Raw genomic sequence first — 57671 nt, forward strand, 5'->3', positions numbered from 1 at the left:
GCGCGGGCGGGTCTGGTCGCGGTGACCGCGCAGATCAACCTGTGGAACCGCCTCGGCGTCCCGCTGCGGCTGCAGCCGCTGGGCGAGTAGGCCCGGAGCGGCCGGGGCCCGAATAGCGTTGACAGGCCGGAAGGTCGTGTGGCTCGCTGACGGTATGGGCCGTGGTGAGAGCGATACCGGACGCGTCCGGATCGCGGCAGTGGGCGATCTGCACATGCGCGAGAGCATGCGCGGCCGTTTCCGGCCCGCCCTGCGGGAATTGGGTGAGCGCGCGGATGTGCTGCTGCTGGCCGGTGATCTGACCAATGGCGGCACTCTGCGCGACGCCGACGTCCTCTGCGCCGAGATCGAGGACCTCCCGGTCCCTGTCGTCGCCGTTCTGGGCAATCACGATCACGACCGCCGCCTGGGCTTCCGAATCTCGGTGCGGCTCATCGAGCTCGGCGTCCACCTGCTCGACGGCACCGCGATCACCTTGCCCGTCAACGGCATTCGCCTGGGCATCGCGGGCGTCATGGGCGGCAGCGGCGGGTTTCCGGGCCATCCCGGCGATCCCGCCGAGGGGACCGTCGAACACCGCAACCGCTTTCGGCGCGGCCCCGCCGACGCCACCCGCCTGCGCGCCGCCCTCGACACCCTCGACGCCGATCTCCGCGTCGCCCTCATGCACTTCTCCCCCGTCGTCGACACCCTGATGGGCGAACCTCCGAAGATCTACCCCGGCCTCGGCTGCCAGGACCTGGCCGACGCCGTGGACGCGGGCGCCGCGTCCCTCGCCATCCACGGCCACGCCCACGGCGGCACCGAATTCGGCCGCACCGCGGGCGGCGTCGATGTCCGCAATGTCTCCTACCCCGTCATTCGCACCGCCTACCGCGTGTACGAGCTGTCACCCCCCGGCGACGTGTGACTTCCCGGCGCGCCACGAACGGCTCCGACCATGCCGATCCCGGCGGGCGGTGCCGTCGGGCGTCATCGACGACGTCCCTTCCGTGGCGACCATGGGCCCGCTGGTGGCCGAGGGCGGCGCGTCGAAACCCGGTCCAGGCGGACGTCCTCCCGTGGGCGCCGGCGCTCGGCGCGGATTTCGTGGCAATCCCACAGCAGTCGGGCCGGCGCGAACCTGGTGACGCTGGGGATCGCGAATTGTTCGGACCAGCCGATCTCGTTCCGGGAGTCCACCCGCAAGGGCATTCCGGTGACCGCGGTCACGATTGCGGTGACCGCGTCATACTTACCGGCTGCGCTACTTCGCATTCGCCTGAACAGCAAAAATGGCACAACACGGACACCTCACGTGTGGCGATTGTGTATTTCCAGCGCCCCTGACCGACAATGGCAGCCGCCATGTCCATATCCAGTACCGATCAGCCGACCGCGCCGGACAGCGACCGACAGGACGCGCCGGGCACCTCTGTCGGCCCCGGCGCCTACCGCGTGGATTTGGACGGATTGCGTGGCGTAGCTATCGCACTGGTCGTCGCGTTCCATATCTGGGCCGGGCGGGTGTCCGGCGGCGTGGACGTGTTCCTGGTGCTGTCCGGCTTCTTCTTCACCGGCATGCTGGTGCGCCGCGCCGGCGCCGGTCCGGTGGGCGTCCTGGCCACCGTGCGGCGCACGCTGCGCCGGTTGCTGCCCGCCATGGTGGTGGTGCTGGCCGCCGTGGCCGTGGCGACGGTGACCCTGCTCCCCCACACACGCTGGTCGAATATCGCGGGCCAGACGCTTGCTTCGCTGTTCTACTACCAGAACTGGCATCTGGCGCTGTCGTGGTCGGACTATCTGGCCGCGGACCCGTCGGTGAGCCCCCTGCAGCACCTGTGGTCGATGTCGGTGCAGGGGCAGATGTATCTCGTCCTGCTGGTGGCGGTCGCGCTGGCGGCCTGGGTGCTGCGCCGCGCGGTCACCGCGGGTGCGTGGAAATTGGCCGTGCGGTACCCCGTTCTGCGCAGGGCCGGGCAGGACGGCGTCCTGCGGCTGACCCTCGGGGTCCTCTTCGCCGCCGTCGCCGTCACCTCGTTCTGCTATGCCACCGAGGGCGTTTCGACCCAGCAGGGCTGGAACTACTACGACACCTTCGCCCGCGCCTGGGAGCCCATCGCGGGCGGTCTGCTCGCGCTGGCCGCGCCGCTGATCCGGCTGCCGACGCCGACGCGGGATGTGTTCGCCTGGACGGGCATCGCGGCCATGGCCTGCTGCGGCTGGATGGTGAACGGCTCCCTGGTCTTCCCGGGCCCTGCCGCGCTGATCCCGGTACTGGCCACGGCCGCACTGATTCTCGCGGGCGCGGGCCGAGACACCGCCGACCAGCCCCTGGTGAACCGCCTCCTGGCCACCGGACCGGTCGTGCGGCTCGGCGGCGTCGCCTACGCCCTGTACCTGTGGCACTGGCCGATCCTCATCTTCTATTTGGGCGAACAGCATCAGCGCCGGGCCGGGTGGCCGGGCGGGCTGGTCATCATCGTGGTCTCGCTGCTGCTGGCCTTCCTGACCCATCATCTGGTCGAGGAGCCGCTGCGACTGCGCTCGCGGCCCGCCGCCGCCCCCGCCCGCGGCCGCCTGCTCGCGGGTGTCGCAGTATCGACCGTCGGTGTGCTGCTGGTCGGTTCGACCCTGGCGTGGCAGTGGAGCATGGGCGCGAAGGCGCATGCGGTGGGCGAGTTGGACCCCACCAGATATCCGGGCGCGGCGGCGCTCACCGATCGCGCGCTGGTGCCGCGCGCCCCCATGCGCCCCACCACCGAGGAAGCCCCCGCCGATATCGCCTATCCCACCCGTGATCACTGCATCTCCGACTTCGACACCCGTGCGGTCGTCACCTGCACCTACGGCGACCGGGACGCGCACCGCACCATCGCGGTGGTCGGCAATTCCCATGCCGAGCACTGGATTCCGGCCCTGCAGATCCTGGGCGAGCAGTACCGCTTCCGCATCGTCGTCTATTTGAAGATGGGCTGCCCGCTCACCGTCGCCGCGGAGCCCATGTACAAGGGCCAGCACAATCCGGACTGCCGCGACTGGTCGGCCGAGGTGATCGACCGGCTCGGCGTGGAGCGGCCCGACTTCGTCTTCACCACCGCCACCCGCCCCAGCGACAACGGCGGCGATGAGACCCCGCACGACTACCTCGACGTCTGGTCGGCGCTGTCGAACCGCGGGCTCCAGATCATCGCCATCCGCGACACTCCGTGGCTGCGCCGCAATGGCATTCGCTATCGCGCCATCGACTGTCTGGCCGGCGGCGGCGACCGCGTCGGCTGCGGCCTCCCGCGCAGTGAGGTGCTCAATGCCCAGAACCCGGCCGCCGCATCGGCCGCCGCCTACCCGAACCTGCATCTGATCGACCTCAATGACGCGGTGTGCGAGCGGGACGTGTGCGCGGTCGTGGAGGGCAATATCCTCGTCTACCACGACGAACACCATTTGACCGCAAGCTATTCGCGTTCGCTCGCCCCGGAGCTGGGGCGAGAGTTGCGGCCCATTCTGGACTGGTGGTGATCTCTCCGGCTGCCCATCGCCGCCCGAGGGCATAGGCTCATCGGGCGACGCTGTAGGACAACAGAATTCGGGGTCTCGGTGAAGGATTTTCCCCTCGACACAGTGCTGGCCATCATCGGTATCGCGGTGCCGATCCTGGCGTTCGTCTGGGAATTCGTTCTGGTGGGCCGCAAGCGGCTGGGGTATCGCGTGCAGATGGACACCCCCGTCACGGGCGAGATCGAATCGGTCTTTCCCGGCGTGCTACCCCAGTTGCGGCCGGAGGGCGACGGCGCCGCACCGGATCTCCAGGACCTGTCGGTGGTGCTGGTCCGCATCGAGAACAATGGCATCACCGATGTCGACAGCAGCGATTACGCTTCCCCCGATACCGATAATGTCGGCCTGCACCTGCACTTTCCGCACCGCCGGGTCATTGGTATGGCGGTGACCGAGCTGTCCGATGACGCCATGGGCGACAGCCTCGAGCCCGGTACCGGGATCGGCTGCCGCGAGGACGCCCAGCACCGGGTCGGCATCATCGACCTGCCCAAGGTCCCGATGGATCGGGGCGACCACTACAAGATCCTGGCCATCCTGCAACGCACCGCCGGGGCCGGCGAGTACCCCGCGCCGGTGATGCGGGCCAAGCTCAAGGGCGGGCGGGTGGCGGAGACCCGCAGCCGCATCGGGACTTCGCCGCGGCTGTTGGCGCTCATCGGTTTTCTGGTGGCGGTCATCGCCGTGCAGTTCGTCTTCGGCCTAAACGACGACAAGAATGCCGCGGGCTGTGTATCGGGCAAGCTCACCCTGGTCGGATCCACCGCCTTCGAGCCCGCCATCCGGGATGCCGCGGCCGAGTATGGCAAGCACTGCGCCAAGACGCAGTTCGACTTCGAATTCGACAGCAGCGACCGGGGTTTGAGCAGGGTCGACGAGGAGAGCAAGGACAATCCCGGACTGCTCGCCATCAGCGACGGCCCGAAGGGCGTCGGCTACCCGAACCTGATCCCTCGCACCCTGGCCATGTCGCTGTTCACCATGATCGTCAACCCGGGCGTGGGCGTGCACGATCTGTCCACGCGGCAGATCCGCGACATCTACGCGGGGCGTATCGACAACTGGCAGTTGGTCGGCGGCACGGATCTGCCGGTGCGCGTGGTGAATCGGGCGCTGGGCTCGGGCACTCGGGAAGCCTTCCGCCAGCGCATGCTCGGTGACGACCAGCCCCTTACGCCGGTCGCCACGTCGTGCCGCACCATCGCCGCCACCAATCCGCCGAGTCCCGCCTTCTGTGAGGTGCCGGTCACCGCCGACATGCTGAAAACCGTTGCGGACCTGCCGGGTTCGATCGGATACAGCGAATACTCGGACGCGGCGAAGGCTTCCGGGGCGCAGACGGTGACGATCGCGGGACACGCGCCCGCTCGCGATCAAGTACTCGACCACACCTACCCGTTCTGGAGCGTCGAATACGCCTACAGCAATGGCGAACTCCCGGCCGATTCGCCGGCGGCGGCATTCCTGCGCTTCCTCACCGACGGCATCGGCAAGGATGTGTTGCGCTCGCACGGCAATACCCCGTGCGGTGAACTGCCCAACCCGACGACCTGCTCGCCGGACAAGTAAAGGTCCGCGAAATGTCAAGGGGCCCGGTCGCCTTCGTGAGCGAGGCGACCGGACCCCGGTATCGGCCGATCAGCCCTTGAACGGGTACTTGCTGTCCAGGTCGTAGTTCAGCTCGACGACATCGACCGTGGGCTCACCCATGAAGCCCAGGGCCCGGCCACTCCGGTGGGCATCCACAAGGACCTTGATCTGATCGGCGGACACGTTGCGGGCCTTGGCGACCCGCGCCACCTGGATGGCCGCGTACTCCGGGGAGATCTGCGGGTCCAGACCCGAGGCCGACGCGGTCACGGCGTCGGTCGGCACCGGGGTGTCGGCCGAGGCGTCGCCCCGGATCGGCACGATCTGACCGGCGGAGTAGTCCTCGCCCCGCTTGGCGCACTCCACCTTGACACCCTCGTACGCTTCCTGGAACGGCGTGGTCGGGTTCTTCGCATCCGTCGAGCACACCTCGTTGACACTGACCACCCGGGTCGGGTGGGTGACCAGGCCGTGCGAGTCACGATCGCCCATGACCGCGAGCACCGAGCCGACGCCGCCGGAGGTGCAGTACGGTCGGCTGCCGTCGACCCCTTCCAGCGCGGCGACCGCCTGGCTGCGTGAGCAGACCGTGCTGAGCAGGCTCAGCTTGTCCTTCTTCGGGTCGCCGGCGTCCAGGCTGTCCACCACGGACTCCGGACCCATATTGCCGAACGCGGTGTTCGTCGGGTCGTAACCGTCGGGGATGCTGCCGTCGGTCGGCGCCGAGTTGGACGGACGCGTCTGGAAGTACTGCACCAGCGCGTTGCCCTTGCCGTCGGTGAACGCCTGACCGATGAGGCTGGACCCGACGAGCTTGCCGTCCTTGTCCTTGATCAGCGAACCGTCCGCCTTGTCCTTCAGCCCGGGCAGCTGCGAGACGCCGAGAACCACGGCGGGATAAATGATTCCGGTGATCACCGTGAGCACCAGCAGCGCGCGCAGCGCCGCGATGTGCTGCCGGATCCAGGTTGACATACGCATCAGGACATCCCCGGGAAGAATTGAATGACAAGGTCGATGAGCTTGATCCCGATGAACGGCGCGATGATGCCACCGAGGCCGTAGATGTACAGGTTGCGGCTCAACAGCTTCGACGCGCTCGACGGACGGTAGTTCACACCGCGCAGCGCCAAGGGGATCAGACCCACGATGACCAGCGCGTTGAAGATGACCGCCGAGAGGATCGCCGACTGCGGCGAGTGCAGTCGCATGATGTTCAGGACATCCAGGCCTGGGAACAGCACCACGAACATCGCGGGAATGATCGCGAAGTACTTGGCGATGTCGTTGGCGATCGAGAACGTGGTGAGCGCGCCACGGGTGATCAGCAACTGCTTGCCGATCTCCACGATCTCGATCAGCTTGGTCGGGTCGGAGTCGAGGTCGACCATATTGCCGGCTTCCTTGGCCGCCGACGTCCCGGTGTTCATGGCGACGCCCACGTCGGCCTGCGCGAGCGCGGGCGCGTCATTGGTGCCGTCACCGGTCATGGCGACCATGCGGCCGCCGGCCTGTTCCTTCTTGATGAGCGCGAGCTTGTCCTCCGGAGTCGCCTCCGCGAGGAAGTCGTCCACGCCCGCCTCGTCGGCGATGGCCTTGGCGGTCAACGGGTTGTCGCCGGTGATCATGACGGTGCGGATGCCCATGCGGCGCATCTCGTCGAAGCGCTCCCGCATGCCCTGCTTCACGACATCCTTGAGGTGGATGACGCCGAGCAGTGTGGCGGTGCCCTTCTTGATCTCCGCGACCACCAGCGGGGTGCCGCCGGAGGCCGAGATGCCGTCGACGGTCACGCCGACCTCGGTCGGCACCTCTCCGCCGTTGGCGCGGACCCATTCGGTGACGGCGCTGGCCGCGCCCTTGCGCAGCTGGTGGCCGTCGGCCAGATCCACGCCCGACATGCGGGTCTGGGCGGTGAATTCCACCCAGTGGGCGCCGGTCAGCTCACCCGGGGTGCGCTCGCGCTTGTTGTACGCCTGCTTGGCGTACACCACGATGGAGCGGCCCTCCGGGGTCTCGTCCGCGAGGCTGGAAAGCTGTGCGGCGTCGGCCAATTCGTCGGAGGTGATGCCCGGCATCGACACGAAGTCCGCGGCCTGGCGGTTGCCCAGGGTGATGGTGCCGGTCTTGTCCAGCAGCAGCGTGTTGACGTCACCGGCGGCCTCGACCGCACGGCCGGACATGGCCAGCACATTGCGCTGCACCAGGCGGTCCATGCCGGCGATGCCGATGGCTGACAGCAGCGCGCCGATGGTGGTCGGGATGAGACACACCAGCAGCGAGACCATGACGATCCCGGTGACGCCGTGGAGATCCAGCGCCAGATTATCCACCACGCCAGGGTTGTTGGCCTTGGAGAAGATGGCCAGCGGCTGCAGGGTCGCCACCGCGAAGACGAAGATGATCGTCAGCGCGGCCAGCAGGATATTGAGCGCGATCTCGTTCGGCGTCTTCTGCCGGGACGCGCCCTCCACGAGCGCGATCATCTTGTCGATGAACGAGCCGCCGGGCTCCTGGGTGATCTTCACGACGATGCGGTCGGACAGCACCGTGGTGCCGCCGGTGACCGCGGAACGGTCGCCGCCGGACTCGCGAATCACCGGCGCGGATTCACCGGTGATGGCCGATTCGTCCACGGAGGCAATGCCTTCCACGACATCGCCGTCACCCGGAATGACCTGGCCCGCTTCGACGACCACGAAGTCGCCGCGTTGCAGCTCGGGGGCCGCGACCTTCTCCTCGACCACCCGCGCGCCCGGGGACCAGTCCGCGAGCCGGCGAGCGATGGTGTCGGTCTTGGCCTTGCGCAGTGTGTCGGCCTGCGCCTTGCCGCGGCCCTCGGCCACCGCCTCCGCCAGGTTCGCGAAAATCACTGTCAGCCAGAGCCACACGACGATCGCCCAGGCGAAGAAGGTCGGATGCACCAGCGCGAGAATGGTGGACCAGACCGCGCCGATCTCGACGATCAGCATCACCGGATTGCGCCACATGACGCGCGGATCCAGCTTCTTGATCGCGGCCGGCAGGGATTTCACCAGCATCTTGGGGTCGAACAGCCCGGCCGAGACACCGCGTTTCGGCTTGCCGTGCGCCTGTTTCTCCGGCGTGGAATCGACGGTGGGAGTGCTCATGAGTGGATTCCTTCAGCGAGCGGGCCGAGCGCCAGCATCGGCAGGAAGGTGAGCGCGACCAGGATGACGGTGACGCCCGCGACCATCCCGACGAACTGCGGCCGATGCGTCGGCAGCGTGCCCTCGGAGGCGGGGGTGTGGCCCTGCGCGGCCAGCGAACCGGCCAGTGCCAGCACGAAGATCATGGGGAGGAAGCGGCCGAAGACCATGGCCAGACCGAGTGCGGTGTTCCACCACACCGTATTGCCGGACAGACCGGCGAAGGCCGAACCATTGTTGTTGGCCGCGGAAGTGAAGGCGTACAACACTTCCGAGAGCCCGTGCGGACCCGAATTGGCCATGCCCGCGCGCTGGCCCGGCAGAGCCATCGCGATGGCCGTGCCGGTCAGCACGATCAGCGGCGTGACGAGGAAATACGACGCGGCGAGCTTGATTTCCTTCGGGGTGATCTTCTTGCCCAGGTACTCCGGGGTGCGGCCGACCATCAGACCGGCGATGAACACCGTGATGACCGCGAGGATCAGCATGCCGTACAGGCCCGACCCGGTACCACCGGGCGCGACCTCACCGAGCTGCATGTTGAACATGGTCATCATGCCGCCGAGGCTGGTGTAGGAATCGTGCGCCGAGTCCACCGCACCGGTCGAGGTGAGCGTGGTCGCGGTGGCGAAGGTCGCCGAATTCGACACGCCGAAACGGGTTTCCACACCCTCCATGGACGCGCCGATGGCGGACGGAACCGTACCGTGATGCTGCAACTGGAAGAGGTTCATGACGGTGACGCTGAGGATGGCCAGGGTCGCCATGACGGCGGCGATGGCCACGCCCTGTTTCTTCGAGCCGACCATGCGGCCGAAGGTGCGCGGCAGCGAGAAGCTGATCACCAGCAGCAGGAAGATCTCGACCCAGTTGGTCCACGCGGTCGGGTTCTCGAACGGGTGCGAGGAGTTCACGTTGTAGAAGCCGCCACCGTTGGTGCCCAGCTCCTTGATGGTCTCCTGGCTGGCGACGAGTCCGCCCGGCAGGGTTTGCGAACCGGTGTTGCCCGCGGTCGTCGCGACCTGGTCGTAGACGTGCAGGTTCTGAATGACGCCGCCCGCGACCAGCACGATCGCGAAGACGATGGCGAACGGCAGCAGGATGCGGGTGGTTCCCCTCACAAGATCCACCCAGAAGTTGCCGAGTTCGCCCGTGCGGCGACGGGCGAAGCCGCGCACCAGTGCGACCGCCACGGCCATGCCCACGGCGGCGGAGACGAAGTTCTGCACGCCCAGGCCCACGGCCTGCACGAGGTGGCCCATCGTCGATTCACCGGCGTAGTTCTGCCAGTTCGTGTTGGTGACGAAGCTGATGGCGGTGTTCCACGCCAGATCCGCGGTCATCTTGGTGCCCGGATCGTTCAGGTGCAACGGCAGTTTGCCCTGAATCAGCTGCAGGAAGAACAGGAACAGCACGCTGATGGCCGAGAAGGCCAGCACGCTGCGGGCGTAGACGGCCCACGTCATCTCGACGCCCGGCTGCACGCCGATCAGCCGATAGATGCCTTTTTCGGCCTTGGAGTGTTTCTCGCTGCTGTAAACGCGGTACATGTAGTCGCCCAGTGGCACATGCACCGCGGCCAGCGCGGCGACCAGGGATACCGCGAACAGAATCCCGGCTGTTGTCGTGCTCACTCAGAACCTCTCCGGATACAACAGCGCCGCCACCAGATAGATGGCGATGCCGACGGCCAGAACCAGACCGATAATGTTCTGCGTCACAGCCGTTCCACCCCGCGTTGGATCAGGCCGAACAGGGCGAAGATCGCCACCGTCAGCACGGTGAACACCACGACAGACATGTCTCGAAACCTCTCTACTTACGGGCACGTCCTGAGACGCGCCGGAGTGAGTCAAGCGCCCGAGCAGCCCAACTTCGAGGTCCTTTACGTCTTCTTAGCGTCCCAAACGGCCGCATTGACGCTCCACTTACAGGCTCGCGTGGCGTGTCGCACAGATATCGTCGGCATCCCTTCCAAATCCATCAAGAAACCGTCAGGACCTGGCATTTCACGGCCGCCGGCACGAAAAAGCCCCGGAGCGCGTGCACTCCGGGGCGGGTAGACGGGCCTGGATCAGCGGGGGTAGGTGCGGACGATCGTGCCGTCCAAGCCCGCGGCCAGATAGGCGCTGCCACCGTAGTCGTCGGAAAGGTAGACCAGGAGGGTGGGCTGGTGGTTGTTGAAGGTCCAGGCCGGGTTGACGGTGACGTAGCGCATGGTCGGGTTGGGGACGTTGAGTTGCTGGGCGGCCGCGGTGAAGAGCCCCGGGAGCAGGTCCCAGTTGATCGAGCCGAGGTCGATGGTGGGGTCGGTCAATTGGCCACCCGCGCCCTCTCGCTTGGCTGTGCCGTCACGGTAGGTGAACTCGTCGTAGAGCTTGGGCTGGCCCTGGACGGGGGCGCCGGTCCGGACGTAGCTGGGATAGATCGTGGTCTCGGTGAATTGTTTTCCGCCGGTAACCTTTTCGAGGGCGGAGACGGCCTTGCGTGCGCCGTCGGGGGTCAGCAGGTCGGATTTGCCGTCGGCCTTGACTGTGCTGGGGGCGATGACCGTGGGCGGTATGACTCCGGACGGCGTGATGCCGCCGGGCTGAACCGGGCCGGTCGGCAGGCTCGATGGGTTTTGACCGCCGGACGAGGAGGGCCACAGCGCGATGGCCGCGGCCGCGGCGACGGCGAGGACGACCGCCACGCCCGCGAGGATCAATGGACGCGGATTGCGTTGCGGCGCAGCGGGAACCGGATCCGGTGAGATCTGCGGGAACGGCTGGGGCGCGGTGAATCCCTGGGGCTGTCCGACTGTCGCGAACCCCGGCGGCGGCGTGATCGCGAACGGCTGGGGCTGCGGCACCGTCGAGAATGCCTGCGGCTGCGGCGTCGGCGTGGGCGCGAAGTCCTGCGGCCGCGAGGTCGTCTGGAATCCCCCGAGGTGCGGGGTCGGCGCGAAGTCCTGCGGCGAGGTCACCGTGCGGTGCGAGCCCGAAGGCTGTGGGAACGCGGGCGGTTCCAACGGGAGGTCGGCGGTCGCGGTCACCTGCGCGAGCATGCGGTCGACCTGGTCGGCGGGTGGCCGGTGGCCCGGGTTCGGGACCAGGAGGGCCTGCAGGACCGGGGTCAGGGGACCCGCCTGCCGCGGGGAGGGGACCGCGCCCATCAGGACGGCCGCCAGGGTGGCGACATCGGTGTCACGGCGCATGGGCTGGTAGCCCTCGACCGCGGCGAACAGCACCAGGCCCAGGGACCAGAGGTCCGAGGCCGGATTACCCTCATGGCCCTGGAGACGTTCGGGGGCGACGTAGGGCAGGGAGCCGACGACGCTGCCGGTGGAGGTGAGGCCGGTCAGGTCGTTGACGGCGGCGATGCCGAAGTCGGTGAGCACGGGGGAACCGTCGGTGCGCAGCAACACATTCGGCGGCTTTACATCGCGGTGCAGGACGCCGACCGCGTGGGCGGCGCGCAGTCCGGCGAGGATGCCGCGCCCGACCCAGGCCGCCCGCGCCGGTGACATCGGCCCCTGGTCCAGCCGGTCCGCGAGCGATCCACCCGCGACCAGTTCCATGACGATCCACGGATGCTTCTCGGCGGGCGTGTCCACGATGTGGTGGATGGCCACCACATTCGGGTGCGTGATCCGGGCCAGCGCCCGCGCCTCCCGCAGCACCCGCTCACGCTGCACTTCCGCGGATCCCGCATCGCCCTCGGCGCGCACCTCCTTCAGCGCCACCTCGCGATGCAGCGCGATGTCGTACGCGCGCCACACCGTGCCCATACCGCCGCTGCCGAGAGGTTCGATCAACTCGAAACGCCCGTCGACCATTGCCCGCCCGGAATTCACGGACGACAGCTTAGGGTCGCCACACCACCGACGCGAGATCTCGTACTGGCCAGTCTGCTTCAACCCGCTCAAATGGTGTCAACAACGCCGGACACGACCGTAAAGAAACCGTCAGGATCGTCGGCCTGACCAGCATCGGAGGTATGAAGTGGGGAGCCCGTCCGCCCAGGAACGCGCGGCCGGATCACACCTCGAAATGTAAGGAGAAGCCGTGCCGCCCATCGCCGTCACCCTGATGGTGATCTTCGGGTTCATCGGTTGCGCGTTGGTCTTGCGCGTCCTGGCCGCCGACGAAGCCACCCGCGAACCCGTCCGCACGCCGCAGCAGGGCTTCCGCGCACCTCGCGCGATGATGGACGAGTGAAACGCGGCCAGCTACGCATCTACCTCGGCGCGGCCCCCGGCGTGGGCAAGACCTACTCGATGCTCGCCGAAGCGCATCGGCGGCTGGAGCGCGGGCGCGATGTGGTGGCCGCGGTCGTGGAGACCCACGGCCGGAGCAGGACAGCGGAGCTGCTCTCCGGAATCGAGCGCATCCCGCCGAAGATGATCGAGTACCGCGGCACCACCATGGCCGAACTGGATGTGGACGCCGTGCTGCGGCGGCGCCCGGCGGTGGTATTGGTCGACGAGCTGGCGCACACCAATGTGCCCGGCAGCAGGCACGAGAAGCGCTGGCAGGACGTGCAGGAGCTGCTGGACGCGGGCATCGATGTGGTCTCCACGGTCAATGTGCAGCACCTGGAGAGCCTCAACGACGTGGTCGAGCAGATCACGGGCGTGACGCAGCGAGAAACCGTGCCGGACTGGGTGGTTCGCGCCGCCGACCAGGTGGAGCTGGTGGACATCACCCCGGAAGCCCTGCGCCGCCGGATGTCCCACGGCAATGTCTACGCCGCCGAGAAGGTGGACGCGGCCCTGCGCAACTATTTCCGCACGGGCAATCTGACCGCGCTGCGCGAGCTGGCGCTGCTGTGGCTGGCCGATCAGGTCGACGCCGCGCTCGCCAAATACCGTGCCGACCACAAGATCACCACTACCTGGGAGGCGCGCGAGCGCGTCGTGGTGGCGGTGACCGGCGGCCCCGAATCGGAGACCATCGTGCGGCGCGCCAGCCGCATCGCCGCCAAATCCAGCGCCGAACTGATCGTGGTGCACATCGTGCGCGGTGACGGACTGGCCGGGGTGTCGGCGCAGCGGCTCAACCGCCTGCGCGACCTCGCGACCAGTCTGGACGCCAGCCTGCACACCGTCACCGGTGAGGACGTGCCGACGGCACTACTGGATTTCGCGCGCCAGGTCAATGCCACCCAGCTGGTGCTGGGCACCTCCCGGCGCTCGCGCTGGGCGCGCATGCTCGACGAGGGCATCGGCGCTACCGTGGTGCAGGAATCCGGCAAGATCGACGTACACATGGTGACCCACGAGGAATCCAACAAGGGCGGCTTCCGCTGGTCCTCGCTGACGCGGCGGGAACGCAAGGTCGGCTCCTGGTCGGCCGCGTTCATCGTGCCGTCGCTGATCTGTGCCGTCATCTACTTCTGGCTCGACCGCTTCCTGGACCTCAGCGGCGAGAGCGCCCTGTTCTTCATCGGCGTCATCGCGGTCTCGCTGCTCGGTGGCGTGGCCCCGGCGGCGCTGTCCGCGATCCTGTCGGGCGTCCTGCTGAACTGGTTCTTCACCGACCCCCGCTACAGCCTCACCATCGCCCAGCTGGACAACTTCCTCACCATCGTGGTGCTGCTGCTGGTGGCGGTCGCGGTAGCGGCCCTGGTGGACGTCGCCGCCAACCGAACATTGGAGGCGCGCAAGGCATCTCGCCAGGCCGAGCTGCTGACGCTGTTCGCGGGCTCGGTGCTGCACGGCGCGGACCTGCCCGGTCTGCTCGAGCGCGCCCGCGAGACCTACGGCCAGGACGCGGTCAGCCTGGTCACGGACGACGAGGTCATCGCGTCGGTGGGCGACCACCCGCCGACGAAGGTCGGCGACGCCGAAACCGCGTTGGAGGCAGGCGATGACATGCACTGGCTGCTGCTGCGCGGGCGTCCCGTGACCTCCGGGGACCGCCTGGTGCTGGGCGCGGTCGCGAATCAGGCGGCCGGGCTGGTGCAGCAGAAGCAGTTGCAGGAGGAGGCCGGCGCCGCCCAGGCGGTCATGGAGGCCGACAAACTGCGCCGCGCCCTGCTCTCGGCGGTCAGCCACGACCTGCGCACCCCGCTGGCCGCGGCCAAGGCGGCGGTGTCCAGTCTGCGCAGCGACGATGTGGAGTTCTCCCCCGAGGACACCGCCGAATTGCTGGAGACCATCGAGGAATCCGTGGATCAGCTGACCGCGCTGGTCGGCAATCTGCTGGACTCCTCACGCCTGGCCGTCGGCGTGATCAAGCCGCAGGTGCGCAAGGTCTACCTGGACGAGGTGGTGCACCACGCGCTCATGGGCATGGGCACCCGCGGCATGCGCCGCACCACCATGGACCGGGTGAAGGTGGAGGTCGACACCATCTCGGTGCGCGCCGATCCCGGTCTGCTGGAACGGGTCCTGGCCAATCTCATCGACAATGCCGCCCGCTACTCCCCCCGGGACTCGATGGTGCGGGTGGCCGCCGAGCGGGTCGGGAAGCGAGTCGCCATCACGGTGGTCGATACTGGTCCGGGCGTACCGACCGGCCTCGAGGATCAGCTCTTCGAGCCCTTCCAGCGGCTCGGCGACCGCGACACCTCCACGGGCGTGGGTCTGGGCCTCTCGGTGGTGCGCGGTTTCGTGGACGCCATGGGTGGCACCGTGCACGCGGAGCCCACCCCCGGCGGCGGTTTGACCATGGTGATCGATCTGCCCGGGGGCGAGGACTCCGCGGGCCCGGAAGAGGAGAACGGGTGACGAACGCGGCGCCGGCGCCGACCGCAGTGCTCGTGGTCGATGACGAACCACAGATCCTGCGCGCTCTGCGCATCAATCTGTCGGTGCGCGGCTACGAGGTGACCACCGCGTCCAATGGCGCCGCGGCCCTGCGCGCGGCCGCCGAGAAGCACCCCGACGTCATCATTCTCGATCTCGGCCTGCCCGATATGGACGGCATCGAGGTGCTCGCCGGTTTGCGCGGCTGGTCCACCGCCCCCGTCATCGTGCTCTCCGCCCGCACCGATTCCTCGGACAAGGTGGAGGCCCTCGACGCGGGCGCCGACGACTACGTCACCAAGCCCTTCGGCATGGACGAGCTCCTCGCCCGCCTGCGCGCCGCCGTGCGCCGCTCGGCGCATACGGCCGACGCCGCCGAGCCGGTCATCGAAACCGACTCCTTCACAGTCGATCTCGCGGCGAAGAAGGTGACCCGCCACGGCCATGACGTGCACCTGACCCCGACCGAGTGGGGGGTGCTGGAAATGCTGGTCCGCAATCGCGGCAAACTGGTCGGCCGCCGCGAACTCCTGCGCGAGGTCTGGGGTCCGTCGTACGCCACCGAAACCCACTATCTGCGTGTGTATCTCGCCCAACTGCGCCGCAAACTCGAGGACGACCCCTCACAGCCCAAGCACCTGCTCACCGAGGCGGGCATGGGCTACCGTTTCCAGTCCTAGTCGGCGCAAAAGATCAGGAAGCCCTCACCGCGTGGAATCGGACAGCATTCCGCGCTGAGAGCTCCCTGATCCGAGACGGACCACTCAGCTCGGCAGGATCGCCGTGTGCTCGGATTTCACGGCGTCGAGTTTCTGGGGGTCCAGGCCGAGGCGGTCGAGAATGGTGGGAGCCACCTGGGTCATGGAAACCTGCTCGGACACACTGTGCTTCGCGATACCCGAGCCCACGACCAGCAGCGGGACGTGCCGGTCCTCGGGGCTGGAGCCGCCATGCTCGGCGATCTTGGACTTGCCGGCGGTGTAGACCGTGCCGACGGTGCCCGCGAAGATGTCCGGCACGCGGGTGTCATTCGCGTCCGCGCCGAAGTACGTGGCGGCGTCCGCACCCGCGTAAACCTGGCCGGTGTCCACACCGGACGCGGTGAACGGCTTCGGGTTGCCATTGATGTCGGTGCCGGTTCCGTTGGCCTCCAGCAGCTTTCGCTTCGCGAAGGCGGTCGCGTCCGGCGACCGGTCGGCCAGCCACCACAGGATGGCGGCGTCGTCGATGGAGTGCGCGATCAGCTTCGGGGTCTGGGGGTGGGTGGCCGCCCACTCCTTGTTGATCGAATCGATGATCGGCTTGTCGTCGACACGGGTCAAAGCGTCCGGCCTGATCGGGGACTGGCCGTGCTTGGCGGTCACCACGATGGTGGTCTTGTCGGTCAGGCCCGCCTGGTCCAGGGCGGCGACGAAACGGCCGATCTGCTGGTCCACGAAGTCCAGCGAAGCCGACAGCAGCGCACCGGGTTTGCCGTCGACCGAGTAGCCCTTGGACGCGGGCAGCTTCTGGCTCACCGACACGGCCTGGAAGTTCATACCGAACACCGCGGGCACGCCGACCTGTTTCGCGCCCGAGTGGTCCTTGCCCTTGATCTCGTTGACGATGGCGTCGGCCTTGTAGGTGTCATAACGCTTGGTCTGGTCCGCGTCCTTGGTCCAGGCGTCACCCTTGGGCGATTTGCTGTCGATCTCCGGGGTGAACAGGTCGTCGATCGAGTGGCCGCCCCTGCCATTCATGACCTGGTACGCCGGGTGCTTGTCCGCCCACGCGGTGCGCTGACCGGCCTCGTGCACCACCGAGAAGATGGTGTTCACCTTCAGGTAGTCCGACGGCGAAATCGGCTTGCAGGTGGCGGGATCCACGGGCAGCTTGGCCGGATCGAGCACGCTGCTCGGGTCGTCGGTCATGGCCATGACGCCGTCCGGCAGGCCGGACAGGCCCTGGCCGCCGTCGAGTTCGTCGGTGTTCTTGTCGATCTCCTCGGTCAGCGGGACCTGCGCGCCCTTCTTGGCGGTGGCGCAGTCCTTGGTGCCCGCCGGGAGCAGGTCCCGGGCCCAGGTGTCGTCGTAGTAGACACCAGTGGTCTTCGGGCTGCCGCCGGTGATCATGGCGACCGTGCCCGGGAACGAGTCGGCCGGGGTCAGCACCCGCGCATCCGTGTACTGCGCGCCGCGGGCCACCAGCTTGGCGAGCGCCGAATCCTGGTGCGCCGCCACATAGTCGGCGAGATCCGACTGATGCATGCCGTCGATCGACAACAGCAGCACATGCTGGTCGCGCTGCTGCGAACCCCCGCTGTTGCCACAGCCGGCGACCGCCAGCCCCATCACCGCACACGCCCCGGCCGCGGCCAGCCGGTAACCCATCCTGCGCACCTTGCTCAACTCCGTTTCCTCACCTCCGGCCGCCCGAACGGGTGTGCCGAGATCCCGGAAAGGGTCGCGACCGCGGGTAACGGCCGGGCGTCGATGCGATGATGGCCGCGCGAATATTGGCTGCGAGCTCTGAGCGGCGGCCGCGTGTTCAGCGCCCTGGGTGCGCGCCGCTCACCGCGTCAGCCGGATGGGCAGCGACTTGAGGCCATTGTTCAGATTCGAGCGTATGCGCCGGGCGTCGCCGATCTGCTCCAGCTTCGAGAAGCGGGCCAGCAGTTCCTCGAAGAACACCCGACCCTCCAGCCGCGCCAGATGCACGCCCAGGCAGAAGTGCTGGGCCAGACCGAAGGACAAATGCGGGTTGGGATTTCGGCGAATGTCGAAGCGCTGGGCGTCGGCGAAGACGTCCTCGTCGCGATTGGCCGAGGTATACCACATGGCCACCTTGTCCCCCGCCCTGATGGGGACGCCGCGGATCTCGGTGTCGGCGGTGGCGGTGCGGCGGAAGTAGTGCAGCGGGTTGGCGACACGCAAAATCTCCTCCACCGCACCGGAAATCAGCGCCGGATTCGCGCGCAAGGCGGCCAGCTGCTCCGGATGCCGCAGCAGCAGTTGCAGACCCGAGGACAGCATGGTCTTGGTGGTGTCGTTGCCGGCCGTCACCAGCTGGGTGAAGAAGCTGCCGAACTCCAGATCCGACATGGGCTTTCCGCCAAAGGACCCGCCCAGGATGAGCGAGGTGAGATCCGCCTTCGGCTCCTCGGTGCGGCGTGCCATACAGAACTGGATGGCGTAGATGGCCATGTTGGTGAGCTCGGCCGTCACGTCGAAGTCCCCGACCAGGTCCGGATCCTGCTGGCTGGTGGACTGTTCGGCCCAGCGTCGAATGCTCGTCCAGTCCGCCGCCGGAATCCCGAACAGCCCGCCCACCACCTGACTGGGCAGCACGCCCGCCACGTCGTGCACGAATTCCACCTCGCCGTCGACGCTTTCGAGCAGGGCGCGGGTCAGCTCCCGGACCCGGTCCTCCAGCTCTTCGATCACCCGCGCCTTGAAATGCTCGGCCAGCGGCTTGCGGTATGCGGTGTGCCGCGGCGGATCCATCATGAGCAGCATGTTGCGGGTCTGTTTCAGGCGCTCGGGCGGTTGGTTCTCCAGGATCACGCCCCCGCGTTCGGCGGAGAACAGCGCAGGATTGCGGGCCACGTGCGCCACATCCGCGTGTTTCAGAACCGCCCAGTAGCCGGGCTCGCCCGGCATCTCCTGCCAGTGCACCGGATCCGTTCGGCGCAGGTTGGCGAAGATCTCGTGGATCGGCCCGGACACATAGAGTTCCGGATCGTAGATGTCCATGATAATGCCCATGGCCCACCTCTGTATTCGCTTGCGGGTATGCGTCTTTCACCTCGGACGCTAACTGCGCGCGCGGGCGGGCGGCGCTGTTCGGGGCGGCGATCCCAGTCAGTGGACGCGAGAGAAGGGCACCCGACGCCTGGTACCCGGACGCCGATGAACGAACATGGAGGCCATGCCCGTTGCCGCGATCGTGTTCGACATGGACGGCGTACTCATCGACACCGAGCCCATCTGGGAGGAGGTACGACGCGAGTACATCGCGGAGATGCGGGGGCGATGGCTGCCCGACACCCAGGACCGGTTCATGGGAATGAGCACGGCCGAGTGGTCGCGATACCTGAGCGAGGACCTGCTCGACGGCCGCCGCACGCCCGACGAGGTAGCCGAGGACGTCATCTCCCGCATGGCCGCCCGCTACACCGAGCATCTGCCGCTCATGCCGGAGGCGGCCGACACCGTGCGGCGCCTGGCGGAGACGTGCGCCCTCGGCCTGGCCAGCTCGTCTCCGCGGCGGCTCATCGACGTGGTACTCGATCACATGGGCGTCACCGATCTGTTCGCCGCAACCGTGTCCACCGAGGAGGTCGCGCGCGGCAAGCCCGCGCCCGACGGCTATCTCGAGGCCGCCGCGCGGCTCGGCGTCGACCCGGAACTGTGCGTGGCGATCGAGGATTCCAGCAATGGCCTGCGTGCCGCCCACGCGGCGGGCATGACGGTCATCGCCGTCCCGCATCCCCGATACCCGCCCGCCGTGGACGCCATCGCGCTGGCGGCGTACGTTGCCGACAGCCTGAAGGACGTCACATCGGAGCTGGTGGCGGAATTCCCCTGACCACCTCGACGTTCCGAACAATCGGCAACCAGGTGGTTGTCCCGGGTGACTCAATGGGAGGATCTTGCTATGTCCGAACAGACCGCCGCACCGCAGCCCGCCACCGACCCGGCCACCGAGCCGGTCAAGCTGTGGGCCGAACGCACCGGGACCCGCGCCTACACCGGCCGCAACAATCGGGGTGGCGAAGTGTTCATCGCGTCCGCGGGTGTGCCGGGCGCGTTCACCCCGGGTGAGCTGCTGAAGATCGCGCTCGCGGGCTGCACCGGCCTGAGCGCCGACTTCACTCTCGCGCGCCGCCTGGGCGACACCTTCGACGCCACCGTGCACGTCTCCGGCGACGCCGACCGTGAGAACGAGCTGTACCCGGAGCTCACCGAGGAAGTCGAACTGGACCTGAGCGAACTCGACGAGGAGTCCCGGCGGCGGCTGCTGGTGGCCGCGCAGCGCGCCATCGACAAGGTGTGCACGGTCGGCCGCACCCTCGAGGCGGGCACCACCGTCAACCTGACCTTCCGCATCGACGAATGACTTCGGATCCGGTCCGGCTCAGCGCCTGGGTGCACGGCTATGTCCAGGGCGTCGGTTTCCGCTGGTGGACCCGCTCGCGCGCGCTGGAACTGAACCTGGCCGGTTATGCCCGCAATCACCGCGACGGCCGCGTGCACGTCGTCGCCGAAGGACCGCGCGATCGCTGCGAAACCTTGCTCGACCTGCTACGTTCCGGTACTACACCGGGCCGGGTAAACCTGGTGGTGGAAGACTGGAGTACCGCCGCGGGCGGCATGACAGGATTCGAAGAACGCTAGCGAGCGGCGAGCCCACGGAGTCGACCAATGCCCACTGACCGTCCCGGTGGCCCGGACAAACCGGACCACCCCACCCCCGACCCCGCGCGTCCCGCCGAATCCCATACCACCCCGAACGATCCCGTCCACCCGGGCCATGAGCACTACCCGCTGACCCCGGATCCGGACGCCGGACCCGCCCCGCTCACCGGCGGCCGCAACGAACCCACCGTCCAGTTCGAGGCCGAGTCGACACCGGGTCCGTCCAGCGGATCCCCCACTACCGACCAGGGCGGCAGCGGACCCACGATCCGATTCGGCGGGGGCGGAGCTGAGCCGACTCGCGCGCTCCCCCCTGAATCCGGGTTCGGTGCGAGCACGCCCGAGCCGGAGACGGGCGGCGCGGCGGCCTCCGGCGAATCCCAAAGCGCCGTAAGCGGTTCCGGGGGACCTGCCGCGGGTCAGCCGGGCGGGCATCAGCCGACGCTGCCGCTGCCCGCGGATTTCGGGGCCGAGGAGCATCACGGGCCACATCACGTGGCGGGGGAATTCCATGGCGGATCCGGGGCTTTCGGGCGGCCGGGAGACGGCGCTCCGACTGCCGGGTCGGGCGAGACGCCCGGTCCCCTGCTGGGCGGAGCCGGTTTCGTACTGCCGGGACCGTCCTTGGAGCCCGGGGAACCGGCGCTGCCCACGCCGCTGGAGGAGCCCGCCCCGCCGCGACGCGGGAGCATCACCACCCAGGAGGCGGGAGTCACGCAGCCGCGACCACCCACGGTGGCGGAGGCGCGGGCTCGGGAGAAGGCGCGGCGTCGAGCCGAGGAACAGGAGCGGGCCGAGGCGGAGGCCGCGGAAGCCAAGCAGCGCAAGAAGAAGCGAATATTGATCGGCGGAGCGGCCGTGGTGGGAATAGCGGCGCTGGTCGGCGGCGGATACCTGGTGGCTTCGGCGTGGAACGGGCCCGAGGTGACGGCCTACTGCACGGTGGTGGCCAACAAGGGTGAGACGGTCCCCACCGGACCGGGCCAGACCGTGACCGCCACGCAGGACAATCAGGAGATCGTCGTTCCGGACAACTACTGTTCGGATGCGCAGGATCATGGGGACGGCGGGGTGCACCCCGGATTCTTCTTTCTGGCGGGGCACTCCTACCGGTACTACTACGGCGGCACCGGCACCATCGGTCACGCGCCGAGCGGCGGCACCACGGTGGCGCCGAAGGGCTCGACGGTGAAGACAAAGAGCGGCAGCACGATTCAGCGCGGCGGACTCGGTGCGAAGATCAAGGGTGGAGGTTCTTAGTGCGGCGAGTTCGCAGCACTCCGCGGCCGGGTTGGCAGCGGATCATCGAGAGTCAGGGTCTGGTCTACGGCTCTCCGGGGCAGTACCCGAACGGTCACCCCCGCCCCTACTGGGACGAATCGGTGCACTACGAGTTCGACATGGACGAGATCCTCGCCATGGAAGCGCAGGTCGAGGTGCTGCACTCCATGTGCCTGCACGCCGTCGAACAGGTGGTGCTGACCGAGCGCTTCGCCGATTTCGGTCTGCCGCAATGGAGTTGGGAGCCCATCACCAAGTCCTGGCACCGCTCCGACCCGCACGTCTACGGGCGCTTCGACATGCGCTACGACGGCCGCGGCCCCGCGAAACTGCTGGAGTACAACGCCGATACGCCCACCTCCCTGCTGGAGGCGGCAATCGTGCAGTGGCACTGGCTCACCGACACCCACCCCGACGATGACCAGTGGAACTCCCTGCACGAGAAGCTGGTCGAGCGCTGGGGTGAGGTGCGCGAGACGCTGCCGGGCTCGCAGCTGCACTTCAGCTGGTCGGGCGCGGACTCCTCCGGCGAGGACAATGTCACCACCGCCTACATGCAGGAGACCGCCGCCGAAGCCGGCTTCGACACCGTCGCCCTCCCCATCGAGGACGTCGGATTCGATACGGAGCTGGGCCGTTTCGTGGATCTGGCCGAGGCCCCCATCGAGGCCATCTTCAAGCTCTACCCGTGGGAATGGGCCCTCGACGACGACTTCGGCCGGCGCGTGGTGGAGTCCCTGCCGGAAACCATGTGGGTCGAACCGCTCTGGAAGACCCTGTTGTCCAACAAGGCGATCCTGGCGGTGCTGTGGGAGATGTACCCCGGCCACCCCAACCTGCTGCCCACCTACCTCGACGACCCGCACGAGCTGACCGAGTACATCCGCAAACCCAAACTGGGTCGCGAAGGCGCGAATATGACGATCGTCGGCGCGGGCATGGAAACCGCCACCGGCGGCGTCTACGGCGCCGAGGGGTATGTCTACCAAATGCTGGACCCGCTGCCCGAATTCGACGGCATGCGACCGGTGCTGGGTGCTTGGATCGTGGGCGACACCTCCGCGGGACTGGGCATCCGGGAGACCGTCGGCCTCATCACCGACGACAGCTCCACCTTCGTCCCGCACCGAATTCCGCAGTAGACGCGCCCCCGACCTGGAGGATCACCGATGACCACCGCACTCGCGCTCGAAGCCGGGTACTGGCACTCACTCGGCCGCGGCGTAGGCGCGATCCTGCTCTACGCCCTGCTCGGTCTGGCGCTCATGCTCATCGGCTTCCAGGCCGTCGACTGGACCACCCCGGGCAGTCTGCGCGCCATGGTGGCCCGCGGACTGCCCAATGCCATCATCGTCAGCGCCGCGGCCATGATCAGCATGGCGTTCATCGTGGTGCTGGCGATCTACGCCCAGGCGGGCAAGCTCTCCGAGGGGCTGATCGCGGCCACTGTCTACGGACTGGTCGGCATTGTGGCCCAGGTGATCTCGGTGCGCGTCCTGGAGTACGTGCTCGGCATCGACATCGGCGCGGTGCTGAAGAATCCCCAGTTCAGCGCCGAAGCCGTGGTCGTCTCCGCCGCGCACGTCGCCATCGGTCTGGTGGTCGCGATCGCCATCCTTTAGCGCACGCGGCTGTACTTGATGAAGGCCACGCCGTCCTCGAAGACGCGGCTGGTCAGGACCCGGAACTTGGCGGGTTCGGGCAGCTGCCCGGCCGTGCCGAAGAGCGGGCGGCCGTGGCCGAGGACCATCGGGTAGAGCTTCAGAAACACCTGGTCGATCTCCGGCAGCAGCGACTTGGCGAGCTCGCCGCCGCCGCACAGCCAGATGCCGAGGCCCTTCTCGCGCTTGAGCTCGCGCACCCGCTCGATCGGGTTCTCGGAGATCAGTTCCACGTCGGGGGCGGGGCTCTCCGGCAACGTGGTGGACACCACGAACTGCCGCAGATGGGCGTACGGGCTGGACGTGCCGGTGCGGACGCCGAAGTCGTGGGTCTTGCGGCCCATGATCACGGTGTCGAAGTTCTGGCACGGTTTGTCGACGCCCAGCACCTGACGAACCTTGGTGGGGAGGGTCTCGGGATACTGCGCGATGATCGCCGGACCGTGGTCTCCCCCGACCGGGAAGAAGTCGACCGAGCCCGCATCGGTGGCGATGAATCCATCGATGGTGGCCGCGACGAAGTAAGTCAGTTTGCGCATCTGTTCCTCCACCGGCACAACGCATGCCGCTACTGAAAAAGGTAGCGCCTCGAAGCACGGGATAGGGAGGCTCGGTCACGCTCGACCGACGTTGGAACGAAGAAAACCTGCTGGTCTCAGCCGCGCGGGCGGGGCTGACACCGCGGACAGGAGAAAGACGAACGATTCATGAACTTCTCCCGGCGCATGATCGCCCCGCAGCGCCGGCACGGCTCGTCCTCACGCCCGTAGGCATTGAGCGACCGCTCGAAGTACCCGGACCGGCCGTTGACGTTCACGTAGAGCGCGTCGAAGGAGGTGCCCCCGGCCCGCAGCGCCTCGCTCATGACGTTCCGCGTCTCGGCGAGCAGCGTGTGCAGCGCGGGTCCGGTCAGCCTGCCGGCCGGGCGCTCACCATGGATCTTGGCCCGCCACAGCGCCTCGTCGGCATAGATATTGCCGATCCCTGACACTACGGTCTGGTCCAGCAGCAGCCGCTTGATCTCGGACTGCTTGCCGCGCAACGTCTTCACCACGGCGTCGGCGTCGAACCGCGGATCCAGTGGATCGCGCGCGATGTGCGCCGCGGACTCCGGCACCCAGGTGCCGTCCACCTCGACCAGATCCGAGAGCATCCAGCCGCCGAAGGTGCGCTGGTCCACGAACCGCAGCTCGTTCCCGTCGTCGAGGGCGGCCACGATGTGCGCGTGCTTCTCCAGCGGCGCTGCCGCGGGCTGCACCAGCATCTGCCCGGACATGCCGAGATGCACGACGAGAGAGGTATCGGGCTCGTCGAAGGTCAGCCACAGGAATTTGCCCCGCCGCTGCGCGTCCGCCACGCGCAGACCGGTCAGGCGGGCGGCCAGATCGTCACCGCCGGGCTCATGCCGGCGCACCGAACGCGGATGCTTGACCGTCACCCGGTCCAGGACGCGGCCCACCACATGCTCGGCGAGCCCGCGCCGGACGACTTCGACCTCGGGAAGTTCGGGCATCTAGCTCTTCGAGCCGTCGTCCGAACCCTCGGGCGCGTTCTCGGCGTTCAACGCCCGGTAGGCCGCGCCCGCGGCCTTCTGCTCCGCTTCCTTCTTGGAGCGGCCCACCCCCTGGCCGTAACCCTGCCCGCCGATCACCGCGGTGGCGGTGAACTCCTTGTCGTGGTCGGGTCCGGTGGAGGTGATCTCGTAGCTGGGCACGCCGATGCCGCGCTCGGCGGTCAGCTCCTGCAGGCTGGTCTTCCAGTCGAGCCCGGCCCCCATACGAGGACCGCGCTCGAGCAGTTCGGCGAACAGCCGCAGCACCACGGTGCGTGCCACCTCGATGCCGTGCTGTAGATGCACGGCACCCAGCAGCGACTCCATGCCGTCGGCGAGGATGCTCGGCTTGTCCCTGCCTCCGGTGAGCTCCTCGCCCTTACCGAGCAGGAGATGACGGCCGAGACCGCCCGCACCGAGACCACGGGCCACCTCGGCGAGCGCGTGCATGTTGACCACGCTCGCGCGTAGCTTCGCCAGCTCGCCCTCGGATTTGTCCGGGTGCTCCAGATAGAGGCGCTCGGTAATGCTCAGTCCGAGTACCGAATCGCCCAGAAACTCCAGGCGCTCGTTGGTCGGCAGGCCACCGTTCTCGTAGGCGTACGACCGGTGCGTGAGCGCGAGGCGCAACAGCTCCGGCTGCACGTCTACGCCGAGCGCCTCGAGCAGGCTGGCATGGTCGGCTGCGTCACCTACGGCGGGAACATCCGCCGCGTCCTTGCTAGCGGTCACGGTCGGCTGAAGGCGAATCAGATCGCGGAGGTGACCTGACGGCCCTTGTAGGTGCCGCAGCTCGGGCACGCGATGTGCGGCAGGGTCTTCTGACCGCAGGCCCGGTTCGGGCAGGTGATCAGGGTCGGCGCGGTGGCCTTCCACTGGCTGCGACGCGCGTGGGTGTTGGCACGGGACATCCGGCGCTTCGGAACGGCCACGACTAGCTCTCCTCTGTCTTCTTACTTGCGGCACCGTTGTGTCCCGCAAGGGTGGAATCGGTTGATGGGTCCGACACGACGCGTTCATCGAACCCAGCCGCATCGGGGGACTCAGCGTTGAAATTGGCGAGCCCGGCCCAGCGAGGGTCAAGTATCTCATGACCGTGGCCGGAACCCGCAATCGCCATCTTGACGCCGCATTCCGGGCACAATCCGGCACAGTCCGGCTCGCACAGCGGCTGCAACGGCAGCTCCAGGCCGACGGCGTCCACGACGACCGGCCCGAGGTCGATCGTGTCGTCGACGAGACGGTGGATCTCGTCTTCCTCGGTGGTCTGCTCGGTGGTGCTGTCCGGGTAGGCGAACAGCTCGGTCACCTGTAGCTCGATCTCGTCGGTGAACGGATCGAGGCAGCGCGAGCACTCGCCCTCGAGCGGAGCGGACACGGTGCCGGTGACGAGCACGCCCTCGGAGACCGACTGCAGCATGAGATCCATCTCGACCTGCGCACCGGCCGGGATGCCGATCAGATCGAGGCCGATCTTCTCCTCGGTCGTCAGGGTGCGATGCAGCTCGCGCATGGAACCGGGCGCACGTCCGAGACTCCGTACATCCAGCACGAAGCCCGCGTCGGTCACCTTGGGACGATGACGCGAACCTTTACCGGAATCGGCAGGCATCTCTGAACTCACTCACGCTAGGTGTGGGATGGGCAACCACCCAACAATACCGTGACCATTGCCCTCTGTTCCGCGACGGGCGGGTCCGCGGCCCCGAGGTCTCGGCTTCCCTTCTCCGCCGCGGCGCGGGTCCGGGGAGTCGTTCGCGCCTCGCTCGGAGGCGGAGGTCTATCGAGCCGCGGTCCAGAATCGAGCGCTTCGCGTCCGCGCGCTCGGCCGTGAACCTCCGGGTGATCCGCTCAGTGGCGGAACTCCGCGGCGTAGTCCGGGACCGAGGTGCCCGGGCGCACCTGGTGGCGGCCGCGACCGAGGACGCGCAGGGTGTTGTGGAGGGTCTCCTCGAAGTCGGCGAGCTTGCCGTTGACGTAGTCGTCGCATTCCTGGCGGAGGCGGTCGGAGTCCTCCTGGGCGGTATCGATGAGGCGGGCGGATTCGGCGTGGGCGGCGCGGACCACTTCGGTCTGGGAGACGAGGCGGTCCTGCTCGGCCTTGCCCTCGGCCACCGAGCGGTCGTAGGAGGCCTGACCGGCGGCGGCCAGGCGGTCGGCCTCGGCACGGGCGCGGCCGGTGAGGGCGTCGTATTCCTTCTGGCCATCGGCGACGGTGCGCTCGGCCTCCTCCTCCGCCGAGCCGACGAGATGCTCGGCGTGGGCGCGAGCTTCGGCGACCATGCGGTCGGCGTGCGCCTTGGCGTCGGCGAGGATGCGGTCGGCTTCGTCGCGGGCGGAGGTAACCGTGTGGTGCGCTTGCTCATTCGCGGTCTTGACGGTGGCCTCGGCGCCGGTGCGGGCGTCGGTGACGATCTTGTCGCGATGATCGAGCACGTCCTGGGCGTCGTCGAGTTCGCCGGGCAGCGCCTCGCGGACATCGTCGAGCAGTTCCAGCACCTCGCCGCGCGGCACGATGCAGTTACGGGTCGGCGGGATGCCGCGGGCCTCTTCGATGATGGCCACCAGTTCGTCGAGCGCTTCGAATACCCGGTACATGTGCTACCCCACTCTCCTGCCAGGACTCACGGCGAGACTCTCCGCTTCCGCCAGTCTGCCAATCTCCGCGCTGTCAACAAGGTCCGACGCGGCGTGTCGCGGGTTTTCCGGAACATGGCCTGTTTCACAGACCACAAAAACAAGTGGAGGAAACCACTCCACTTGGTGTTACCTTTGAAGGGCAAGTAAGTGTCGGCCAATGGCAGTCGCCCGGAACGACTCCGGACCGCCCGGTCGGCACCGACATGTTCGGATGGGGAAGACGATGGCTGTCCACGAGATTCCGGAACGGGCAACGATGCCCGTGACCGGGCTGGTGAACACCTATGCCTATGGCACCGAGGCCCTCGCCCACGGCACCGAGGCGCTGCACGCGACCGGCGTCCGCTGGCTGGCCCGGCTCGGGGCCTGGCTGCGCGGCGAGGCGGTCTTCGCGCAGTTGATCCGTTTCGCGCTGGTCGGCGGTCTCAGCAATGTCGGCTACATCCTGCTGTTCCTCGCCCTCTACGGTGGTGGCCCGCAACTGGCCAATCTGGCCGGATCCATCGTGAGCACGGCGCTGGCCAACGAGATGCACCGGCGGCTCACCTTCCAGGCGGCCGACCGCGTGCGCTGGTACACAGCGCAATTGGAGGGCGGCGCGCTGGCGCTGGCCGGACTGGCCATCACCTCGGCCGGGCTGGCCATTCTCGAGGTCATCGAACCGGGGATGGGCGGTATCGCCGAAGCCATTGCGGTGCTGGGCATTACCGCCGCGGTCGGCACCATGCGCTTCCTCACCCTACGGCTCTGGGTCTTCTGAGTCCTCTATTCCCTTCTTGTTCTCCGCGTGTGCGGGAACCCCTTTCGGCGTGTCCGCGTCCAAGACAGCATCGACGACGAAAGGGGTTCCGACATGGACCGTTGGCGCGGATGCCTTGGGGGACGGCGGCATACGGCCGGACCGCGACCGCGGCGGCCGATGGGGCGGGCGTGCGGGTCGTGTGCGCTTCCCCGGCGGACGCAGCGCCCACGCCGGGAGGGCGAATGAGCGCGGTGACCACGGCCGGCGGACGGCGGTGTGAGGCGAGGCGATCGCGGCGGGCGCTGCTCGAGGGGTGCGGCGCACAGCGCGGGCACGATCGGCCGTTCGCGACGCCGCTCGGCCGACGGGAGCAGCATCGGCAACTGATTCGGGCCGTGCTGCCCGATATGGCGCCCGGCACCGTGGTGAGCCATCAATCGGCGGCGGTGCTGTACGGCACCACGCTCTGGCGGGCGCCCCTGGACCGCGTATGCGTGACCCGCAACCGCCGCGGCGGCGGCCGCACCAGGCCTTTCACGAAAGTCCATGGCTCACCGGTGGATTCCGCGGCGGAGATCGACGGCCTGCTGGTCACCACCCCGGCCCGCACCGTGGTCGACCTGGCTCTGACACTGCCCTTCGACGCGGCCGTGGTAGCGGGCGACGCGCTGGTCGGCGCCTTCGGCCTGACCCCGGCCGAGCTCACCGACGAGCTCGTCCGCGCCAAGGGCCGCTATGGCATCAACCAGGCCAAACAGGTCATCACAATCCTCGACGGCCGCAGCCGGAGCGTCGGCGAATCCCTCAGCCGCACCATGATCCACCACCACGCCCTACCGCTCCCCCACTCCCAGGGCGATGTCCTCACCCCCGATGGCCGCTTCGTAGCGCGCGTCGCCTTCTATTACGACTCCGCCGGTGTCCTCTGCGAGTTCGACGGCCCCACCGAATACGGCCGTCTGCTCCGCCCGGGCCACGACCTCGCCACCACCATCCATCGTGAACGAACCCGCGAAACCCATCTGCGCGCCTTGGGCTTCGAGGTCGTGCGCTGGACCTGGGAGGAACTCGTTCGCGATCGAGCCGGCCGCCGTCTCCGCACCGCGTTGACCCGGCCGCGCCCGCGCCCGGACGGTCGAATCGAGCCCGCCCCGGCAACGCAACCACGTCCCGTCCCTGTCCGCGCCTTATGACACCGGGCATCGGCCACGCCGCGGCCGCCGGGCCTTATCGGAATCCGCCGCGTCCCACGGCCCCGGCTCGGCGCGAAGGCCGTCGCGGCTGACCGGTCCGAACACTCGCTGAGCCGTATGGGGTTGCGGCCCAGCGGGTGTCGGTGCACCGCTATGAGCACCGGTCTTCTCGTGACGCATCCGGGCGTGAGCGGATTCAGCCCTGACGTTCGGCGATGCGGGCCAGCAGGCGCTTGTGGACGATCGGGGGGAGGAGGTCGGCGACGTCGCCGCCGTAGGAGGCGACCTCCTTGACCAGGGAGCTGGAGACGAAGCCGTAGGCGGGGTTGGTGGCGATGAAGTAGGTGTCGACACCGGTGAGCTTGCGGTTCATCTGGGCCATCTGGAGCTCGTAGCCGAAGTCGGTGGCGTCGCGCAGGCCCTTGACGATGGCGCTGATTCCCTGCTGCTTGGCGAAGTCGACCAGCAGGCCGCGCCAGGATTCCACCCGCACATTGGGCAGGTGGGCGGTCACCTCGCGGATCAGCTCCATCCGCTCCTCGACGGTGAACATGCCCTGCTTGTTGGGGTTCACCACGACGGTCACGACCACCTCGTCGAATTGCGCGGCGGCGCGGGCGATCACGTCGAGATGTCCATTGGTCACGGGGTCGAACGACCCGGGGCACAGTGCTCCAGCCATGGCCGCACGCTACCGCATCCGGACTGGACGGTCGCGGCCCGACCGGTCGATCATCAGCTGTCATGCCTAGTCAGCTATGGTTTCGCAACCAAGCGACTGCTTGCCACGCGTTTGTGAAGTGTTCTTATTTCGCCCGTTGATCGTTTGCTGCGCCGATTGCGAAGCTGCATCGACAATCTCGCTCGATCAGGAAGTACGCATATGGCAAGGGCATCGTTGGGTCGGAAGATCGCAGTCACCGTGGCTGCGACAGTGAGCGCGTTCGGCGGCCTGGTAGGCGCGACCGCGTCCGCCGATCCCGGGAACGGCCACGGGGCGGCGCCGGAACACATCTTCTACATCATGATGGAGAATCAGGGCGACGCCGACATCCTCGGCAACACCGCCGATGCGCCGTACATCAACCAGCTGGCCAAGGACAACGGCGTGTCCACCGGTTTCCACGGCGTGACCCACCCCAGTCTGCCCAACTACCTCTCCATGTTCTCGGGCGACTTCCAGGGCATCTGGGACGACTGCAAGGCCGGCGCCAACTCCACCTGCGCCCCTGAGGAATTCGTCCCGAACTCCGGCGACGGCACCTCCGGCGCGTCGCTGACCCAGGACCAGGTCGCCAGCGCGACCGCCAAGCCGCACATGTTCGCCGGCAAGAACCTGGTCGACGAGCTCGAGGGCAAGGGCAAGTCCTGGAAGGCCTACATGGGCGCCATGCCGTCGGTCGGGTACCAGGGCGAGTACGCGCCGGGTAACGTCAACGGCACCACGGTCAAGCTGTACGCCCAGAAGCACAACCCCTTCATGTACTTCTCGGACATCAACTCCCCCGGCAATGCCCGCCTGCAGAAGGTGGTGCCGTTGGAGAACAACTTCGACGCGGACCTGAAGAGCGGCAACGTGCCCGCCTTCAGCTGGATCAGCCCCGACCAGTGCTCCGACATGCACGGCCTGTCCACCGCGGCCGCCGCGCTGATCAACAAGCCCGACTGCGCGAACCCGGATTCCGGTGTGGCGCACGGTCCGATCCACCGCGGTGACGACTGGCTGAAGGACACCGTCGGCAAGATCATGAACTCGGACACCTGGAAGAAGACTCGCTCCAGCATCGTGGTCGCCTGGGACGAGAACGACTACTCCGGCTTCTCCGGCGGCCCGGGCAGCCCGGTCGGCGCCAATGGCACCGTCCTCGGTGGCGGCGACGCCCCGCTGCTGGTGATCAACTCCGACAAGGTCCACAAGGAACAGGGCGAGCAGGGCAAGCCCCAGCCCCACCACAAGACGTCCACCGATGTCACCGACCACTACTCGGTGCTGTCGGCCATCGAGCAGATGTGGGACCTGGGCTGTCTGGCCAACACCTGCCAGTACAAGGCCCCCGAATCGCTGCGGGACCTGTTCGAGAACTGAGCTTCCGGCAGATTCGCTGACGGTGCCCGACGTGTCGCACACGTCGGGCATCGCCGTATCCGCCGCTCCCGCTTCAGGTCTCGAGAATGGGGGCGCCACCGAAGACACCGACCAGAGGCGGGTCGTTGAAGGCGGTGATGCGCGCGATCCTGGCCCCGATCAGCGTGAGGACCTGAATGCCGTAGGCCTCGTAATGGTGGTCGTCGACGCGTTTGTGAACGACGAAGGCGGGCTGGCCGTTCGCGCGGACCGGGGTGAAACGCCAGAGGCCCGGCCGCAGAATGCGGCTGCGGAGGAAGCCGTGCACCGCGTCGCGTCCGGTGAACCATGTTGGCGTGGGCGGCATTTCCATTTCGACGTCGGCGCGCATGAGCTCGAGCAGCGCGGCGTGATCGGCGCGGGTGAACGCGTCGACGTAGTCGTCGAGCAGCCGCCGCTGGGCGAGCTCGTCCGGCTCGGCCAGGTCCGCCGCCACCGGCCCCGCCTGGGCCAATCGGCTCCGCGCCCGCCGCAACGCGCTGTCCACGGCCGTCGGCGTGGTATCCAGCATGGCGGCGACCTCCACCGTCCGGAAGGCCAGCACGTCGCGCAGCGTCAGCACCGCGCGTTGCCGGGCGGGCAGAAGTTGCAGTGCCGCAAGGAAAGCCAGCCGCACCCCCATCCGCCCGGCCACGATCGCGGCCGGATCGTCGAACCCGAACAGCGAGTCCGGCGCGGGCTGCAACCACGCCACTTCGGGCTGCCGGGCCGCCATCGCCACCCGGTGATCGTCCTCCGGCGCGCCCAGTCCCGACGGCAGCGGTCGACGGGAGCGCCCTTCCAATGCGGTCAGGCAGGCCATGGTCGCGATCTTGTACAGCCAGTTTCGCACCGATGACCGCCCCTCGAACCCACCGAACCCGCGCCAGGCCCGCAGATAGGTCTCCTGCACCAGATCCTCGGCATCGTGCACCGACCCCAGCATGCGATAGCAGTGCGCGAGCAGCTCTTTCCGGAATCGCTCGGTGAGAGCGGCGAATTCGTTCTCGGCAGGCACCGTGGTGGCCGTGCGCGACTCGGTGGTGGAGGGCTCGATGTCGGAAGGCATGGCTGTTGCTCCCGGAGATGCGCTCATCGTCATGGTCGCGACCCTCAGCCGATCTGCTTGCGCCCGGCGCCGCTCACCAAGTATTCCGCCGCGCTGCCGGGATCACCAGCGAGTTCGACGACCGCCTTGCCGACCTGCTCGGGCGTGAGCATCGGCGCCATCCCGGCGAGATAGGTTTCCACGTCGATACCCTGCCGGGCGGCATACCCCGCGACCGCTTCCTCGCCGAGCCCGGTGGCCGGTGTCAGCTTGGGCAGCAGGGCCACGAACCGTATGCCGAGTCCGGCGCGGTCCGATTCCTCGGCGGCATACGTCCGAATGAATCGGATGGCGGACTTGGCTCCCGCGTACCCCCCGCTGAGCGGCGACCCGGCCAGCGCGGCGCCGCTGGACATGGCGATCACCGCGCTCCCGGGGGCCAGCGGCGCCCGCAGGGCGGCCCTGATCCAGACGAACGCGTGTTTGGTATCGGTTTCCCAGTTGCGGCCGAATGTCTCCCAGCTCTGCTCGTGGATCGGAGCCAGATGAGGTGTGGCCCCAGCATTCAGTACCAGCAGGTTCGGCCGATGCTCGCGAATCACCCGCTGTGCCACCGCGTCCTCGGTGGCGTCCGCGAATACGGGTACGAACCCGTCCCCGAGTTCGGCCCGCACCTCCCGCAACGCCCGTGCGTCACGCGCCACGCCGATAACCCGCGCCCCCGAGGCGACGACCGCGGCGGCGATCGCCCGCCCGAACCCCCGGCTCGCGCCGGTGACAACGGCAGTCTGCGTCGAATCGGACATCGAAGACTCCAAACTCTGGTCGGTTCCTGTCCATGTACAGACCAGTGGCAGTCCGAGAATCCGTCGGTCTCCGCCGCCAGAAATGCTCCCGCGGAAGCGGCCCTATCATTCCAGTGCGCTTCGGGCCGCGATCCACACCGGCGACGCGGGCACTATCGGCGATGGATCCCGGTCGAGAGGGTCAAGAGCATGCCGGGATGACGAAAATCTGCGCGCACTGCGTGCGAATGCCGTCAACCCTCGAATTCGGCGAGGTCGATGCGGGTTTCGCCGTAGGTGCGGGACTTCAGGGGTGAGTAGCCGTCGGGCCAGGACACTTCGGGCGAGCGGATGGAGCGTTCGACGACGATGAGCGCGTCGTCGTGAAGCCAACCGTTGTCGGCCAGCGCGCGCAGGTCGGCTTGGACGTCAGCGACCTCGAGGGCGTAGGGCGGATCGGAGAAGACCAGGTCGTAACGCTCGGGGGGCCGACCGGCCAGGACGCTGGTCACCGTGTTCTGCCGCAATTCCGCGCCCGGCAGCCCGAGGTCGCCGATATTGCCGCGGATGATGGCCGCGGCCTTGCGGTCGGATTCGATCAGCAGCGCGTGGGATGCGCCGCGCGACAGCGCTTCCAGCGCCAGCGCCCCCGAGCCCGCGTAGAGATCGAGGACGTGGATGCCGTCGAAGTCCATGCGGGCGTGTAGGAGGCTGAACAGGGCCTCGCGCACGCGGTCGGAGGTGGGGCGGGTGCCCGCCGGGGGGACGCGCAGGCGTCGGCCCCCGGCGGTACCCGCCACGATGCGGGTCATTCGGCGGCGGCCTCGGTGAGGTTGACCTCGACGAGCAGATCTCCGCCCTCCACCTGCTGTACGTCGGCGATGGCCACGCGGCGGACGGTGCCCGCGCGCGGTGCGGTGATGGCGGCCTCCATCTTCATGGCCTCGATGGTGCCGATGGTGTCCCCGGCGGCGACCGAATCGCCTTCGGAGACGGCCAGGGTCACCACGCCGGCGAAGGGCGCCGCGATGTGGCCGGCATTGGTCTTGTCGGCCTTCTCGGCGGCGGGGATCTCGCTGGCGATGGAGCGGTCGCGCACTGTGATGGGGCGCAACTGGCCGTTGAGGATGCACATGACCGTGCGCATGCCGCGCTCGTCGGGCTCGGAGATGGCCTCCAGTCCGATGAGCAGGGTGACACCCTTGTCCAGCTGGACCCGGTGTTCCTCGTCGTGGCGCAGGCCGTAGAAGAACTGGTTGGCCGACAGTCCGGTGGTGTCGCCGAACTTCTCGCGGTGGGCGACGAATTCGGCTGTCGGGCCGGGGAACAGCAGGCGGTTGAGGGTGGCGCGGCGGTCCGCCGAAGTCCCGTTCAGTCCGGCCTCGTCGGCGGCGGTCAGCTGGGTCTCCGGCTTGGCCGGGCCACGACCGGCGAGCGCACGGCTGCGGAACGGCTCGGGCCAGCCGCCGGCCGGGGTGCCGAGTTCCCCACGCAGGAAACCGATCACCGAGTCCGGGATGTCGTAGCGGCCCGGGTCGGAGGCGAAGTCCTCGACGTCGACGCCGGTGCCGACAAGCGCCAGCGCCAGGTCGCCGACCACCTTGGAGGACGGGGTGACCTTGACCAGGCGGCCCAGCATCCGGTCGGCCGCAGCGTATTTCGCCTCGACCTGTTCGAACTGGTCGCCCAGGCCCAGCGCGATGGCCTGCTGGCGCAGGTTCGACAGCTGCCCGCCGGGGATCTCGTGGTGGTAGACGCGGCCGGTTGGCCCCGGCAGCCCGGATTCGAAGGGCGCGTACACCTTTCGCAGCGCCTCCCAGTACGGCTCGAGGTCGCAGACGTTCTGCAGGTTCAGCCCGGTGTCGTAGGGCGAATTCGCGGCCGCCGCGACGATGGCCGAGAGCGCGGGCTGGGAGGTGGTGCCCGCCATGGGCGCCGACGCGCCGTCGACGGCGTCCGCGCCGGCTTGCCAGGCCGCGAGGTAGGTGGCCAGCTGACCGCCGGGGGTGTCGTGGGTGTGGACGTGCACCGGCAGGTCGAACTCCCGGCGCAGCGCGGTGACCAGGGTGTGGGCGGCGGGCGCGCGCAGCAGACCGGCCATGTCCTTGATGCCGATGATGTGCGCCCCGGCCTCGACGATCTGCTCGGCGAGCTTGAGGTAGTAGTCGAGGGTGTAGAGGTTCTCGTTCGGGTCGGACAGGTCGCCGGTGTAGCTGAGCGCGACTTCGGCCAGGGCCGTGCCGGTTTCGCGGACGGCGTCGATGGCGGGACGCATCTGGTCGACATTGTTGAGCGCGTCGAAGATGCGGAAGATGTCGATGCCGGTGGCGGTGGCCTCGGAAACGAAAGCGCGCGTGACCTTTTCCGGGTACGGCGTGTAGCCGACGGTGTTGCGGCCGCGCAGCAGCATCTGCAGGTTGATGTTCGGCACGGCCTCGCGTAGCGCCGCGAGCCGCTCCCACGGGTCCTCGTAGAGGAACCGCAGCGCCACGTCATAGGTTGCGCCGCCCCAGCATTCGATCGACAGCAGCTCGGGGGTCATGCGCGCCACGTGCCCGGCCACGTCGAGCAGGCCGTTGGTGCGCACCCGGGTGGCCAGCAGCGACTGATGCGCGTCACGGAAGGTGGTGTCGGTGACGGCCACACCCTCGCGGTTGCGCAGCCATTGCGCGAAGGCCTCCGGCCCGAGCTCGAGCAACCGCTGCCGGGATCCGGCCGGCGGCGGCACGGTCAGGTCGATGGCGGGCAGTTTGTCGTGCGGGTACACCTTGGTGGGCCGCGAGCCGTGCGGCTTGTTCACGGTGACGTCGGCCAGGTACTGCAGGATCTTGGTGCCGCGGTCGGCCGAGCTCTTCAGCGTGAGCAGCTCCGGCCGCTCGTCGATGAACGAGGTGGTGACCTTGCCCGCGCGGAAGTCCGGATCGTCCAGCACCGCGAGCAGGAAGGGGATATTGGTCGTCACGCCGCGGATACGGAATTCGGCGACCGCGCGCCGGGCCCGCGCCACCGCGGTGGCGAAGTCCCGGCCGCGACAGGTCAGCTTGACCAGCATGGAGTCGAAGTGGGCGCCCACTTCGGCGCCGACGTTCGCGCCGCCGTCCAGGCGTACGCCCGCACCGCCCGGGGAGCGGTAGCCGGTGATGCGGCCGGTGTCGGGCCGGAACCCGTTGGCCGGGTCCTCGGTGGTGATGCGGCACTGCAGCGCCGCGCCGCGAATGTGGACCGACTCCTGGCTCAGGCCCAGATCGGCCAGGGTCTCACCCGCCGCGATGCGCAGCTGCGACTGCACCAGGTCGACATCGGTGATCTCCTCGGTCACCGTGTGCTCCACCTGGATTCGCGGATTCATCTCGATGAACACGTGATTTCCGCGCTCGTCGAGCAGGAATTCCACGGTGCCCGCGCAGGAGTAGCCGATCTGGCGGGCGAAGGCCACCGCGTCGGCGCAGATGCGTTCGCGCAGTGCTGGATCCAGGTTGGGGGCGGGCGCGAGTTCGATCACCTTCTGGTGGCGGCGCTGCAACGAGCAGTCGCGCTCGAAGAGGTGGATCACATCGCCCTGCTGGTCGGCCAGGATCTGCACCTCGATGTGGCGGGGGTTGACCACCGCCTGCTCGAGGAACACGGTCGCGTCGCCGAAGGCCGATTCGGCCTCGCGCGCGGCGGCCTCGATGGACTCGCGCAACTGCGCCGGATCGGTGACCCGCCGCATGCCGCGCCCGCCACCACCGGCGACGGCCTTGACGAAGATCGGGAACTCCATCGACTCCGAGGCGGCCATGAGCGTGTCCACATCGGCGGACGGTTCGCTCGAACGCAGCACCGGCAGTCCGGCGGCCTTGGCGGCGGCGATGGCGCGCGCCTTGTTACCGGTCAGTTCGAGGACCTGCGCGGACGGGCCGATGAAGGTGATGCCCTCCCGGGCGCAGGCGGCGGCCAGGTCCGGGTTCTCCGACAGGAAGCCGTAGCCCGGGTAGATGGCGTCCGCGCCCGCGGACTTGGCGGCCTTGATGATCTCCTCGATCGAGAGGTACGCCCGCACGGGGTGTCCGGGCTCACCGATCTGGTACGCCTCGTCGGCCTTGAGCCGGTGCACGGAGTTGCGGTCCTCGTACGGGAAAACCGCGACGGTACCGATGCCGAGTTCGTAGGCCGCACGGAAGGCGCGAATGGCGATCTCGCCGCGGTTGGCGACCAGGACTTTGGAGAACATGCGTAGAAGGTACCTGCCCGGCGATACGAATCGGGCATCGAAGTCCCGTTCGGTGCAATCTTCACAGGACGGACTCGTCGCTTGCGAATTTGTGTTAATCACCGCGATACATCCCTGTCGGTGAGGGTTGCGATGCTCCGACCACTGAATTCGCCGCCGTGCTAAGCATTGCGGCCCCGCGACCCGTCGCCGGGCGGGCGCGCACCGAGACATCCCGGTGCCCGGATTGCCGCACGATCGTGTCCGACGCCACAGCCCGCATGGCCGAAGCCGCGCGAGAAGGCTTGAGCGACGGTAAAATCCGGCACGAGGAGGGGGACGTTGAGATCGTTCACGTCGCGCGCAGCGCTGCTGGCTTGCCTTGCGGTGGCGCTCGCCGCGGCCGGCTGCACCACCAGCGTCCCCGGTCATGCGGTCCGGCAGGAGACCGATCCGAGCAGCCTGGAGGTCGGCAACTATCAGACCCGGCCGCGCGTGGTGGGAAACGCCAAGACCGACAAGCAATCCCGCATTCGCGAGTCGCAGCGGCTGTCGGACTATGTAGCGCTGCCGTTCGAGGCCGACCGCGACTACGCCTATGAGTGCTCGAACGATATCCGCCCGCACATCGTGACCAACCACAAGGGCCTGGGCGACATCCTCATCAACGACACCTTCGACGAGGTCGCCCACGATCTGCGCGGCGGCTGGGTCGATACCTGGTGCACCGGATCGGACTCCGACGACAAGCACCGCAAGCTCAGCATCGCGGTGCTGGAACTGCCGGACGCGGGCCGCGCCGCCGCCGTCGGGCCTACGCTGGAACACGACGACTTCACCTACAACATCGACAATCGTCCCGTCACCCTGCCGAAATACCCTGACAGCAAGGCACATTGGCGACCGAACGTGGCCTCCATCGGTTCCTGGACCGCGCACGACCGCTACGTCGTCTTCGTCAAGGTGGTCGACGAGCTGGCCGCCACACCGGATCTGGCCGATCTGACCCGGCGCACCGAGCAGATGCTCAAGGTGGCACTGCCACTGCTGGACAGGTTCGCGCCCACGCCCGCGGACAGGTTCGAGCACATGCCGCTCGACCCGGACGGCATTCTCGGCCGCACCCTGCCGACGAATCCCGAAGAGCCCATGCGGCCGGACCCTGACGGGGTGTACACCGGTCGCGGCGCGCTGCAGAGTCTCGATGGTGACGACCTCGATTTCCTGACTCTCGGCGACATCGATCTGGTCGGCTATGGCGACGCGCTGGTGTTCCACAGCCGGACCGGCACGGCGGCCCGCGCGCTGTGGGACAAGTGGGATCCGTCCCGGGACAAACCCGACAATCACCAGAGCATCGCCCCGCCACCGAGTTTCCCCGGCGATATCGGCTGTTTCGCGATCCTGGAGAACGGGAAGGCCGTCTCCAACCAGTGCACCTTCCATGTGGATCGGTACAACGTGCAGGTCGCCGCCTTCAATGTGCTGGAGTTGTATCAGAAGACGGCGGCCCAGTACGTGCTGGTGACGAGCAGGTGACGGCATGAGGCGCATCCGCGGATTCCGCGGGCTCCGAACGGTTCTGGCGGTGGCGGCTGTGGTGACCGCCGTGCTCGCGTTCAGCGTCGCGGTCGCGTCGTCGACCGTTCCGGGCCACCCGGTGCCGGGCATGACCCCGCCCGACTTCTCGAAGATTATCGTCGGACCGTACCCTTCGGGCCCGATCGAGTACTCCCCCACCTACGGGGTCGCCACCGACGTGTACCAGATCGAGTCGCGGCGCATGCTGAGCTATCTGGCCGGTCCGGACGAAATCGATCCCGACGTCACGTTCCTGGGCGGGGCCAGGGTGCTGGACACCTCCGACGCCAACTTCGACGACTCCGACGGCCCGTTCCCGAAGTCCTGGCAGCCGATCGCCGAGCGCAACAGGATGATCGCGGGCGCCTACATCTGGCGCGACAACAACAGCGTCCGCGCGCGCAAGCACATCACCCTCGCGATCATGAGGTTCCCGACCGAACAGGCCGCCCAAGCGGCCGTCGACGGGTTCTCCGACGCGCTGGCAGCCCCGGGACTGCACCCGATTCCGATCGACGGCGTCGAGAACGCCCGGGCCTCGTCGATCACCGATGCCAAGGGCCAGGTCTTCGCGGTGCACGGCGTGTACGCGATCATCGGCCACGCGGTGATCCCGCGGGCCGATCCGGCCGCACTCGGTGAGCGTCTGAAGGCCATGCTGCAAACCCAGCTCGTCAGGATGGCCGACCTGAAACCCACACCGCTCGAGGACATTCCGGATTTGCCGACCAATCCGGACAACATTCTGGGCCTGACGCTGCCGAACAAGTACGACAGCTCCGATTCCGACCGCGTGGGCTGGAGCTACGGCGGGGTCTACAGCCCAGCGGGCGCATTGCATTTCGAACGCGACGGCGCCGCGGCGCGCAAGGCATACGCGGCGGCCGGGGTGGATCTGGTCGCCCGCAATGCCGCGACCGTCTACCGCACCCGGGATCTGGCGGCGGCCTTCGGTTTACAGGCCGCCCTGACCACGCTGGGCCGCGACGACGACGAATACCCGCACCCGCCGGGCATCACCGACGCACACTGCATTCAGCTGGACGAGCCCGAGCCGATCCGTGACTACACCTACCTCTGCGCGGTGGTGTACGGCCGGTATGTCGCGGTGATCGGGGCCGAGGCGCGATTCAGCGGGGCCGCGCCCGCCTCGTTCGCGCAACGGGTTTCGGCGCAGTACTCGATGCTGGCCAAGAGCGGATAGCTGCCATGACCACTGCGCGCACGAGAACGCGGTCGGCACTGCTGGCGCTGGCGGTCGTCCTCGCCGCCGCCTGCGGATCGACCCCACACGAACCGGCCGCTCCCACCTCGAAGGCCGCGATCGTCGATGCCTCCCAGCTGGATCCGGGCAATTACCCGGTGGTGCCGCGCACGATCACGACCAAGAAGCCCGATATCACGGTCGGCGATCTGCTCCAGGAATCGATCCGGATGGCCGAGCACATCCCACTGGCGCTCGAGATCGACGACCGGCTGGTGTACAGCAATGCCGCGCACGCGGTCACGGCCGACTACACACCAATGAGCATCGACAACTTCAATGACAAGGCGCCGGGCCTGATCGCGGGGTGGGAGTCGGGCGGGCGGCATCGCGTCGACAGCTCGCTCGGATTGAACGTGGACCTCACCGTGCTGCGGTTCACGAAACCGGAGCAGGCGGCCGCTGCCGGGGATTTCCTTGTCGGACTGGCGGATCCGGAGTACCCGGACAAGGGTCCGCTGCGGATACCGGGCTATCCCACCGCGAAGGCGGCCCTGACCTCGCTCGAATCGGTGAAAGCCGGTTACGCGCAGGGCGATTACCTCTACTGGCTCCATCTCGAGGACGATCTCACGGTGCCCGACGGCCCCGGCGCCCTGCTGGATATGGCGAAGCGGGTGCTGGACAAGGCCATCGACTCCATGCGGGACTATCAGCCGACCCCGTTGGACCAGCTCGCGGGCATCGCCGCCGACCCCGACGACCTGCTCGGGCGCACCCTGCCGCCGGGCAAGGGACAGATCTGGGCGATCGAGGGGCTGTACGGTCCGCATGCCGCGCTGGCCCTCGATGATCGACCGGCGGTCTCCCGGCGCGCCTTCGACGAGGACGGGGTCGATCTGGTGGCGCACGCGCTCAGCGGCGTCTACCGGACCCGGGACAGCGCCGCCGCACAGCGGCTGATCGGCACGTTCGTAGACGAGCTGAGCGACAGGTACAAACCCGTCGACGCGCCGCCCGGTCTGGCAACCGCTCGGTGCCTGCAGCTGAAGGACGAGAAGAACGCCGTCGCCGCGAAGTTCATGTGCTATCTACCCTACGAGCGCTACGTGGCGGAGGTGTACGCCGACCAGTCCCAGGATCTGCGCCAACGGCTTTCGGCGCAGTACGAACTGCTCGCGTACGGGCACATTTGATCCCGGGCCGGGTGCGGTGAACGTTGCTACATTCATAGGGTCGGCATCCCGGCAGCGCTGAGGAGGACGTGAATGCCGTTGCGGCCCGGCACGATCGTGGGCGGCTACCGGGTGATCCGGGTACTCGGCAGCGGCGGCATGGGCACCGTGTACCTGGTGCAGGATCCGATGTTCCCGCGCCGGCTCGACGCGCTGAAGGTCCTCAGCGCCGACCTGTCCCACGACGAGCTCTACCGCGCCCGGTTCGAACGCGAGGCGAATCTCGCGGCGGAACTGGACCATCCGAACATCGTGACGGTCTACGCGCGTGGTGAGGAGGACGGGCGGCTGTGGATCGCCATGCAGTACGTGCCCGGCACCGATGCCGCGGTCGAGCTGAAGAAGAACCCGCAGGGCATGACGCCGCAGCGCGCGCTGCGCATCGTCACCGAGGTCGGGAAGGCCCTCGACCACGCGCACCGGCGCGGCCTGCTGCACCGTGACGTGAAGCCCGCCAACTTTCTGCTCTCGCACGGCGAGGAGGACTCTCCGGACGACGAGGAGCGGGTGCTGCTCACCGATTTCGGTGTGGCCACATCCGTTTCCGACGGTCGCGAGCTCACCGCGACCGACGGCCTGATGGCCACGCTGGCCTACGCGCCGCCCGAACGGCTGGTCGCGGGGCCGCTCGACCATCGCGGCGATATCTACAGTCTGGGCTGCGCGTTCGTGAAGCTGCTCACCGGCCGCACCCCGTTCCCGGTGACCTCGCTGGCCCAGGCGACCCTGGGCCACCTGCAGGAGCCGCCGCCCGCGTTGGGCACGCTGCGCGCCGACCTGCCGCCGGCGCTGGACGCGGTGATCGCCAAGGTGCTGGCCAAGGATCCGGCGCACCGCTACGCCACTTGCCGCGACTTCACCGATGACGCGGCGCTCGCGCTCCAGGGCCGGATGCCGACGGCCCCAGCGATCGTCGATGACGAGCCGCCGACGGAACGGATCGACCGGCCGCGTCCACCCGTCGAACGCGCACGGCTGCGGCAGGCCGTGACCATCGCGGCGATCGCTGCGCTGCTGGGCATTTCGGGTGTCGCCGCCTTCCTGTCCGCCCATCACGACTCCGGCGGCGGGACCCCCACGGCCACCACGACCCACACCGATTCCCTGGCGCAGGTGCGCTCGGCGCACCCCGCGTTCCAGAACAAGACCATCGCCGCCTTCAACTTCGGCGACGGCACGCTCTCCGCCGACCTCGACACCAGTGACCAGGCGAAGTTCCTGCAGGACATCGGCTTCCGCTACGCCACCGATTTCCGTGCCCAGTCCGGCGAGGGCTCTCCCAGACCGCTGTCCCCCTCCGATGTCATCGTCCCCGACGTCGATCTCGTCATCGTGGTGCGCACCGACAAGCAGGCGGGCAACGGCGGCCTACGCGGCCTGCCCAGCTCTTTCGTCTCCTCCAATCTCACCCACGCCCGGCTCGTCATCGTCGACGACCCCGCCGCCGCCCAGGCGTTCCAGCACTGGAACGACCGCTCGCCGGACATCCTCGTGCAGAAGGTCGTTCCCGCCATCGTCAAGGTCCTGTGAGCCTCCACCCGGAAACCGTTCCACGACAGCGTTATCCACCGCGAAAAGCAGAGGCGTGACGGACGGCGCATGTGCGCCATCACGTTGGCCGGGCCCTGCGGTCCTTGTTACGCTCCGCCCGGACAGGAGGTCGAGGTGTTCGGAAGACGGTGGGGACTCCGATGCCTGGCGGCGGCCGTGGCCGTCTTGGCGCTCGCGGGCTGCGGATCGTCTCCCGTGCCCGAATCCGACCCTGGCTCAACGCCTTCGGCGCATTCGAACAAGGACTTGTGCGACCGGATGACCGATTTCTTCCACAACACGCTGGGCGTCCCGGAGGCGCAGGTGGCCGAGCTCAGCCAGGGCACCATCAACGCCACGATCGGCATGTCCGGTTCGTGCTACCTGAACCTGCAACGCCGCGCCCCCTATGTCGCCTGGATGACGGTGCGCAACATGCGCAAACCCGATCACACCGATCCGACGGGCGACCGCTACCAGCGCCTGGACGGTTTCGGCGAGGATGTCTGGCGCACCCCGGACGACAGCTTCCTGACCCGGGTCGGCACGTGGGAAGGCATGCTCGCGATCGACGACAAGGTCGCTGGAGCCGGTTCGACACCGCTGAGGATGACCGACGCGAAGGTGCGGGACACCATCGGGTTCCTCATCGACGTCACCCGCCAAATGCAGTAGGCGTTCACCGCGGCCGACGCCCTAGGCTGGCGTCATGACCGATCAACCGCGCCTGCGCTACCGCCTGATCACCGGACCCGATGACGCGCGATTCTGCGAGCGGATCAGCGCACTGCTCGACGAGGGCTATCGACTCCACGGCTCGCCCGCCGTGACCTTCGACGGCACCGCGGTCATCGCCGCGCAGGCGGTGGTGTGGGGCGCCGACTGACGTGCCGCGACCTCGAAAACCGGTTCACGGCGGTGCATTTGGACGAGCTCATGCGCGGCGGGCGGGCACCGACTCCAGCCCGTCCTCGATGCGGCGCGCGGCCGCGGACAACTCGGCCAGATAGCGACGCCGTTCGGCGCGGGTGACGTCCTCGCGCAACGGGCCGATCTGCAATTCCAGCACCGCGTGACCGCCGCCGTCGAAGACCGGTGCGCTCAGATAACTCAGCGGCAGCGCCACATCGCGGTCGAGCGTGGATTGGTCGTAGGCGCTCCCGACGATGGTCCCCAGCTGCGCCAGCACCCGGCCCCGCAATTCCTTGCTGCCCGGGTGATCGGCGAGGTGATCGGCGACCTCCGACAGCACCCGGACGCCGGGCAGGCTGTCGGGTTCCAGCCGCCACGCGCAGTATCCGGCGGAGCGGAGGGTCGCGAGCACGGCGCGATATTCGTCACGTCGCTCCGGCCCCCGCGTCTCGAGCCAATCCTGTTGGCGGGCCGTGGTGGCGTGGGCGATGATGGCGGCGCCCGCCGGCGCGCGCAGTGGAATCCGCACGCCGCATTCGATTCCCGCGGTGAGCCGGTCGCGGGTGACGGCCACGAATTCCAGATGGTCGCCGCTGAGCGCGGTCAGGGCGGCGCCGCAGTCGACACGGTCGGCCAGCCGCTCCAATTCCTGGTCCAGCCAGGCCCGATCGTCGCGCCGTGTGGCCGCGCGAGCCCCGATGGCGGCCAGCCGGGTGCCGAGTTCGTAGCTCAGATCCGGGAGCCGGCGCACCCAGCCGCGTTCGGCGAGGGCGGCCAGGATCGCTCCGGCGGTGGAGCGGTTGAGGGTCAGGGTGTCGGCGATCTCGGCCGCGGTGAGCGCGGCACGCTGGGCGGCGAGCAGTTCCACGATGGCGACCACGCGCTGGGTGGGCGGTGAGCTCTCGGTCTTGCCAGCGGGCACGCGGGTCTCCTAACCTGAGCGCGATACAAATAACCGTATCGCAGGATACGAATAATCGCGCTGAGGAGCGGGCATGGCAACCACCGGGGCGCAGAGGCCGAGCGGGTCGTGATCGCGGATTTCGCCGACCATTGGCTGCTCTACTGCTCCATCCCGCTCGTCGCCGCGCTCATCGGCTGGGTGACCAAGATCGTCGCCGTGCAGATGCTCATGTATCCGCTCGAATTCAAGGGCATCCCACCGTGGTTGGGCTGGCAGGGCGTAATCCCGCGATCCGCGCCGCGTATGGCCACCATCGCGGTGGACCTCATGTTCGGCACGCTCATCGATCCACAGGACGTCATCGCCCGCGTCGATGTCGCCGAGCTGACCACGCGGCTGCGCGAACCTCTCGACGCCGGTGTCGATTACATGGTCCGCGCCATGATGATGAAGCATCAGCCGCGCTTGTGGGTGAACCTGCCCGACGCCGCCCAGCGCGCCATCATCGAACGCGCGCAACGGGATCTGCCGCAGCTGATCGAGGACATCGTTCTCGACCTGCGCACCAATCTGGACCAGGTGATGGACCTGCGCGGCATGGCCATCAGCGCGCTGGTGGACGATAAGTCGTTGCTGGTGGAGATGGTGCGCCGGGTGGGTCGCAACGAGTTGCGCTTCATCGTGCGCTCGGGCTTGATCTTCGGCACCGTGCTGGGCTTCGTGCAGATGATCACCTGGGCGCTCACCCATTCCCCATGGCTCATGCCCGCTTTCGGCGGTTTCACCGGATTGCTCACCGACTGGCTGGCGCTGCAGATGATCTTCCGGCCGATCCGTCCGGTCGGCATCGGTCCATTCAAGTGGCAGGGCCTGTTCCACAAGCGCCGCGATGAGGTCTGCACCGACTACGGCGACCTCATCGCCACCGAGATCCTCACCCCCGCACGCATTCTCGAGGCCGTACTCAATGGAGAACGTGCCGACCGGTTGGCCTCGCTATTGAGCCGGCACGTCAGCGAGTTCCTGGAACTGCAGACCGGCCCGGCCCGCCCGCTCATGCTGATGGTCGCGCGCGAGCGCTATACCGCCCTCGAACGCGATGCCGTCACCTTCGTGCTCGACCACGTCAAGGCCGCCGCGCATTCCGGCTTCGATCAGCACGCCATCGAAGCCCTGGATGTGCGCACCCTCGTCGTCGAGAAGACGAAGCAGTTGACCGACGACGAGTACGAGGGTCTGCTGCGCCCGGCATTCAAACAGGACGAATGGAAGCTGGTGGCCATTGGCGCGGTGCTCGGGTTTCTCGTCGGCGAACTTCAGGTTCACCTGATTCTGGGGTGAGCGCACCGATTTCGGAGCACATTCCGGACCTCGTTCCCCTCCGTCGGCACGGGCTTGGTCGTACGATGGGGACCCGCGTGCACGATTGCCCGAAGTGCCCGATTCGCATGCTACGCAGCCCGGTCATCATGGTGAAGAGCAACGCAGGATCGTGGAAGTTGCGGCGTGTCTTCCCAAATTGCGATGTTTGCGAAGCTGAATCGGTACCATCCTGCACGTGCGCAAGATGTATGCGGGGGCCCGACTACGGCGGTTGCGCGAGGAACGGCGGATGACCCAGGCGGCCTTGGCCAAATCCCTGGATCTGTCCCCCAGCTACCTCAACCAGCTCGAGCGTGACCAGCGACCGCTCACCATTCCCGTGCTGCTGAAACTGAATTCCACCTTCGACCTGGATGTGCAGTTCTTCGCCGCGGACTCCGACGCTCGGCTGGTCTCGGACCTGCACGAGATTTTGGTGGAGGCGGCGGGCGGCAATGCCGCGCCGGTCGCCGAGGTCGAGGATCTGGCCACCCGGATGCCCGAAATCGCGAAAATCGTTGTGGCCATGCATCGCCGATTACGCGCCGCGACCGATCAGTTGGATCTGCTGTCCTCCAAGGTGTCCACCACCGCCGGCGCACACGGCGCCCCCATGCCCCACGAGGACGTGCGCGACTTCTTCTACGACCATCACAATCACATCGCCCAGCTGGATCTCGCGGCCGAGCGGCTGTTCGAGGAGAGCGGGCTCACCATCGGCTCCCTGGACCGGCAACTCGCTCGGGTGGCCGAGGAACGCGCGGGCGTCACCGTCCTGGTGCGCGGCGACGGCGCCGACCCGAATATTCCGAAGCGCCGCTACGAGCCCGAGACCCGCACCTTGACCCTGGCCCGGCGATTGCGGCCCGGACAGCGCGCCTTCCAGATCGCCACCACCCTCGCCTTCCTGCTGCACGGCGGCCTGCTCGACGAGGTCCTCGACGAAAGCCCCGCGCTGAGCGGCGAATCCCGCACTCTGGCCCGAGTCGGGCTGGCCAACTACTTCGCGGGGGCTCTCATCTTGCCCTATAGCAAGTTCCTACGCTCGGCCGAGGAGCTGCGCTATGACATCGACCTGCTGAGCCTGCGATTCGAGGTCGGCTTCGAGACCGTCTGCCACCGGCTCAGCACCCTGCAGCGGCAGGGGCAGCGCGGGGTGCCGTTCTTCCTCATCCGCACCGATCGCGCCGGCAATATCTCGAAGCGCCAGTCCGCCACCGCCTTCCACTTCTCCCGGGCGGGCGGTAGCTGCCCGCTGTGGGTGGTGCACGAGGCGTTCAACCATCCGGGCCGCATGCTGTCCCAGATCGCCGCCATGCCCGACGGGCGGCGTTACCTGTGGGTGGCTCGCACCACCGCGCCCACCCTGACCGGATTCGGCACAGCCGGAAAGGAATTCGCCATCGGGCTGGGCTGCGATATCGAATACGCCGACCGGCTGGCGTATTCCCGCGGCCTGGAGCTGGATGATCCGACGGCGGCCGTGCCCATCGGCGCGGGCTGCAAGGTGTGCGAGCGCCCCGACTGCGCCCAGCGCGCCTTCCCGCAGATCGGACGACCGCTGGCCATCAGCGAGCACACCAGTTCGGACCTGCCGTATCCCCGCATGCCCCGCTGAGACGCGGATAGTACCCGCCCGGCTATCGCCGAGTTCTCTTATAGCGCATCGTCTTCGAAGGCTTCCTGCCACCCGGACGCCGCCGCGCACCCATCGCCGCTGGTCGATGTCGTTGTACCGGGCGGCATCTCATGCATCCCTTGCGGATATCCACCATGCCCCCAATACGGTAAATACCGAAAGGTATTTAATACTGTCCAGTATTCTTGATATCGGCCTCGGGAGAATGATGAGTCACCTGCATTAATCCGACGTTTGCCACACATCACGAGCACATCATGTGTAGCGTCTGGATTTGTTCGAAGTCTCTCCTCAAAAAAACGGTGGCGCAGTGGTCGGTATTGACGGATGCCTCAAACGCATCATGGACATTCCCGGTGCATGCAGCGTAACCCTGGTAGACGGCGCGAGTGGTCTGGCCATTGCCGCGGCCGGGCGACACGATGTGGTCGATCAACACGAAGACGCCGCCGCGGCAACCGATGTCGTGCGCTCCGTGCTCGCCTCGCCGGCGCTCGCCAGCGGCCGCGCCGACGACGACATCACCGAGATCATCGTGTGCGGAACTCGGGGATTTCACCTGCTGAATTTGATCGACGGCGATTTCGACGGACGGCTTTTCGTGCACATCCTCTTCGACGGCGACTCCGGCAATCTCGCCATGGCGCGATACCAGCTGCGGGCAATTCTCACCGAATTTGCCGAGGAGCACCATGGACAGTGAACTCGTCATCGAACTACGGCGGCTGGAGCAGCAACGCGGCACCGGCGTACTCACCGTGGGCGACGGCGCATTTCATCTCGTCGAGGGCGCGATCGTGGCCGCCGAATGCCGGCGCACCACCGCACTCGACCGCATGGTGGTGGCCTCCGGCCTGGCCGACGCCGAACAATGGCGGCGCGCCCACGCGCAGGGGGATGACGGGCTACTCACGAGCCCTCGCCTGGAAACCCTCGCGCTGCTGTCGGTCTTCGACGCCGCCTATATGTTGCTGGCCGCGGCGGCCCCACCGGAATTCCATGCAGGACAGCCGCACTGGCTGGCCGAGGCCTGCCGAATCACGCCCGGTGCGCTGATTCACGAATGCGCCCGCCGTGGCGACCCGGCGACGGGAGTCTGGCCGGTGGAACTGGTGGACCGCGTGGCCGTGGCGCCCGTGCGCCGGGTGCGGCGGCGGCGCGTGGTGCTCACCGGAGGCCAGGCCGAGGTGCTCGCCGCCGTCGATGCCCGGCGCAGCATCACCGGGCTCGCCGAGGATCTGGGTCGCACCACCTACGGCTGTCTGCTCGCGGTGCGCGATCTCACCACGGCCGGACTCGTCGAACCGCCGGTGGTTGTCACCCGTGCGGACCCGCCCGGCATCGCGGACCCCCTCGGCATCGCGGACCCCCTCGGCATCGCGGACCCCCTCGGCATCGGGAACCCCCTCGGCATCGGGAACCCCCTCGGCATCGGGAACCCCCTGGGCGGCCCCGGCCCGGGTCCCCCGGATTCGGCCCAGCACACCACCGCGGCAACGGATTCCATGCCACCGCTGCGCCGGCGGATTCGGCGGGCCACCCCCGTCGCCGTCCCCGACCGCTGGGAGCCGCCCGACTGGGACGTGCTCATACGGCTGCGGGCAGCGCTGGAGGAACTGGCATGACCGCAGCCGGTGCATCCGGTCGAACGGAACGGGCACAACCGCTCAGCGAACGAATAGGGAGGCGGCCTTGGAGGAGCTCGCGTGACCGCGCGGAGAAGGCGGCTCGGTGAATTGATAGGAAGAAGGTTGACCAAAGTGGCGCTGTCCGGCCCAGAACCGAACACACAGGTACTCGAGGAGCTCGAGTCGCTGCGGGATCGGGTGCCGCAGCTGACGGGCACGCTGGTGGCCTCCACCGACGGGCTGCTCATCGCGCACGATCTGCCCGCGCACATCGAGCCCGCGGGCATGGCGGCGCTCACCGCCGCACAGCTCTCGCTCTCGCACCGGCTGGCCGCCACCGCGCACGGCGGCGGCTTTCGCGAGGTCGTGGTGCACGGCGAGACCGGGGACGTGGTGATCTACGCGGTCGGCTGGACCGCCTCGCTCACCGTGCTGGCCGGGCCCGGCGCCAATATCGGCCGCCTGCACCTGGAATCACGGCCCGCCGCCCGCGCTATCGCCGAGCGCCTCGCGACCGTGACCGGGGAGGCCGACCCGCTCCAGACTTCCAACCCCAAGTGATAACACCGATTGAAAGGAAAACCCATGTCCAACATGGATATCGCGCTGAAGGACATGATGGTGATCGACGGCGCCATCGGCGCCGCCGTGGTCGACTACAACAGCGGCATGGCGCTCGGCATGCTCGGCAGCTCCAAGGCACTGGATCTCCAGATCGCCGCGGCGGGCAATACCGAGGTGGTCAGAGCCAAGATGCGCACCATCGATCAGCTGGGCATCAATGAGGAAATCGAGGACATCCTCATCACACTCAGCAATCAGTACCACGTCATTCGCCCCATGACCGGCCGTAAATCCAAGGGCCTGTTCCTCTATCTCGCTCTCGACCGCGGCCGCGCCAACCTGGCCATGGCCCGCCACCGCCTCAAGGGCATCGAAGAGGACCTCGAGGTGTGAGGATCGCGGCATCGTCTCCGTGTGCCCGTACGGTGACACCGTCGAATCCCGTACGGGCGAACACCTCTCACCTCGGATGCGAATCCTCCCTCACCGGCGCGGGCAGGTACCTGAATCCTCAGGATGAGCCACCGTTTTGCGACCCTCATACCGGGCACATTTCCAGCAGCCGCCCGGTAGTGTGAGCGCTGTCGCACCGCTCTCGCGGTCGCGTTCTTACAGCCGATGCCCGATGGCTGTCCCGCATGGTGGACCCCGGCTACTTTCCTCGCCTCGCGTCCGAAACGACCTGTGAAAGGACGAAAGGAACCGCTCCCATGATCACCCAGGCAGATCTGCCCGCAGGGCTCCAACTTCGGACGAGCACGGTCAACGGCCCGCATGGCAGCAGCGTTCAGGTCGGCTACTGGCCCGGCCGCGGCATCGTGGTCGCCCACGGCAAGGAAGGCCGCAACGGCGCGGTTCTGCTTTTCACCGTTCGAGAGTGGGAAGCCTTCATCCAGGGCGTCAAGGCCGACGAGTTCCCGGCCGCCGGTTAGCCTTCGAGACGCACGGGCCTATCGCCGGCCATCGGCAGCCACGACCGGTCGACCCATGGAATGCGACGCCCGGGTCGGGGACGGGTTAGGTTCGGTGGCTGTGGCGTTCGAATACCGGGTTGGCGACATCCTCGAGCTGTCCTGTCCGTTCACCGAGGCTCGGGTGACCGAGCTGACGGCGGACGATGTCCACGTCGAATGGCCGTGGTGGGCCGTCGATCCGGACAGTGACGGGGTTCGCTGGAACGGCGTGGTGGCGCTCGCGGCCGGGCCGGACACGCTCGGCTGGGACCGCGAGGTGTTCCGGATCCAGCCCGCTGCCGGAGAACTCGCCCCCGATGCGGTGTGCCGCATCGGGATTCCGCCGACCGTGGTGCACGTGATCGCGGTGCGGAATCTCGATCCGCCGCGCGTGACCGGATGGCTGCCGCGGCCGCGGCGGGAGGTCGTCTGTCTGCGGGCCGGGCAGTCGCTCGATGCGGCGCTGGCGGATCAGGGCTCCGCGTTCGATCCCGAAGACGACATTCCCCGGCGCGTCGAATTGCTGTTCCGTCCGTACGCCTTCCTCGAGATCGGCGACGAGGTCGCCGATTCCGGCGGGCGGGCGTGGCGGTTCCGCGGAGCCTGGGACTGGCAGCCGTTCGACGGCGCCGAACCCGCCGCACCCACCTGGCCGCTGCTACTGCTGACCCGCGACGGCGACAGCGACGACGCGGCCGCGGTCGACGTCACCGAGGCCACGCTCGCGGGTTCGCACGACGAGGAACTCGCCCGGTGGAACGATTTGGCGGGGCTGACACCGGCACGGTCCACGGACGAGTGAGGCGCCCGGTCAGGATTTCGCGAGATACTCCAGCCGCTCACCGTCCACGGCCGCGCGCATCATGCGCGCCAGGCCGGGATGATTCTTCAGACCCGGATCGGATTCGACGATCTCGCGCGCCAATTGCTGAGCGGCGGTGATGACTTCGAGATCGTCGAGCAGGGACAGCAAGCGCAGACTGCGGGCCGTACCCGACTGCGCGGAACCCAGGACATCGCCCTCGCGGCGCTGCCTCAGATCCAGCACGGCGAGCTCGAAACCGTCGGTGGTGCCCGCGACCGCCTCCAGACGGGCCATGGCCGTGCCCACCGGATTGGCCTCGGTGATGAGCAGGCACAGCCCCGCGTGCTTGCCACGCCCGACCCGACCGCGCAGCTGGTGCAGCTGGCTCACGCCGAACCGATCGGCGTCGACGATCACCATGACCGTGGCATTCGGGACATCGACACCGACCTCGACGACCGTGGTGCAGACCAGCACATCGATCTCGGCATCGTTGAAAGCTCGCATGACGCTGTCTTTTTCGTCGGCTGGCAGACGACCGTGCAGCAACCCCACCCGCAGATCCTTGAAGGGACCCGAGCCGAGCATCTCGTACATGTCGACCGCCGAGTGGGTGGTGGGACCCTCCTTCTCCTCCTCGGCTTTCGCCTTGCGGCCCTTGCCCTTACCGTTCTCCTCCTCGTCGCCGATGCGCGAGCACACCACGTACGCCTGACGCCCTTCGGCGACCTCCTCACGGATGCGCTCCCAGGCGCGATCCACCCATGCCGGTTTCACCTTGGCGGGAACGACTTTGGAAGTGATCGGGGACCGGCCGCGCGGAAGCTGGGTCAACACCGAGGTTTCCAGATCGCCGAGGGTGGTCATGGCGATGGTGCGCGGAATCGGTGTGGCCGTCATGACCAGCAGATGCGGACTGGCGGTGCCCTTGGCCTTGGTGCGCAACGCGTCCCGCTGCTCCACGCCGAAGCGGTGCTGCTCGTCGACCACCACCATGCCGAGGTCGAAGAACTCCACATTGTCCTGGATGAGCGCGTGCGTGCCGATGACGAGGCCCGCCTCACCGGTCACCGCGTCCAGCAGGGCGGCCCGCTTCTGGCCCGCCGACATGGATCCGGTCACCAGCACCACCTTGGTGGCCTGCTCGGCCGCGCCCAGTTCCCCGGCGGAGCCGAGATCGCCGAGCATCTTCGTCAGCGATCGATAATGCTGCGCAGCAAGGACTTCCGTCGGAGCGAGCAGTGCGCACTGCTGACCGTTGTCCACCACCTGCAACATGGCGTGCAGGGCCACGATGGTCTTGCCCGAACCCACCTCGCCCTGCAGCAGCCGATGCATGGGATGACTGCGCGATAGGTCGGCGGAGATCTCGTCGATGACCGTGCGCTGACCCTCGGTCAGCTCGAACGGCAGCCGCTTGTCGAAGGCGGCGGCGATACCGTCGGTGCGCGGCGGGCACGGCTTGGCGGTCCGGCCCTCCACCTGGTGGCGGCGCTCGGCCAGCACCAGCTGCAGGGCCATGGCCTCGTCGAAACGCAAACGGCCGCGGGCGGCCTCGATATCGGCCTTGTGCTCGGGAAGGTGGATCAGGCGCAGCGCGTCCGACACCGGCAGCAGAGCGTGCTCGGCGCGCAGCGACTCCGGCAGCGGATCGTCGATGGGGTCGAGCTGGTCGAGCACCTGCCGGACGCAGCGCAGCAGATCCCAGCTCTGCACCTTGGCGGTCGACGGGTATACCGGAATGAACTCGCGCTCGAAGAACGAGACATCCAGTCCTCCAGCACCTTTCGCGCTCTGAGCCAGTCCGCGCAGGGCGCCGCCGCCGTGTACCGCGGTGAGGTTCTCGATCGATCCGTCGCCCTTCTCGGGGAGGATCAGATAGTCCGGGTGCGAGAGGTTCCAGCGATCCGGCCGCCACCAGTGCACGGTGCCCGACATCATCGCCCGCACACCGTCTTTCACCAGATAGCGCACCTTGTCGCCATTGAAGAAGGTGATCTCCACCGGGCGCGCGCCGCCGGTGTCCAGGTTCACCTTGAGCAGGCTTCCGCGCCGATTCTTCATGGGCCGCAGCTCGGTCTTGGTGACCCGGCCCATCACGGTGATGTGCTGGCCCTCCTCGGGCGCCTCCTCGGTGAGCGGCTGCCCCTGGGTGGCGTAGCGCAGCGGATAGTGCCGCAGCAGGTCCTCCACCGTCTGCATGTCGAAGTGCTCCCGCAGCCCCTCGGCCGCCTTCACCCCGAGCACGTGATCGAGCCGATCCGCCAGTGTCGCCATCTATTCCACCCCGATCTGCACCAGGTCGTCGACCTGCCCGCCCGGATACACCACCACTTCCACACCCGGGAAGCCCGCGGCCACATGCCCGGCCAGGTCCGCGGAAAGTCCTTCCGGCGCATCGCATCCGATGAGCATGGTCACCAATTCCCCGCCCAGCCCGAGCATCCGGTCCAGCAGTGTGCGGCCCGCGGCCCGCACGTCCGAATCGATGACCACCACATCGTGGCCGACCAGCCCGAGCCCGTCGCCCGCCTCGCACATCCCCACCATGGTCAGCGCCCGCTCCGGCGCCATCCGCAACGCACCCCACCGCGTCCCGGCCGCCGCCTCCGACATGGCGAACGCGTCATCGGCCGCCGCCCGCCCCGCATCGTGCAGGGACAGCGCCGCCAGACCCTGCACCATCGACCCGCACGGCAGCATCAACACCTCCCGCTGCCCATCCCGCGCGGCCACACTCACCGCGACCAACTCGTGCGCGGGCAGCGCCCCGTTCGGCAGCACCAGCACCTCCCGATACGGCACTCCCCGAATGGCATCGAGCAGAATCTCCGACGTCACCGCCCCCTGCAGCACAACGGCCCCCGCGTCCTCGAACAGCCGCGCCGCCCCGGCTCCGGATGCCACCGCCAGAATCGCTCGATCCGCTTTCCCCCGCGGCGGATGGCCCGAAACGGCCAGCGTCTCGATCCGTATCCCACTCAGAACCCCTACCGCGAGTCCCGCCTCGACGGCGGCGCCCGCGTCACCGCAGTGCACATGAGCCGACCAGGTATCCGCACCGTCACCCACGACGACCACCGAATCCCCCAGCGCACCGAGTCGATCTCGCAAGACGCCGATGCGGCCCTCATCGGTCCCGCGCACGAGGAACATCACCTCGTAATGCGGCACTGCCGCCCCGACCCCGCCGGCCGCACCACACATGTCCGAATTGGATACAGCGGCAGTAGGATTCAATGCCGATCCGGCCGCCGAGCCCGTTCGATCGTCGGCGGCATCGCCGCCGACCGAACCATCCGCGCCGAGGCCCGGGCCGTTCGCGGCGGCCGTCGTATCCTCCGTCGAGCCGTGCCGCCCGCCGGGCGCCGGGCGGCACGACCGTTCCTCCGGAGCACCGGGCCGATAGACCGGCCGAGCGGGCGAGCTGCCACCGGCAGCCGCCACCAATTCATCCAGCAACACCAGCAATCCACGCGCCCCGGCGTCCACAACCCCGGCCTCCCGCAGCACACCCAATTGCGCGGGCGTCTCGCCCAACGCCTTGGCCGCCCCGTCGGCCGCCGCCAGCGCCACCGACACCAGGTCCCGCTCCGGGCAGTCGGCCGCTCGCTCGGCAGCCCGATCCAGCACGGTGAGCATGGTCCCTTCGATCGGGGAACTCAGCGCCTCCCGCACCAGCCGAGCGGCCCGCAGCAAGGCCACCCGCAACGCCTGCTCTGTCAGCGGGCCCTCGGCCACCGCGTCCGATATTCCGCGCAGCACCTGCGACAGGATGATCCCGGAATTCCCGCGTGCCCCGATGGTCGCCGCACGCGCCATGGCGGCGGTGACGTCCTGGGCTCGCGGCCCACTCACCGCCATCACGCCGTCGCCCGGAACATCCGCCCCCGACTGTCCGGCCGTAACCGCGCGGTCACCGCCACCGTCCGCGCGAGCGCAATGGTCCGGTGCGGCGAGCCGCGGTGCGGTGTCGATGTTCGGCGTTGCCGCCGCTGCGGCTTCCGCGCCACGCACGGCCGCCCGCATGGTGCTGAGCAGATTGGTGCCGGTGTCGGAGTCGGCGACCGGGAAGACATTGAGGGCGTTGATCTCGTCCCGGTGGCGTTCCAGGGCGGCCAGGGTGAGCCGGCCCCAGTTCAGCAGGGCAGTACCGTCGAGCGCGTCCGCTACCCCGGGCACCGTCACCGTCCTTCCGCACACGTCGTCGAATCCGGGCGCCAGCCTAGTCGGGGCGACCGACACCACGCCGCTGCCTTCGCATTCGTACACCGCATTCGGAGCGCTGAACGGGGGCCCAATTGGACACGCCCGGGCGGGGTTGGCTACTCTTGTGCGGTTGCCTCACGCAGGCACGGTCCTGCCCTCTCAGGTATCGGCCCGCGTTCACCAGCGATTCGCTGGTAGGTACGTCCAAGACATTAGGCTTTCGGACACGCTGCGCACTGTGCAGCGCGTCCCACTATGACATGAAGGAGCTCGCGACTATGGCTGCCGTCTGTGACGTCTGCGCCAAGGGCCCCGGCTTCGGTAAGTCGGTTTCGCACTCGCACCGGCGCACCAACCGTCGCTGGAACCCGAACATCCAGACCGTGCGCGCCCAGGTTGCCCCGGGCAACACCCGCCGCATGAACGTCTGCACCTCCTGCCTGAAGGCGGGCAAGGTCGTTCGCGGCTGAAATAGGCTTTCGGCAGAAGCCCCGGCACCCAGAATGGGTGAACCGGGGCTTTTCTGCATCGGGGGAAGGACGAAGACCATGGACGCACCGCTGTCCGAATCGGCGATGGTTCGAGGCGCAAGCGGGGAGAGGCGGAGCGCTCGTTCCGGACCGAGCGCAGCGGCGGCGGAAGGAGAGAACGCGATCGCCGGCGCCGCGAACTCGCCGAAGCGGAGCGGAGGCAAATGGAGCATCGCCCCGCTCGGGGCCGAGCACACCCACGGTTTGGCCGCGTGCCACGTCGCCTGCTGGCGTGAGGCGTATCAGGGTCTGGTCCCCCAGCATGTGCTGGATGCCTTCGATGTCGATCAGCGGGCCGCGGCCTGGGAACGCATCAGGATCAAGTATCCGGGGCACGTGGTGGTCGCCGTCGTCGACGACGCGGTCGTCGGATTCGCGGCCTCCGGCCCCGCCCGCGAGCAGAACCCGCCCACGCCACTGGAACTCACCGCCATGTACGTGCGGGCCGCCTACTACGGCACCGGCCTCGCCGACGATCTGATGCGCACGGTGCTGTCCGATGAGGGTGACACCTCACTCTGGGTATTCGAGGAGAACCCGCGCGCGCAAGCCTTCTACAAGAGGTACGGCTTCGAACTCGACGGCGAGCGCCGAGTCGAAGCGTTCACTCCCGCACTGCAAGTGCGGATGGTGCGCCGGGCGCCGCGCGACGAGGACCGGCGCCCGACGCCCGGGATCACGCGGCGCCGTTGAGGCAGTCCACCTGCTGGCTGATCGACTGCACCACGCACGCCAGGCGCGACGTCACGTTCGACGACAGGCCGCTCACACTGTTGGTGTCGAGCAGGCTACCGACGGGGGTGACCGTGGTGGTCTTCACGTCGGGGACGTACGGGTCCAGGGTCAACGGTTCGGCGTTCGCCGCGGCCGGGGCCGCGGCCAGCGCCGCACCCGCGGCCAGCGCGACGAAAACACCACGGGCAGTCTTCTTCTGCATACACATGCTCCTGAATCAGGTAATGGATCCGCGTTACGGCAGACGCCAGTCCACCGG

Annotated in this window: 55 protein-coding genes (2 of these 55 cut by a window edge); 32 read left to right on the forward strand and 23 right to left on the reverse strand. The window is 68.1% G+C overall.

The genetic code is table 11. The annotated features are described in order from the left end of the window. The 4 genes from GLP40_RS09290 to GLP40_RS09305 form a co-directional block, all read left to right on the forward strand. On the forward strand, positions 1-90 hold the end of the coding sequence (locus tag GLP40_RS09290) for a carboxymuconolactone decarboxylase family protein (protein WP_196054598.1). The gene continues 351 nt to the left of window position 1, outside the view; 90 of the gene's 441 nt are visible here — the last part of the coding sequence; its start codon lies beyond the left edge, outside the window; its stop codon occupies positions 88-90. 46 nt (positions 91-136) lie between these two features. Continuing rightward, complete coding sequence (locus tag GLP40_RS09295; protein ID WP_328289916.1) at positions 137-910, forward strand: metallophosphoesterase family protein; 774 nt, start codon at positions 137-139, stop codon at positions 908-910. Between the two features lie 437 nt (positions 911-1347). Further along, positions 1348-3498 carry an acyltransferase family protein gene (locus GLP40_RS09300; protein WP_154787462.1) on the forward strand — a complete coding sequence of 717 codons (2151 nt, stop codon included), beginning with the start codon at positions 1348-1350 and terminating at the stop codon, positions 3496-3498. A gap of 78 nt (positions 3499-3576) precedes the next feature. Next, on the forward strand, positions 3577-5106 hold the full coding sequence (locus GLP40_RS09305; RefSeq protein ID WP_328289917.1) for a substrate-binding domain-containing protein: 1530 nt from the start codon (positions 3577-3579) through the stop codon (positions 5104-5106). A 69-nt stretch (positions 5107-5175) separates the two neighbouring features. Here GLP40_RS09305 and GLP40_RS09310 read toward each other — a convergent pair whose 3' ends face one another. The 5 genes from GLP40_RS09310 to GLP40_RS09330 form a co-directional block, all read right to left on the reverse strand. Beyond that, complete coding sequence (locus GLP40_RS09310; RefSeq protein WP_154787464.1) at positions 5176-6108, reverse strand: potassium-transporting ATPase subunit C; 933 nt, start codon at positions 6106-6108, stop codon at positions 5176-5178. Further along, positions 6108-8258, reverse strand: coding sequence for a potassium-transporting ATPase subunit KdpB (gene kdpB / locus GLP40_RS09315; RefSeq protein WP_154787465.1), 2151 nt, complete (start codon positions 8256-8258; stop codon positions 6108-6110). Before kdpB ends, GLP40_RS09310 begins: the two co-directional genes overlap by 1 nt. Then, entirely contained in the window at positions 8255-9931 is a 1677-nt protein-coding gene (gene kdpA / locus GLP40_RS09320; RefSeq protein ID WP_328289918.1) for a potassium-transporting ATPase subunit KdpA, read from the reverse strand. The genes kdpB and kdpA overlap by 4 nt, the downstream gene beginning before the upstream one ends. Continuing rightward, a complete protein-coding gene (kdpF, locus tag GLP40_RS09325; protein WP_328289919.1) occupies positions 9932-10126 on the reverse strand; it encodes a K(+)-transporting ATPase subunit F in 195 nt (64 codons plus the stop codon). A 245-nt stretch (positions 10127-10371) separates the two neighbouring features. Then, positions 10372-12132: a serine/threonine-protein kinase gene (locus tag GLP40_RS09330; protein ID WP_328289920.1), complete on the reverse strand. Its 1761-nt coding sequence runs from the start codon at positions 12130-12132 to the stop codon at positions 10372-10374. 211 nt (positions 12133-12343) lie between these two features. Between GLP40_RS09330 and GLP40_RS09335 the strand changes: the two genes are divergently transcribed. The 3 genes from GLP40_RS09335 to GLP40_RS09345 are packed head-to-tail and all read left to right on the forward strand — an operon-like array spanning position 12344 to position 15707. Continuing rightward, positions 12344-12496 (forward strand): hypothetical protein, encoded by a 153-nt coding sequence (locus GLP40_RS09335; RefSeq protein ID WP_154787467.1) that lies wholly within the window; start codon positions 12344-12346, stop codon positions 12494-12496. Continuing rightward, entirely contained in the window at positions 12493-15009 is a 2517-nt protein-coding gene (locus GLP40_RS09340; RefSeq protein ID WP_328289921.1) for a sensor histidine kinase KdpD, read from the forward strand. The genes GLP40_RS09335 and GLP40_RS09340 overlap by 4 nt, the downstream gene beginning before the upstream one ends. Continuing rightward, positions 15006-15707, forward strand: a complete 702-nt coding sequence (locus GLP40_RS09345; RefSeq protein WP_328289922.1) for a response regulator — start codon at positions 15006-15008, stop codon at positions 15705-15707. The genes GLP40_RS09340 and GLP40_RS09345 overlap by 4 nt, the downstream gene beginning before the upstream one ends. 84 nt (positions 15708-15791) lie before the next feature. Here the strand turns inward: GLP40_RS09345 and GLP40_RS09350 are convergent, their stop codons facing one another. After that, on the reverse strand, positions 15792-17405 hold the full coding sequence (locus GLP40_RS09350; RefSeq protein ID WP_328289994.1) for an alkaline phosphatase family protein: 1614 nt from the start codon (positions 17403-17405) through the stop codon (positions 15792-15794). A 171-nt stretch (positions 17406-17576) separates the two neighbouring features. Next, positions 17577-18770, reverse strand: a complete 1194-nt coding sequence (locus GLP40_RS09355) for a cytochrome P450 (RefSeq protein WP_154787468.1) — start codon at positions 18768-18770, stop codon at positions 17577-17579. A 163-nt stretch (positions 18771-18933) separates the two neighbouring features. Between GLP40_RS09355 and GLP40_RS09360 the strand changes: the two genes are divergently transcribed. The 6 genes from GLP40_RS09360 to GLP40_RS09385 all read left to right on the forward strand — a co-directional run bounded on the left by GLP40_RS09360 (position 18934) and on the right by GLP40_RS09385 (position 23326). After that, entirely contained in the window at positions 18934-19593 is a 660-nt protein-coding gene (locus GLP40_RS09360; RefSeq protein WP_154787469.1) for an HAD family hydrolase, read from the forward strand. 69 nt (positions 19594-19662) lie between these two features. Continuing rightward, complete coding sequence (locus GLP40_RS09365) at positions 19663-20124, forward strand: OsmC family protein (protein WP_154787470.1); 462 nt, start codon at positions 19663-19665, stop codon at positions 20122-20124. Next, the gene (locus GLP40_RS09370) at positions 20121-20402 is read left to right on the forward strand and encodes an acylphosphatase (protein WP_154787471.1); all 282 of its coding nucleotides are present in this window, start codon (positions 20121-20123) and stop codon (positions 20400-20402) included. Before GLP40_RS09365 ends, GLP40_RS09370 begins: the two co-directional genes overlap by 4 nt. Before the next feature lie 27 nt (positions 20403-20429). Continuing rightward, positions 20430-21683, forward strand: a complete 1254-nt coding sequence (locus tag GLP40_RS33695) for a YML083C domain-containing protein (RefSeq protein WP_230329403.1) — start codon at positions 20430-20432, stop codon at positions 21681-21683. Next, entirely contained in the window at positions 21683-22846 is a 1164-nt protein-coding gene (locus tag GLP40_RS09380) for a glutathionylspermidine synthase family protein (RefSeq protein ID WP_328289923.1), read from the forward strand. The genes GLP40_RS33695 and GLP40_RS09380 overlap by 1 nt, the downstream gene beginning before the upstream one ends. A 27-nt stretch (positions 22847-22873) precedes the next feature. Next, entirely contained in the window at positions 22874-23326 is a 453-nt protein-coding gene (locus GLP40_RS09385) for a DUF350 domain-containing protein (protein WP_154787472.1), read from the forward strand. Here GLP40_RS09385 and GLP40_RS09390 read toward each other — a convergent pair. The 6 genes from GLP40_RS09390 to GLP40_RS09415 all read right to left on the reverse strand — a co-directional run bounded on the left by GLP40_RS09390 (position 23323) and on the right by GLP40_RS09415 (position 27515). Further along, positions 23323-23904, reverse strand: a complete 582-nt coding sequence (locus tag GLP40_RS09390) for a dihydrofolate reductase family protein (RefSeq protein ID WP_154787473.1) — start codon at positions 23902-23904, stop codon at positions 23323-23325. The two genes, GLP40_RS09385 and GLP40_RS09390, sit on opposite strands and share 4 nt — an antisense overlap. Positions 23905-24020: 116 nt before the next feature. Then, positions 24021-24878 carry a bifunctional DNA-formamidopyrimidine glycosylase/DNA-(apurinic or apyrimidinic site) lyase gene (gene mutM, locus GLP40_RS09395; RefSeq protein ID WP_154787474.1) on the reverse strand — a complete coding sequence of 286 codons (858 nt, stop codon included), beginning with the start codon at positions 24876-24878 and terminating at the stop codon, positions 24021-24023. Further along, on the reverse strand, positions 24879-25649 hold the full coding sequence (gene rnc / locus GLP40_RS09400; protein WP_328289924.1) for a ribonuclease III: 771 nt from the start codon (positions 25647-25649) through the stop codon (positions 24879-24881). 17 nt (positions 25650-25666) lie between these two features. After that, a complete protein-coding gene (gene rpmF / locus GLP40_RS09405) occupies positions 25667-25849 on the reverse strand; it encodes a 50S ribosomal protein L32 (RefSeq protein ID WP_120737450.1) in 183 nt (60 codons plus the stop codon). 2 nt (positions 25850-25851) lie between these two features. Continuing rightward, entirely contained in the window at positions 25852-26529 is a 678-nt protein-coding gene (locus tag GLP40_RS09410; RefSeq protein WP_154787475.1) for a YceD family protein, read from the reverse strand. 239 nt (positions 26530-26768) lie between these two features. Continuing rightward, positions 26769-27515, reverse strand: a complete 747-nt coding sequence (locus tag GLP40_RS09415) for a DivIVA domain-containing protein (RefSeq protein WP_154787476.1) — start codon at positions 27513-27515, stop codon at positions 26769-26771. Between the two features lie 265 nt (positions 27516-27780). Between GLP40_RS09415 and GLP40_RS09420 the strand changes: the two genes are divergently transcribed. Further along, the gene (locus GLP40_RS09420) at positions 27781-28317 is read left to right on the forward strand and encodes a GtrA family protein (RefSeq protein WP_230329404.1); all 537 of its coding nucleotides are present in this window, start codon (positions 27781-27783) and stop codon (positions 28315-28317) included. A 224-nt stretch (positions 28318-28541) separates the two neighbouring features. Further along, positions 28542-29492 (forward strand): hypothetical protein, encoded by a 951-nt coding sequence (locus GLP40_RS09425; protein WP_154787477.1) that lies wholly within the window; start codon positions 28542-28544, stop codon positions 29490-29492. A gap of 196 nt (positions 29493-29688) precedes the next feature. On the opposite strand, the gene coaD is transcribed toward GLP40_RS09425, so the two are convergent. Further along, positions 29689-30174: a pantetheine-phosphate adenylyltransferase gene (gene coaD / locus GLP40_RS09430; RefSeq protein WP_154787478.1), complete on the reverse strand. Its 486-nt coding sequence runs from the start codon at positions 30172-30174 to the stop codon at positions 29689-29691. Between the two features lie 240 nt (positions 30175-30414). On the opposite strand from coaD, the gene GLP40_RS09435 reads away from it, so the two are divergent. Beyond that, positions 30415-31578, forward strand: coding sequence for an alkaline phosphatase family protein (locus GLP40_RS09435; protein ID WP_196054599.1), 1164 nt, complete (start codon positions 30415-30417; stop codon positions 31576-31578). A gap of 73 nt (positions 31579-31651) precedes the next feature. Here the strand turns inward: GLP40_RS09435 and GLP40_RS09440 are convergent, their stop codons facing one another. From GLP40_RS09440 to GLP40_RS09455, 4 genes are all read right to left on the reverse strand, one after another. Beyond that, entirely contained in the window at positions 31652-32665 is a 1014-nt protein-coding gene (locus GLP40_RS09440; protein WP_154787480.1) for an RNA polymerase subunit sigma-70, read from the reverse strand. A 44-nt stretch (positions 32666-32709) separates the two neighbouring features. Next, on the reverse strand, positions 32710-33450 hold the full coding sequence (locus GLP40_RS09445; RefSeq protein WP_154787481.1) for an SDR family oxidoreductase: 741 nt from the start codon (positions 33448-33450) through the stop codon (positions 32710-32712). Between the two features lie 233 nt (positions 33451-33683). After that, complete coding sequence (gene rsmD / locus GLP40_RS09450; protein WP_154787482.1) at positions 33684-34241, reverse strand: 16S rRNA (guanine(966)-N(2))-methyltransferase RsmD; 558 nt, start codon at positions 34239-34241, stop codon at positions 33684-33686. Continuing rightward, entirely contained in the window at positions 34238-37642 is a 3405-nt protein-coding gene (locus GLP40_RS09455) for a pyruvate carboxylase (protein ID WP_154787483.1), read from the reverse strand. The genes rsmD and GLP40_RS09455 overlap by 4 nt, the downstream gene beginning before the upstream one ends. Before the next feature lie 321 nt (positions 37643-37963). Here GLP40_RS09455 and GLP40_RS09460 point away from each other — a divergent pair, with 321 nt between their 5' ends. From GLP40_RS09460 to GLP40_RS09485, 6 genes are all read left to right on the forward strand, one after another. After that, the gene (locus tag GLP40_RS09460; RefSeq protein ID WP_230329405.1) at positions 37964-39160 is read left to right on the forward strand and encodes a DUF7373 family lipoprotein; all 1197 of its coding nucleotides are present in this window, start codon (positions 37964-37966) and stop codon (positions 39158-39160) included. Positions 39161-39164: 4 nt separating this feature from the next. Then, positions 39165-40406 (forward strand): DUF7373 family lipoprotein, encoded by a 1242-nt coding sequence (locus tag GLP40_RS09465; RefSeq protein ID WP_154787484.1) that lies wholly within the window; start codon positions 39165-39167, stop codon positions 40404-40406. Positions 40407-40411: 5 nt separating this feature from the next. Continuing rightward, positions 40412-41602 (forward strand): DUF7373 family lipoprotein, encoded by a 1191-nt coding sequence (locus GLP40_RS09470; RefSeq protein ID WP_154787485.1) that lies wholly within the window; start codon positions 40412-40414, stop codon positions 41600-41602. Positions 41603-41674: 72 nt separating this feature from the next. Then, the gene (locus GLP40_RS09475; RefSeq protein WP_154787486.1) at positions 41675-43171 is read left to right on the forward strand and encodes a serine/threonine-protein kinase; all 1497 of its coding nucleotides are present in this window, start codon (positions 41675-41677) and stop codon (positions 43169-43171) included. Between the two features lie 279 nt (positions 43172-43450). Continuing rightward, positions 43451-43846 carry a hypothetical protein gene (locus GLP40_RS09480; protein WP_154787487.1) on the forward strand — a complete coding sequence of 132 codons (396 nt, stop codon included), beginning with the start codon at positions 43451-43453 and terminating at the stop codon, positions 43844-43846. Between the two features lie 34 nt (positions 43847-43880). Next, positions 43881-44057: a DUF1737 domain-containing protein gene (locus GLP40_RS09485; RefSeq protein ID WP_154787488.1), complete on the forward strand. Its 177-nt coding sequence runs from the start codon at positions 43881-43883 to the stop codon at positions 44055-44057. 48 nt (positions 44058-44105) lie between these two features. Here the strand turns inward: GLP40_RS09485 and GLP40_RS09490 are convergent, their stop codons facing one another. After that, positions 44106-45005: a helix-turn-helix domain-containing protein gene (locus GLP40_RS09490; protein ID WP_154787489.1), complete on the reverse strand. Its 900-nt coding sequence runs from the start codon at positions 45003-45005 to the stop codon at positions 44106-44108. 108 nt (positions 45006-45113) lie between these two features. On the opposite strand from GLP40_RS09490, the gene GLP40_RS34765 reads away from it, so the two are divergent. The 8 genes from GLP40_RS34765 to GLP40_RS09530 all read left to right on the forward strand — a co-directional run bounded on the left by GLP40_RS34765 (position 45114) and on the right by GLP40_RS09530 (position 51935). After that, a complete protein-coding gene (locus GLP40_RS34765; protein WP_328289925.1) occupies positions 45114-46328 on the forward strand; it encodes a DUF445 family protein in 1215 nt (404 codons plus the stop codon). Positions 46329-46545: 217 nt separating this feature from the next. Then, a complete protein-coding gene (locus tag GLP40_RS09500) occupies positions 46546-47967 on the forward strand; it encodes a short-chain fatty acyl-CoA regulator family protein (protein WP_328289926.1) in 1422 nt (473 codons plus the stop codon). A gap of 295 nt (positions 47968-48262) precedes the next feature. Further along, entirely contained in the window at positions 48263-48691 is a 429-nt protein-coding gene (locus GLP40_RS09505; protein ID WP_230329406.1) for a hypothetical protein, read from the forward strand. Further along, a complete protein-coding gene (locus GLP40_RS09510) occupies positions 48681-49613 on the forward strand; it encodes a hypothetical protein (protein WP_154787490.1) in 933 nt (310 codons plus the stop codon). The genes GLP40_RS09505 and GLP40_RS09510 overlap by 11 nt, the downstream gene beginning before the upstream one ends. A 135-nt stretch (positions 49614-49748) precedes the next feature. Further along, positions 49749-50177 carry a roadblock/LC7 domain-containing protein gene (locus GLP40_RS09515; RefSeq protein ID WP_328289995.1) on the forward strand — a complete coding sequence of 143 codons (429 nt, stop codon included), beginning with the start codon at positions 49749-49751 and terminating at the stop codon, positions 50175-50177. 24 nt (positions 50178-50201) lie between these two features. After that, positions 50202-50573 carry a hypothetical protein gene (locus tag GLP40_RS09520; RefSeq protein WP_154787491.1) on the forward strand — a complete coding sequence of 124 codons (372 nt, stop codon included), beginning with the start codon at positions 50202-50204 and terminating at the stop codon, positions 50571-50573. A 317-nt stretch (positions 50574-50890) separates the two neighbouring features. Then, entirely contained in the window at positions 50891-51112 is a 222-nt protein-coding gene (locus tag GLP40_RS09525; protein WP_196054600.1) for a DUF397 domain-containing protein, read from the forward strand. Between the two features lie 100 nt (positions 51113-51212). Continuing rightward, a complete protein-coding gene (locus GLP40_RS09530; protein WP_230329408.1) occupies positions 51213-51935 on the forward strand; it encodes a hypothetical protein in 723 nt (240 codons plus the stop codon). Positions 51936-51944: 9 nt separating this feature from the next. On the opposite strand, the gene recG is transcribed toward GLP40_RS09530, so the two are convergent. Together recG and GLP40_RS09540 are read right to left on the reverse strand one after the other, a co-directional pair. Continuing rightward, positions 51945-54215, reverse strand: a complete 2271-nt coding sequence (recG, locus tag GLP40_RS09535) for an ATP-dependent DNA helicase RecG (protein ID WP_154787494.1) — start codon at positions 54213-54215, stop codon at positions 51945-51947. Continuing rightward, complete coding sequence (locus tag GLP40_RS09540) at positions 54216-56120, reverse strand: DAK2 domain-containing protein (RefSeq protein WP_328289927.1); 1905 nt, start codon at positions 56118-56120, stop codon at positions 54216-54218. 305 nt (positions 56121-56425) lie between these two features. On the opposite strand from GLP40_RS09540, the gene rpmB reads away from it, so the two are divergent. Beyond that, positions 56426-56617 (forward strand): 50S ribosomal protein L28, encoded by a 192-nt coding sequence (rpmB, locus tag GLP40_RS09545; protein ID WP_011210730.1) that lies wholly within the window; start codon positions 56426-56428, stop codon positions 56615-56617. 264 nt (positions 56618-56881) lie between these two features. Continuing rightward, on the forward strand, positions 56882-57370 hold the full coding sequence (locus GLP40_RS09550; RefSeq protein ID WP_230329409.1) for a GNAT family N-acetyltransferase: 489 nt from the start codon (positions 56882-56884) through the stop codon (positions 57368-57370). Here GLP40_RS09550 and GLP40_RS09555 read toward each other — a convergent pair. Continuing rightward, on the reverse strand, positions 57354-57614 hold the full coding sequence (locus tag GLP40_RS09555; protein WP_154787495.1) for a hypothetical protein: 261 nt from the start codon (positions 57612-57614) through the stop codon (positions 57354-57356). The two genes, GLP40_RS09550 and GLP40_RS09555, sit on opposite strands and share 17 nt — an antisense overlap. 33 nt (positions 57615-57647) lie before the next feature. Beyond that, positions 57648-57671, reverse strand: the final stretch of a protein-coding gene (locus tag GLP40_RS09560) for a uracil-DNA glycosylase (RefSeq protein WP_154787763.1). The gene runs 654 nt beyond the window's last position; only the last 24 of its 678 coding nucleotides appear in the window; the start codon falls outside the window, past its right edge — the gene reads right to left on this strand; it ends in the stop codon at positions 57648-57650.

Source organism: Nocardia aurantiaca, from assembly GCF_009708175.1.
In the GTDB taxonomy this organism is placed as follows: Bacteria; Actinomycetota; Actinomycetes; order Mycobacteriales; family Mycobacteriaceae; genus Nocardia; species Nocardia aurantiaca.

Bases quoted from the DNA above. Each gene is read 5' to 3' on its own strand.
- coaD (WP_154787478.1), bottom strand. From the start codon at position 30,174: ATGGCTGGAGCACTGTGCCCCGGGTCGTTCGACCCCGTGACCAATGGA.
- GLP40_RS09310 (WP_154787464.1), bottom strand. From the start codon at position 6,108: ATGCGTATGTCAACCTGGATCCGGCAGCACATCGCGGCGCTGCGCGCG.
- GLP40_RS09300 (WP_154787462.1), top strand. From the start codon at position 1,348: ATGTCCATATCCAGTACCGATCAGCCGACCGCGCCGGACAGCGACCGA.
- rsmD (WP_154787482.1), bottom strand. From the start codon at position 34,241: ATGACCCGCATCGTGGCGGGTACCGCCGGGGGCCGACGCCTGCGCGTC.
- GLP40_RS09480 (WP_154787487.1), top strand. From the start codon at position 43,451: ATGACCGATTTCTTCCACAACACGCTGGGCGTCCCGGAGGCGCAGGTG.
- GLP40_RS09415 (WP_154787476.1), bottom strand. From the start codon at position 27,515: ATGTACCGGGTATTCGAAGCGCTCGACGAACTGGTGGCCATCATCGAA.
- GLP40_RS09510 (WP_154787490.1), top strand. From the start codon at position 48,681: ATGGACAGTGAACTCGTCATCGAACTACGGCGGCTGGAGCAGCAACGC.
- GLP40_RS09445 (WP_154787481.1), bottom strand. From the start codon at position 33,450: ATGTCCGATTCGACGCAGACTGCCGTTGTCACCGGCGCGAGCCGGGGG.
- GLP40_RS09470 (WP_154787485.1), top strand. From the start codon at position 40,412: ATGACCACTGCGCGCACGAGAACGCGGTCGGCACTGCTGGCGCTGGCG.
- GLP40_RS09455 (WP_154787483.1), bottom strand. From the start codon at position 37,642: ATGTTCTCCAAAGTCCTGGTCGCCAACCGCGGCGAGATCGCCATTCGC.
- GLP40_RS09390 (WP_154787473.1), bottom strand. From the start codon at position 23,904: ATGCGCAAACTGACTTACTTCGTCGCGGCCACCATCGATGGATTCATC.
- rpmB (WP_011210730.1), top strand. From the start codon at position 56,426: ATGGCTGCCGTCTGTGACGTCTGCGCCAAGGGCCCCGGCTTCGGTAAG.
- GLP40_RS09520 (WP_154787491.1), top strand. From the start codon at position 50,202: ATGTCCAACATGGATATCGCGCTGAAGGACATGATGGTGATCGACGGC.
- GLP40_RS09465 (WP_154787484.1), top strand. From the start codon at position 39,165: ATGAGGCGCATCCGCGGATTCCGCGGGCTCCGAACGGTTCTGGCGGTG.
- GLP40_RS09355 (WP_154787468.1), bottom strand. From the start codon at position 18,770: ATGGGCATTATCATGGACATCTACGATCCGGAACTCTATGTGTCCGGG.
- GLP40_RS09385 (WP_154787472.1), top strand. From the start codon at position 22,874: ATGACCACCGCACTCGCGCTCGAAGCCGGGTACTGGCACTCACTCGGC.
- mutM (WP_154787474.1), bottom strand. From the start codon at position 24,878: ATGCCCGAACTTCCCGAGGTCGAAGTCGTCCGGCGCGGGCTCGCCGAG.
- GLP40_RS09475 (WP_154787486.1), top strand. From the start codon at position 41,675: ATGCCGTTGCGGCCCGGCACGATCGTGGGCGGCTACCGGGTGATCCGG.
- GLP40_RS09555 (WP_154787495.1), bottom strand. From the start codon at position 57,614: ATGCAGAAGAAGACTGCCCGTGGTGTTTTCGTCGCGCTGGCCGCGGGT.
- GLP40_RS09425 (WP_154787477.1), top strand. From the start codon at position 28,542: ATGAGCGCGGTGACCACGGCCGGCGGACGGCGGTGTGAGGCGAGGCGA.
- recG (WP_154787494.1), bottom strand. From the start codon at position 54,215: ATGGCGACACTGGCGGATCGGCTCGATCACGTGCTCGGGGTGAAGGCG.
- kdpB (WP_154787465.1), bottom strand. From the start codon at position 8,258: ATGAGCACTCCCACCGTCGATTCCACGCCGGAGAAACAGGCGCACGGC.
- GLP40_RS09410 (WP_154787475.1), bottom strand. From the start codon at position 26,529: ATGCCTGCCGATTCCGGTAAAGGTTCGCGTCATCGTCCCAAGGTGACC.
- GLP40_RS09365 (WP_154787470.1), top strand. From the start codon at position 19,663: ATGTCCGAACAGACCGCCGCACCGCAGCCCGCCACCGACCCGGCCACC.
- GLP40_RS09360 (WP_154787469.1), top strand. From the start codon at position 18,934: ATGCCCGTTGCCGCGATCGTGTTCGACATGGACGGCGTACTCATCGAC.
- GLP40_RS09420 (WP_230329404.1), top strand. From the start codon at position 27,781: ATGGCTGTCCACGAGATTCCGGAACGGGCAACGATGCCCGTGACCGGG.
- GLP40_RS09485 (WP_154787488.1), top strand. From the start codon at position 43,881: ATGACCGATCAACCGCGCCTGCGCTACCGCCTGATCACCGGACCCGAT.
- GLP40_RS33695 (WP_230329403.1), top strand. From the start codon at position 20,430: ATGCCCACTGACCGTCCCGGTGGCCCGGACAAACCGGACCACCCCACC.
- GLP40_RS09440 (WP_154787480.1), bottom strand. From the start codon at position 32,665: ATGCCTTCCGACATCGAGCCCTCCACCACCGAGTCGCGCACGGCCACC.
- GLP40_RS09525 (WP_196054600.1), top strand. From the start codon at position 50,891: ATGATCACCCAGGCAGATCTGCCCGCAGGGCTCCAACTTCGGACGAGC.
- GLP40_RS09370 (WP_154787471.1), top strand. From the start codon at position 20,121: ATGACTTCGGATCCGGTCCGGCTCAGCGCCTGGGTGCACGGCTATGTC.